This window comes from Castellaniella hirudinis (assembly GCF_042651965.1).
Taxonomy (GTDB): Bacteria; Pseudomonadota; Gammaproteobacteria; order Burkholderiales; family Burkholderiaceae_B; genus Castellaniella; species Castellaniella hirudinis.
Genome location: NZ_JBHSDY010000002.1, coordinates 111870 through 167701 on the forward strand (window position 1 = coordinate 111870; position 55832 = coordinate 167701).

The window sequence follows — 55832 nt, forward strand, 5'->3', positions numbered from 1 at the left end:
GCCCGCGCGTCACTCATCGGCCTGTACGCCCGTCGGCAAGGCCGCCATGGCCTGCGCCACTGCCGCCGTCAGCCGCTTGCCGTACGACACGTGCAGGAATTCGTTGGGGCCATGGGCGTTGGACTGCGGCCCCAGCACGCCGCAGACCATGAACTGGGCCGCAGGGAAGCCCTCGCGCAGCAGATTCATCAACGGGATCGTGCCGCCCTGGCCGATATAGCCGCAGGGCGCGTCGAAATACCGCCGCGACGCGGCATCCAGCGCCGCAGTCAGCCAGGACGCGGATTCCGGCGCGTTCCAGCCGCCGGCCACGCCGGGATCGGGCTGGAACAGGACACGGGCCTGATAGGGGGCGTCCTGTTCCAGCAAGTGTTTCAGTTCCTCCGCCGCCGCGCCGGCATCGACCAGCGGCGGCAGGCGCAGGGACAGCTTGAAGGCGGTGCGCGGGCGCAGCACGTTGCCGGCGCTGGTCAGGGGCGGCAGGCCTTCGGCGCCGGTGACGGACAGGGTCGGCCGCCAGGTGCGGTTCAACAGCGCCTGCTGCGGGTCCGTGGTCATGGGCAGGACGACGCCGCCCTCGGCGCCGCAGCTCCAGGGGAAGCGCTTCCAGACTTCGTCGCCCAGAATGCGGGCGGTCGCCTGCGCCTGCTCGGCGCGTTCGGCCGGGATCTCGCAATGGAAGCTGGCCGGCAGCACACGGCCCGTGCCGCTGTCCTCCAGCCGGTCCAGCAAATGGCGCAGGATGCGGAAGCTGGACGGCACCACACCGCTGGAATCGCCCGAATGCACGCCCTCGTCCAGCACCTGGACTTCCAGGGTGCCGGTCACCAGGCCGCGCAGCGAAGTCGTCATCCAGAGCTGGTCGTAGTTGCCCGCCCCCGAATCCAGGCACACCACCAGGGCCACGCGGCCCAGCCGGTCGCGCAGGGCATCGACATAGGGCAGCAGATCGTAGCTGCCGGATTCTTCGCAGGTCTCGATCAGGCCGACGCAGCGCGGGCGAGGCACGCCCTGGCGGTCCAGCGCTTCGAGGGCGGTGAGCGAGGCGTAGACGGCATAGCCGTCGTCGGCGCCGCCCCGGCCGTACAGCTTGCCGTCGCGCATCACCGGCGTCCACGGCCCCAGGCCGGCGCGCCAGCCGGAAAATTCCGGCTGCTTGTCCAGGTGGCCGTACATCAGCACCGCGCCGCCGTCGTCCTGCCGTGTCGCGGGGGCTTCGAAGTACAGCACCGGGGTGCGGCCCGGCAGGCGGATGACCTCGACCGTCAGGCCCTGGATGCGCCGCGTCCGCACCCAGCGGGCGGCGTCTTCCACCACGCGGTCGATGTAGCCGTGGGCGGCCCAGTCGGCATCGAACGCGGGACTTTTCGCCGGCACGGCAATGTAATCGGTCAAGGCGGGAACGATTTCGCGGTCCCAGACGTCATCGACAAAGGTCCGGAGAGCGGCAGGATCCAGTCCTGCGGGGGTGGCTGCAGCCAACGGCGTATCCATGATGTGTCCTGCTGACGTGATTCAAAAGGTCATTCTACGCCCCGGAGCCGCCTGGATCCCGCTCGGCTACACTGCCTGGACAGGCCGCATCCGGGAACCCTCAATGGACGATCAAGTACTCGCCGCCATGGCCCGCTGGCCGAATGTGCCGGCCGTGCACGGCTGGCTGTCGCTGTCGGCGCGCGGCCAGTGGCGCCTGCATCCTCATGGACGCGGCTGGGGCGCGCCGGAGGGCGGCCCCGAGGAACCCGGCGAAGCCATCACCAGCCCGCAGATCATCGCCTTCATCAACCGCAACTATCTGGCGGACGATGCGGGCCGCTGGTGCTTCCAGAATGGTCCTCAGCGCGTCTACGTGCGCCTGGACGGCGCCCCCTGGATTCTGGGCCTGGAGACCGACGCGCAAGGCCGCCCCCTGCTGCGCACCCACACCGGCGCCGGCTACGGCCCGGTGACGCATTGGTGGCTGGACCCGGAAGGCCGCCTGTACGCCCAATCGGACCGGGGCGCCGGACTGGTGGCGGATCGGGACCTGGCGCGAACGATCGACGCGCTGCGCGCCGTCGACGGCCGGCCGCTGGACGACTGGCTGGAGCGGCCCGCCCCCGCCGGCATCGCCGTGCGTCTGGGCGGCGGCGCCGAGACGCCGCTAGGCCTGGTGTCGGCCGATGCCCTGGAAACCACGCTGGGTTTCATCCGCCGGCCTTGAGCCGGACAGTCTCGGGGTTTTCCCCAGATCCGAGAAAAGTGCCATGTTCGCCCCGGAATGTGCATTCAGGAGAATTCACTAACATATTTACAATTTTTGGGAGCCGTTCATTCGTCATTCGATCCATCCGATCCAGGAGACAAACCATGACAAGCACGACCCCCATGCTGGAACGCATCCAGGCCATTCTTCCCGAACTCGCCGCCCACGCAGCCGAATCCGAACACGAACGCCAGGTGCCCGCCAAAACCATCGCCCTGCTCAAGAGCACCGGCCTGCACCGCGCCTTCCAACCCAAAGCCTACGGCGGCCTCGAAATGTCGCTGCCCGAATTCGGCGATTGCATCGCCGCCCTGGCGGGCGCCGACGCCGGCGCGACCTGGGCCTTCAGCCTGCTGTGCACCCACAGTCACCAGCTCGCCATGTTCTCCAGGCAATTGCAGGATGAACTCTGGGGTGAAAACCCCGACGCCACCGCCAGCAGCAGCATCGCGCCCTTCGGCCGCACCGAGGAAGTCGAGGGCGGCGTGCTGTTCAGCGGCGAAATGGGCTGGAGCAGCGGCTGCGATCACGCCGAATGGGCCATCGTCGGTTTCAACCGCATGAACCCGGCCGGCGAAAAGACCTACTGCTTTGCCGTGGTGCCGCGCCGGGACTACACCATCCGCGACGACTGGTACGCCATCGGCATGCGCGGCAGCGGTTCCAAGACGCTCCTGCTGGACAAGGTCTTCGTACCCGAACACCGCATCCAGGCCGCCAAGGACATGATGGAAGGCAAGTCCGCCGGTTTCGGCCTGTACCCCGACAGCAAGATCTTCTACACCCCGTACCGGCCCTATTTCGCCAGCGGCTTTTCCTCCATCAGCCTGGGCATCGCCGAACGCATGCTGGAAGCCTTCAAGGAAAAGACCCGCAACCGCGTGCGCGCCTACACCGGCGCCAGCGTGGGCACGGCCACGCCGGCCCTGATGCGCCTGGCCGAATCCACCCACCAGGTGGCGGCCGCCCGGGCCCTGCTCGAAAAAACCTGGGAAGACCACCGCGCGCACGGCGAGGCCAGGCGCTATCCCTCTGTCGAAACGCTGACCGCCTGGCGTACCAACCAGGCCTACGTGGTGAAGATGTGCGTCGAGTCGGTCAAGCGCCTGTTCGAGGCCGCCGGGGCCGGCGCCTGGTTCGAAACCAACGAAATGCAGCGCCTGTTCCGCGACAGCCACATGACGGCCGCCCACGCCTATACCGACTACGACGTGTGCGCCCAGATCCTGGGACGCCAGCTCATGGGCATGGAGCCCGACCCCACGATGATCTGAGGAGAGCCGCCCATGGACGCCCCGCACCCCATCGAACCCACGGCATTCGACCCACGCATCCTGCGCCGGGCACTAAGCAATTTCGCCACCGGCGTCACCGTCGTCACGGCCTGCGCAGGCGAAGACAGGGTCGGCGTGACCGCCAACAGCTTCACCTCGGTCTCGCTCGATCCGCCGCTGATACTCTGGAGCATCGACAAGCGCTCGGCCAGCTTCCCGGTGTTCCGACGCGCCACCCATTTCGCCATCAATGTCCTGGCCATGGACCAGATCGAGCTGTCCAACCGTTTCGCCCGGCCCAGCGAAGACCGCTACGCGGGCGTCGCCTGGCACCCCGGCCAGGGCGGCTGCATCCTGCTGGACGGCGCCTGCGCCAACTTTCAGTGCGAGAAGACCCAGATCATCGAAGGCGGCGATCACTGGATCCTCATCGGCCGGGTGCTGGCCTTCGAAGACCGGGGCACGGCCCCCCTGCTGTACCACCAGGGTTCGTACGCCATGGCGCTGCCCCACCCCCACCGGCAGCCGCCACAGGCCGCATCCGCCGGCGCCGCCGCCAACGACCTGCAGGCCCGGCTGGCCGATCATCCCTATTTTCTGATGACCCAGGCCGTGCGCCACTACCAGGAAAGCTACCAGCCCCGGCAGATCGAGACCGGCTGGAGGCCCGGCGAAGCCCGCCTGCTCATGATCCTGAACGACGGCCCCGCCCGGGACATGGCGATGCTGGCCCGCCAGGCCGACATGCCGCAGCACCAAGTCGAACAGACGCTGGACCTGCTGCGCAGCCGTGACCTGGTCGAACGCACGCCGGACGGCGAAACGCTGACGGCGGCGGGCGCCACGCAAGTCCGGGGCATCTGGACGACGGCGCGCAGCCACGAAGAAAAAGTCTTCGCCCGCTTCGACCGGGCGCAGGTGGAAACCTTCAAGCAGGTCCTCAGGGGCATCATCGCCGCCCCGGTCTAAGGCCCAAGACGGCCGGCCATGCGCGCCCGATAGACACCCGGCGACTCGCCCGCCTGCCGCAAAAAGAAGCGGCCGAAGTAGGCCGGGTCGTCGAACCCCAGCGCATAGCCCACCTGACTGACGGCCTGTCCGGTATAAAGCAGCAGGCGGCGCGCTTCCTGCATCAGGCGGTCATTGATCAGCCGCTTGGGGGGCTTGCCGGTCATGCGGCGGCACACTTCGTTGAGCCGCTGCTCGCCGATGGCCAGGTCGGCCGCATAGCGGGGCAGCGTCCAGTGCTCGCGGAAATGGGCCTCCATCAGGGCGCTGAACTGCTGAAAAAGCTGCAACTCCTCGCGGCACGGCGGGGGCGAAGCCAGGGCCTCGGAAGACAGCCGCAACAGGCTGATGAAGATCAGCCGCGCCAGGAGCGCCAGACTCTGCGTCTGGCCGGGGCGCCGCTCGGCATGCTCACGGCGCAACAGGCCGAACAACTGATCCATGCAGCGCGCCTCGGCGGCGTACCCGCCTTCCAGCGCCCCGATCGGCAGGCAGACGGGCGCGATCTGCGCGCCGTCGCCCGGCCAGGCCAGGTCATCACGCGGCATCGGCCCGAGCGACCGCGGCCTGACGGTCAGGACATGGCCGTCGGCATCGTCATCGGTCACGAACGCATGCAGGAACGCGGGCGGAGTCAGGAACACCATCGGCGCCTGCAGGCGATAGAGCCGGTCTTCCAGTTGCACGCGCACCATGCCGTTCAGGACGTAATGCACCTGAAAGAACTGGTCGTGCCGATGCATCGCCATGCTGCGCCCCAACTGGCTGGCCAGGGTGCCGAGCGCTTCGTAGTGCAGATCGGCATCCGCGTGGCCGGGGCCCGCGATGTGGCTCAGGTCGAGATTAGGGATGGCCTGGCGCGACATGCCGTGATCCAGCGAGTTGTCCTGATCCCCATTCTATACGCGATACGCCGTCATCACGCCGCATCGCCCGCAGGCTAAAATCCTGGCATGACCTCGCCCGATCCCGCCTTCTACCACCCCGCCCCCCGCGCCCAGCAGTTCTGCTCTCAATGCGGCCATGCCCTCAGCCGGGAAATCCCGCCGGACGACAACCGCATCCGCGACCTGTGCCATCACTGCGGCGCGGTCCACTACCAGAACCCGCGCAACGTGGTCGGCGTGGTGCCGATCCTGGGCGACCGGGTGCTGCTGTGCCGCCGCGCCATCGAACCGCGCTACGGCAAATGGACGCTGCCGGCCGGCTTCATGGAACTGGGCGAAACCACCGAACAGGGCGCCGAGCGTGAAAACCAGGAAGAATCCGGCGCCCGCATCGAGATCCAGTCCCTGCTCACGGTGATCGACGTGCCCTTGGTCAATCAGGTCCACCTGTACTACCTGGCCGACGTCCTCGGCCCGGACCTGGCGCCGGGACCCGAAACCCTGGAAGCCGCCTTCTTCGCCCTGGACGAAATCCCCTGGAACGAACTGGCCTTCCGCACCGTCAGCACGACGCTGGAGCACTATCTGCAGGACCGCGCCCGGGGTGACTTCCCCACCCACCACTACGCCATCAACCTGCGCTTCCCGGATTGATCAACGGGGCCCCCGCCGCAACGACGCCATGACGATCGCCTGGGTCGAAGACCGCGATCCCCTGCCCGACCCGGCCCATGCGCCGGTGCCCGCCAGCGGCCTGGCGGCGGCAGGACTGGACCTGTCACCCGCCCGGCTCTACGAGGCCTACCGCAAGGGCCTGTTCCCCTGGTACAGCCCCGGCGAACCGGTGCTGTGGTGGAGCCCCGATCCGCGCATGGTGCTGCGCTGCGAGGATTTCCACCTCGGCCGCTCGCTGGCCAAGCGTGTCCGGCAGTTCGACCGGGAGGCTGCACCCGGTGCAGCGCCGGACGCCGGAAAAACGCCATCGCCACCCGGACCGCCGCCCGACCTGCACGTCACCCTGAATCAGGCCTTCCCCGCCGTGATCGCCCACTGCGCGCAACGCGGCGCCCCGCGCATCGGCCTGGGCGCCGCCCGCACCGGCCGGGACTGGTCCGCCCCCGACACGGCATCCGGCCGGGACGGCACCTGGATCACGCCGGACATTCAGGCCGTCTACACCGCCTGGCACCGCATGGGCTACGTCCACAGCATCGAGACCTGGATCAGCGGCCGGCTGGCCGGCGGACTGTACGGCGTCAGCCTGGGGCGGTGCTTTTTCGGCGAATCCATGTTCAGCCTGGCTGCCGACGCCAGCAAGGTCGCCCTGGCCTATCTGGTGAGCCACCTGCGGACCCGGGACGTGCCCTGGATCGACTGCCAGCAGGAGACGCCCCATCTGGCCAGCCTGGGCGCACGGCCCGTGGCACGCCCCGGATTCCTGGCGATGCTGGCGGCCGGCCGCGACGCCCCGGCCCCGGCCTGGGGGCGTGGCCGGCTACGGGCTGACGGAAGACTGGAATCGGTGCCACAATGAATCGATCGCCACTCCGGCCCGTTTCATGAGCAATCCCAGCGAATCCGTCTTCCGCCGCCTGCAGTTCTACACCACCGCCAGCTATCCCTGCAGCTATCTGCCCGGCCGCATGGCGCGCTCCGAGGTCGCCGCCCCCACCCATCTGGTGGACGAATCCGCCTACGCCCGTCTGATCGAACAGGGCTTTCGCCGCAGCGGCCTGTTCACGTACCGGCCTGCCTGCGAACACTGCCAGGCCTGCATCCCCATCCGCGTCGACGTCCGGCGCTTCCGGCGCGACCGCACCCAGGGCAAGCTCTGGCGCCGCCTGCAGCCCGTCCTGACGGCCCGGCTGGCGCCGCTGCACTGGGACGCCCGGCATTTCGATCTCTACCTGCGCTACCAGAAAAGCCGCCATCCCGGCGCCGGCATGGACCAGGACGACCAGGCCCAGTACACGCAATTCCTGCTCACCAGCCGGGTCCATTCGGAGATGGCCGAATTCCACGACGCCGACGGCGTGCTGCGCATGGTGGCCATCATGGACCGCGTCGACCACGGGCTGTCGGCCGTTTACACCTTCTACGATCCCGATTGGCCGGGCAGCCTGGGCACCTACGGCATCCTCTGGCAGATGGACTACGCCGCCCGCCTGGGCCTGCCCTGGCTGTACCTGGGTTACTGGATCGAGGAAAGCCGTAAAATGGCTTACAAATCACGCTTCAGGCCGCATCAGATCCTGCGCAACGGCGTCTGGACCGAACCGCCGGACGCGCCGCCGACTGACGGCGATTGACGCCGAACGCCGGGCTGCGGCCCTTCCCAACCTCATCCGACGATTCCCATGTCCCTGTTGTTCCAAGCCTATCCGCTGGCGCGCGCCGCCCTGTTTTCCATGGACCCCGAACAGGCCCACGAATGGACGCTGCACGCGCTGCAGCGCAGCCAGGGCTGCGCCGCGACGCGGCTGCTGAACGCGCGCCAGCCGGTGCTGCCGCGCACCGTCATGGGCCTGCCTTTGCGCAACCCCGTCGGCCTGGCGGCGGGCCTGGACAAGAACGGCGACTGCATCGACGGCCTGGCCGCCCTGGGCTTCGGCTTCATCGAGGTCGGCACCGTCACCCCGCGCGCCCAGCCCGGCAATCCCAAGCCGCGCATGTTCCGGCTGCCGCGCGCGCGCTGCCTGATCAACCGCATGGGCTTCAACAACGACGGCCTGGACACCTTCATCGCCAACGTACAGCGCAGCCAGTGGCGCCGCCAGGGCGGCATCCTGGGGCTGAACATCGGCAAGAACGCCGACACGCCGATCGAACGCGCCGTGGACGACTATCTGCAGTGCCTGGACGGCGTCTATCCCCACGCGGACTACGTCACCATCAATATTTCTTCGCCCAACACGCGCAATCTGCGCAGCCTGCAAAGCCACGACGCGCTCGACGCGCTGCTGGGCGCGCTGCGCGAACGCCGCGAGGCCCTGGCCGACCGCCATGGCCGGCGCACGCCGCTGGTGGTCAAGATCGCGCCCGACCTGGGGACCGAGGAAATCGACGCCGTCGCCGAACTGGCGCCGCGCCACGGCATTGACGGCATCATCGCCACCAACACCACGCTATCACGTGACGCCGTGCGCGGCCTGCCCCACGAGGACGAGGCAGGCGGCCTGTCCGGCCCCCCGGTCCATGCCATGTCCCTGGCCGTGATCCGCCGCCTGCGCGAACGCCTGGGCAAGGACACCGCCATCATCGGCGTGGGCGGCATCGAATCCGGCCGCCAGGCCGTGGAAAAGATCCAGGCCGGCGCCGACGCGGTGCAGCTCTACACCGGGCTGACCTACCGGGGCCCGGCGCTGGTCGCGGAGTGCGTGCGGGCGCTGGAAAACGCCTAGCGTCCGGCCCCGCCCGGACTCACCCTCGCCGCCGAAGGAGCACCGTCCCCCATGCCTCGAATCACCCGCCTGTTCGCCGCACTGATCGCCGCCGCGAGCTTGACGGCCCTGGAGGCGCAGGCCTGCACCCGTGTCATCTACCATGGCCCGAACGAGACCTACCTGACGGGCCGCTCGATGGACTTCAAAGACCCGATCGTCAGCAACCTCTGGGTCTTTCCTCGCGGCATGAAACGGCACGGGGCGGCCGGGCCGCGGTCCGTGGCATGGACCTCGTCCTACGGCAGCCTGATCGTTTCCGGCTACGAGATCTCGGCGGTGGACGGGATGAACGAGGCGGGCCTCAACGCCAATCTGCTGTGGCTGGCCAACGCCGCGTACCCCGAGGACGACGGCGTCACGCCCCGCCTGTCGCTGTCGATCTGGGCGCAGTACTTCCTCGACCAGTTCGCGACGGTCGACGAAGCGGTGCGGCATGCCCGCGCCATGCCGGTGCAGGTCGTCAGCGGCGAAGTGCCCGGCCGGCCCGGAAGCCTGGCCCCGCTGCATCTGTCCCTGTCCGACGCGACGGGCGACAGCGCGATCTTCGAGTGGATCGACGGCAAGCTGCGCATTCATCACGGCCGGGAATTCCGGGTGATGACGAACGAACCCTCCTACGACGAGCAGCTTGCGGTCACGCGCTACTGGAGCGGAGTCGACGGGCGCACGTTCCTGCCCGGCACGAACCGCGCTTCCGACCGCTTCGTGCGCGCAAGCTATTACACCGACACGGTGATCCAGAGCGACGAACCCCGGATCGCCGCTGCGGCGGTGTTCAGCATCGTCCGGAACGTCTCCGTCCCCTACGGCATCAGCGTGCCGGATGCGCCCAATCTGTCCACGACGCGCTGGCGCATCGTGGCGGACCACAAGAACAAGCTGTTCTATGCCGAGTCCGCGACGGCGCCCAACACATTCTGGGTGGATCTCAAGCGCCTCGACTTTTCAAAGGGCGCCGGACCCCGGACCCTCGACCTGGGGACGGACATGGATCGGATCCTGGCCGGCGAAGTCTCGGACCGGTTCGTATCCGCGCCGCCTTTCGACTTCATGGAAGCCGAATAGCCGCGGCGGCCGGGCCGATTCAACCGGCCTGCCGCCCGCCCCGCGCGCGACGCAAGCGCTGCGCCTGCTTCAGCGCCCGGCCGCGCACATAGCGGTGATGCAAACGATCCAGGTACAGGTACACCACCGGGGTCGTGAACAGGGTCAGCGCCTGCGACAGGATCAGGCCGCCCACCATCGTATAGCCCAGCGGCTGGCGCAGTTCGGACCCCGCGCCCGTGCCCAGCATCAGCGGCAGCCCCGCCAGCAAGGCGCACATCGTGGTCATCATGATGGGCCGGAAGCGCAGCAGGCAGGCCTGGTAGATGGCCTCGCGCGGGGACAGGCCCTGCTGGCGCTCGGCCACCAGCGCAAAGTCGATCAGCATGATGCCGTTCTTTTTGACGATGCCGATCAGCAGCAGGATGCCGATGATCGCGATCACGCTCAGGTCGAAACCGCTGCCCATCAGGATCAGCAACGCCCCCACGCCTGCCGACGGCAGCGTGGACAGGATGGTCAGGGGGTGGATGTAGCTTTCGTACAGCAGCCCCAGCACGATGTACACGGCCACCAGGGCGGCGGCAATCAGATAGGGCTGGGTCGCCAGGGATTCCTGGAAGACCTGGGCCGTGCCCTGGAAGGCCCCCTGGATCGACAGCGGCAGGCCCATGGTGGCCTGGGCCGCATGGATGGCGTCCACCGCCTGCCCCAGCGAATACCCCGCCGCCAGGTTGAACGAGATCGTCACCGCCGGAAACTGGCCCTGGTGATTGATGGACAGGAAACCGGGCTTGGACGTATCCACCTGCGTCAGGCTGGACAGCGGCACCTGCTCGCCGGTCAGGGGCGACTTGATGTACAGGCGCGAGAACACGTCCGGGTCGGCCTGCAGCTCCGGGGTGATCTCCAGAATGACCTGGTAGCTGTTGATCTGGGTGGAATACTGCGCCACCTGGCGCTGACCCAGCGCGTTGTAGATGGTGTTGTCGATCTGGGCCGGGGTGATGCCGAACATGGCCGCGCGGGCGCGGTCGATCGTGACCACCGCCGTGTTGGCGCTGTTTTGCTGGTCGGTCGCCAGGTCGGCCAGTTGCGGCAAACCGTGGAATCGCTCCAGCAGGCGCGGCGCCCAGGTATTCAGTTCGTCCAGGTTGGCGCTCGTCAGGGTGTACTGGTACTGGGTGCGCGACATGCGCCCGCCGACGTTGATGTCCTGCCCGGCCTGCATGAACAGGCGCACGCCGGGCACGTGTTCCAATTGCGGCCGCAGCCGGCGGATGACGTCGTCGGCGCTGGCGCGCCGCCCGGCTTCGCGCGGCTTCAGGCTGATGAAGAAACGCCCGGTGTTGAAGGTCGGCGCATTGCTGCTCATGCCGAACGAGGCGATATCCGGGTCCTGGCGCAGCACCTCGGCCAGCGCCATCATGCGCTCGTTCATGGCGCCAAACGAACTGTCCTGCGACGTCTCGGCCACCCCGAAGATCGCGCCCGTGTCCTGCTGCGGAAAAAAGCCCTTCGGGATCACGATGAACAGCGCCGCGGACGCGGCCAGCGTCGCCAGGAACACGCACAGCGTGGCGAATTGATGGTCCAGCGCGTAATCCAGGCCCCGGCGGTAGACCGCCAGCATGCGGTCGAAACCGCGCTCGAAGGCCTGGTAGACCCGTCCATGCGAGATCTGCTGCGGATTGCGCAGGTAGCGCGAACACAGCATGGGCGTCAGGCTGAGCGTCACCAGCACGGAAATCACCACGGTCATGGTGACGGTCACGGCAAATTCGCGGAACAGCCGCCCCACCATGCCCCCCATCAGCAGCAGGGGGATGAACACGGCCATCAGCGACACCGAGATCGACACGATGGTAAAGCCGATCTCGCGCGCGCCTTTCAGGGCCGCCTCCATCGGCTTCATGCCTTCTTCGACGTGGCGCCAGATGTTTTCCAGCATGACCACGGCGTCGTCGATCACGAAACCCACGGAAATCGTCAGCGCCATCAGCGACAGATTGTCCAGGCTGTAGCCGGCCACATACATCAGCGCAAACGTCCCCATCAGCGCCAGCGGCACCGTGACGCTGGCGATCAGCGTGCCCGAGATGCTGCGCAGGAACATGAAGATCACCATCACCACCAGCACGATCGACAACAGCAGCGTGAACTCGACCTCGTGAACCGAGGCGCGGATGTTCTGGGTGCGGTCGATCAGGGTGCTGACCTGGATGCTGGCCGGCATGGAGGCCATCAGGCGCGGCAGTTCCGCGCGGATACGCTCGACCGTGTCGATGACGTTGGCCCCCGGCTGCTTGGTGATCCCCATCACCAGGGAACGGCCGCTCCGGGAGACGTCGCCCGGCCCCGCCCCCTTGCCGGCGAAAGCCCAGCCGGCCTGCTTCATGTCCTCCGGGCCGGGCACGGCGATGCCGATGTCGCGCACGCGCACCGGCGCGCCGTTGCGCCAGGCGATGATCACGTCATTCCAGGGGGCCGCGTCCAGGATCTGGTCGTTGGTATAGATGGTGTAGCTCTGGCGGCTGCCGTCGATCGTGCCCTTGGGCTGATTGACCGTGGTGGTGGCGATCACGCCCCGGATCGACTCCAGGTCCAGCCCCAGCGCGGCGATCTTCTGCGGATCGACCTGGATGCGGATGGCCGGCTTCTGCTGGCCGAAAATATTCACCTGGCCGACGCCCTCGACCCGCGAGAGCTGCTGCGCCAGGATGTTGTCGGCAAAGTCATTGACCTCGGTGACCGGCAGCACGTCGGACTGCACCGACAGGATCAGGATGGAAAAATCCGCCGGATTGACTTTGCGAAAGGTCGGCGGACTGGACAGGTTCGAGGGCAACTGGCGCGAGGCCGCGTTGATGGCGCTTTGCACGTCCAGGGCGGCGCCGTCGATGTTGCGGTCCAGCGCGAACTGCAGCGTGATGCGCGACGAGCCCAGCGCGTTTTCGGAACTCATCTGCACCAGGCCGGGGATGGTGGAGAACTCCCGTTCCAGCGGCTGGGCCACGCTGGTGGCCATGGTTTCCGGGTTGCCGCCGGGCAGCTTCGCGGTGACCTGGATGGTGGGGAAATCGACCTGGGGCAGCGGCGCCACGGGCAGCAGCGGAAACACCGCCAGGCCCAGCAGAAACAGGGCCATCGCCAGCAGCGAAGTCCCGATGGGGCGGCGGATGAACGGTTCGGAAATGTTCACGAAGCGTTCCCCGGCGCGGCTTTCTCGTCCGGCGCGGCCTGGCCGTCAGGCTCAGCCTGTCCGTCCGGCCTGGTCTGGCCGGCGGCCTCCATTTCGGCGACCTTCAGGCCGGGCCGCAACTTGTACTGGCCGTCGACCACGACGCGCTCGCCTGCGGACAGGCCCTCGGCCACCACGGCCAGGCCGTCCTGGGCCACGAGGGTCCGCACCGTCTGCGCGCGCACGGCATCGTCGGGCCCGACCACGTAGACATACAAGCCCTGCGCGCCGCGCTGCACGGCGGACTCCGGCACGACCAGGGCGTTGGCCCGGTCGCCCAGGATCAGCCGCACGTCCACGGTCTGCCCCGGCCACAGGGCCTGATCAGGATTGTCCAGCCGGGCCTTCAGGCGCAGCGTGCCGCTGGCGGCGTCAATCTGGTTGTCCAGCAGGACCAGCGCGCCTTGGCCGAGCCGCTCCGAGCCGCCGCGATCATAGACTTCCACCGCTAGCCCCGGAATCGGACGGTCGAGGACCGTTGCGCCCTTCGGGTCAGGCGCTGCCGCGCCCTTCGCAGCCGATCCAGAACCCATCCCGGGCGCCGCCGCGCTGCCGGCCGGATTTTGAGCCGTCCCGTGCGCCGCCGCCCGGACGGCGTCCCGGACCTGCGCAAAGGCCTTGTCCGGCACGGTGAAGCTGACGGCGATCGGATCGACCTGATTGATCAGCACCAGACCGTCGGCATCCGTCGCGCGGACCAGATTGCCCGGGTCCACCCGCAAAGCCCCGGTGCGCCCCGTCAGCGGCGCCGTAATGCGGGTGTAGTCCAGTTGAACGCGCGCGGCCTGAGCCTGGGCCTCGTCGGACTGGATCGTGGCATGCAACACCGCGACCTGGGCGCGCTGGGCATCCAGGGTCTTGCGGTCGATGGCGCCATGGCGGGCCAGCTCGACATAACGCTTCAGGTCTTCGCGCGCATTGTCCAGTTGCGCCTGGTCGCGCACGCGCTGGGCGACGGCCTGCGCCAATTGGGCCTTCTGGACGCGATCATCCAGTTGCGCGATGAGCTGCCCCTGCTGCACGACCTCGCCTTCACGAAAGCCGACGGATTCCAGTTGGCCGTCAATGCGCGCGCGCACCGTCACGCTGGCCCAGGCCTGGACCGCGCCCAGCCCCTGGATGCGGATGGGCATGTCGCGTTCAGCCACAGTAGCCGTATGCACCAGGACCGGGGCCGCCCTCGGAGCCGCCGCGGCGACGGCCGGCCTGGTGCGGCCGGACCACCAGATCCACGCACTCAGAATCAGCAGCGCCGCCAGGCCCCACCACAGAAAATTACGACGCACGGAGGAAATCGCCATGAGTCCTCGAAACGGGATGATCGACAGGGACCCCCGCCGCGCCACTGCGCAGACGGGACAAGCGGCCGAATGGCCGCCTGTGGGCGAGTATACGAGGAAAATCCCACCTCACGGCCCGCATACCGCGCACCCATAAAAAAACGACCCCGGGACTTTCGTTCCGGGGTCGGCGCCCGACCGGGGTTTCCTCGGTCGGGTGATCTGGCTGGGTCCGGCCGGCGGTGAGGCCGGCCGAGATCGCTAGATCGATCAGGCGGCGCGGCGACGCGAGCTGGTCTTGGTGGCCTTGCCGACGTCGGCGGCGGCCTTCAGCGTGGCGTTGGTCGCGGCGGCGAAGTTCGACTCAGCGGCGCTGGCGGCCTGGCGAGCGGCCTTGGTGGCGGACTCGTAGGCGTTGTTGGCGGTGGCCAGCGAGGACTTCAGCAGCGCCACGGCGCCTTCGGAACCGGTGGGGGCGTTGCGGGCGAATTGCTCGACCACGTCGGACACTTGCTGTTGGCCTTGGGCCAGTTGGGCTTCGGCCAGCTTGCTCAGGTCGCCCTGGATGCCGGCCAGGATGCCGTAGACGTCCTTGCCGTAGGCCACGGCCTGTTCCGGACGGACGAAGGCGGAGGTAAAGGCCAGCAGTTCCTGGGCGTCCTTCAGGTCGGTGACTTCCTGGGACTTCTGGGCGGCGTCTTCCAGGGCAGCCTTGGTGGCCTTCAGGTTCAGGTCGACCAGCTTTTCGAAACCGCTGAAGAACGTGCCTTGGACGGCCAGCAGGTTGTCGATGACGGCCTTTTGGGTGGCCAGCAGGGATTGTTGATTCGCGCTCATGATGACTCCTTGTCAATTGATAGAAGGTTTCCTCAGAGGCACAATGCCCGGCACCTTCTCGATCGCAGCGTTTGCTGCAACGCACAAATGAAATTCTAAAGGAATCACCTGGGATGTCAACTGATTTTGTTGCGGCGCAACAAAATAGTGCAACTCAGTGTTGCGCCTCGTAGCCCAGGGCCTCGGAAATGAGCGCGCTGGTGCTCATCAGCAGCGGAATCCAGTCGTCGCGCATGCGCTCGGCGGGGGCCGACAAAGACAGCCCTGCCAGCAGCGCCCCGGTGTCGTCATGCACACCGGCGGCAATGCAGCGCACGCCGAGTTCCAGTTCCTCGTTGTCGCGCGAATAGCCGTGCCGGCGCACCAGCGCGAGTTCGCGTTCCAGTTGATCGACCTGAGTGATGCTGTTGCGCGTGGTGCCGGACAGCCCCGTGCGCATGGCATAGCTGCGCACGCTGCGGGCATCCCACATGGACAGGAACAGCTTGCCGGTGGACGTCAGGTGCAGCGGCGCCCGGCCGCCGATGGCGCGCACCACCTGCATGCCGGAGCGTTCGCTCCAGGCGCGCTCGATATAGACGATTTCGTCACCCTGCACCAGCGACAGATTGACGGTCTGGCCGGTCTGGCGGTGCAGTTCGCGCATCGGGCCAATGGCCGCCGCGCGCACGTCCAGCCGCCCCTTGACCAGCGATCCCAGTTCCAGCAGGCGCATGCCCAGGCGGTACAGGCCGCTGTCCACGCGTTCGACGTAACGGCCCACGGCCAGATCGGCCAGGATGCGGTGCGCCGTCGAGGCGTGCAGGCCCGTGGCGGCCGACAGTTCCTTCAAGGTGATCGGGTCGCGCTGCGCAGCCAGGACGTCCAGGATGCGCATGGCGCGATCCAGGACCTGGATCGTCACCGCGCCATGATCACCCGATGCCGCGGCGAGCGCCGGGGCGGAGGACGGAACAGAAGTATGAGGAAGATGTGCCATGGGTTCGTTTTGTTGCAACGCGCCATTTTTCCATACTATGAAAAAACATCTCACATGGCAAGCATTTTCTGGGGTGGTCAGGCCGGGGGATCGAGCCGGCCGCCCAGCGACAGGACCTCGGCGCGCAGCCAGGCCAGGGCCTCGGCGGCGGCTTCGGGAGCGCCCTTGACGCCCAGTTCGATGTGCGGATGGCCGCCCGCGTCGCCGACATTGGGCAGGCTGAAGGCGCGGATGCCCGCCCAGCGCAGTTCCAGTGATTCCAGCGCCGGGGTGATGCGCGATTCGGGCAGACCGAACACCAGGAAGGAATGCTCGATCCGGGACTCGGCATGGTGCCAGCGGGCATAGCGCGTATCCAGCGTCCAGGCCATCATGGCATGCGCCATCACCGGAAAGCCGGGCATGAAGCTGTGGTTGCTGATGAAGAAACCGGGGATCTTGTTGTAGCTGTTCGGGATGATTTCCGAACCCGCGGGGAACACGCCCATCTGCAGCCGCTGCTGGTTTTCGGGCGTGGACATGTCGGCGCTGCCCTGCCCCTTGGCGGCGGTCTCGGCGCAGCGTTCGCCGATCAGGCGTTCGGCCTCGGGGTGCAGCGCCAGCGACACGCCCAGGGCGCGCGCGGCGGCCTGCCGGGTGCGGTCATCGGGCGTGGCGCCGATGCCGCCGCAACAGAACACCAGGTCCGGCGTGGCGAAACTGCGGCGCAGACACTCGACGATGTCGTCCTCGTCGTCGGAAATGAATTCGGCGGCCTGCAGCCGCATGCCGCGTTCCTGCAGCAGTTCGATCAGGCGCGAAAAATGCTTGTCCTGGCGGCGCCCGGACAGGATCTCGTCGCCGATGGCGATCAGGCGCACGCGCGGCGGCGTCCCGGGAATCGGGCAGGCGTCCGTCCCGCAACCGGGCTGTGCGGACGGGTCGGCATCATGGAGAGCAGCGGAATTCGACATGGGTGTTCCTGGTCGGGAAATCTATCAGGGTCGGACAGCAATGAGAATCAGAGGTCGATGACGGTTTCAGCCCGCAGGCGGCGGATGGCTTCCAGGCAGAAATGGGCGTACACCAGCGCCGAGAACACCGGCATCACCAGCCAGAACAGCGGGATCAGATTGACGACGGCCAGGCAGGCCGCAATCAGCCAGAGCTGGCGATTGTGGCGGCGCCACAGCAGCCGGCGTTCGGCCGCGCTGGCGTGTTCGATCATGGCGTCCACGCGCAGCATCCGGTTCAGTGCGAAAGCCCACCAGAACACCGGCAGCACCAGCGCCATGGGCGGTATCAGCCACAAAGGCATGGTGAATATCCACCCCAGGCAGAACAGCGCCCCGACCCAGACCGCATTCCAGATCCCCAGCGCCGTGGTGTTGCGCCCCTGGCGGTCCAGCCCCTTGTAATCGCGGTGGTCCAGGTGATGCAGCACGATGGGCATGACGAACACAGCGGCGATCACCAGCCCCAGAATGCCCGCCATGGGCAGCAGCAGCCCCGCGGCCAGCAGCGGCACCAGCCACAGTTTCAGGGAAAACAGGCCGATGGCGATGAGCCAGCCGTCGATGGTGTTGAACAGCCCCCAGGACGAGGCTGCCTGGTCCAGCCAGCCGGTCAGCGGCTGCCAGAAGAACCACAGCAGCAGCGCCGCCCCCAGGAAGGCGATCACGAAGGGCAGGAACAGGGCCGCGAGCATGCGCGGATGGAGCTGGCTGGCGACGGCCCGGCGAAAGGCCTGCCCGACCAGGGACAGGCCATGGGTGGAACGGGGATCGCGCAGGGCGAGGTCTTGATGCGTCATACGGAGGAATGATCCTTGAATGATTCTGAAACCGATCCGGGCAAGCCGGAATCCAGTCCCCGAACCCATACAATCATCTTATTCAAAGAAAGGGATGCCTGTCTGCATGAAATTGTTCGATCCGCACGCCGACCTGCACGCTTTGCGCGAGCGCCTGTCCACGGACTCGGGCCGCCGCGTGGCCTGCTACTGCGCCGCCTGGTGCCGCACCTGCGACGCCTGGCGCCCCCTGCTGGAATCCCTGGCCGATGAATACCCCGGCTGGACCTTTCTGTGGGTGGACGTCGAGGACAGCCCCGACTGGCTGGGCGACGAGGACATCGAGAATTTTCCCACGATCCTGGTGCAGGACCGTGACGGCACACGCTACTGGGGGGCGCTGCAGCCGCGCGCCGAGCAGTTGCGCCGCCTGCTCGACGGCGCAGCCGACCTGCCGGTGCTGGCGGCCGGCCCCGGCAGCTTAAGCGGGTTTGCCGCCACCTAGGAGAACGCCGACCGAACGGCGCGCCGGCGTCACCGCAGGGCGCGCTTCCGGTTCGGCGCGCGGCGCGGCCGCAGCGGCGGGTTCGTAAGGACGGGAAAAGAAATCATCCACCGGCGCTGCGGGCGCGGCATGCCAGCCCGATGAGCCGCGATGCCCCCCCACCGGGCGGCGGCGTTCGCTGACGCGCGGCAATTCGAGCTCGCCGCGCGGGATCGTGGTCTTGATGAGCTTTTCGATGTCCTGCAGATAGCGTTCTTCGTCGGGCGCGAACAAGGCGATGGCCTCGCCCGAGGCCCCTGCCCGGCCGGTACGGCCGATGCGGTGGACGTAGTCTTCGGCGTTGCGCGGCAGATCGTAGTTGATGACGCAGGGCACGCCGGCCACATCCAGGCCACGCGCGGCCACGTCGGTGGCCACCAGGACTTCCAGCGTGCCGGCCTTGAAGGCGTCCAGCGCCTTCATGCGCTCGATCTGGGTCTTGTTGCCGTGGATCGATTCGGCGCGCACGCCGTCCTGTTCGAGCTGGCGGGCCAGGCGGCTGCAGCCGATCTTGGTGTTGGAGAACACGATGACCTGGTTGAGCTGGCGGGACTTGACCAGATGCACCACGGCGCGGCGCTTGGCTTCGCCTTCCAGCGGATAGGCGATCTGGGTGACGGTGTCGGCCGTGGCATTGGGGCGCGCGACCTCGACTTCGACCGGGGTGCGCAGGAAGGTGCGGCCGAGCTTGCGGATTTCCGGGCTGAAGGTGGCGGAAAACAGCAGGCCCTGGCGGCCCGGCGGCAGCAGCCTCATGATGCGGTCCAGGTCGGGCAGAAAGCCCATGTCCAGCATGCGGTCGGCCTCGTCCAGCACCAGAATACCGACCTGGCTGAGATTGACGTTGCGCTGTTCGACGTGATCCAGCAGGCGGCCCGGGGTGGCGATCAGGATTTCGCAGCCCTGTCGCAGCAGATCGCGCTGCGGGCGGATATCGACCCCGCCGAACACCACCGCCGTGCGCAGCGGCACGAAGCGGCTGTACTGGGCGACGTTGGCATGCACCTGATCGGCCAGTTCGCGCGTCGGCGTCAGGATCAGGGCGCGCACCGGATGCCGCGCGGGCGAGGCGCTGCTGTTGGCAAACGGCATCAGCCGGTGCAAAATCGGCAAAGAAAAAGCGGCGGTCTTGCCCGTGCCCGTCTGGGCGGCGCCCATGACGTCGCGGCCGGACATGGCGATGGGGATGGCCTTGGCCTGGATCGGGGTAGCGGACACGTAGCCGGTGGCCTCGATCGCCTGCATGATGCCGGGATGCAGGCCGAATTGGGCAAACGGAACGGGCGCCTCGGGGGCGGCGGTGTCTTGGGAGATGGAGTCGGTCATTCGTCGGATAAGGTGCGCAGGCACCCGGAAATCCGGCCCCACGCGTTCATGAACTCCCTATTTTACCGTGCATCGTCGCGGACCGGGCAATTGGTACAATGGTGCCCTGACAAATTCCGGGAGACGGCGATGTCCATGTCTGATCGAGACGGCGTGATCTGGTACGACGGCAAACTGGTGCCTTGGCGCGATGCGACCACGCACGTGCTGACGCATTCGCTGCACTATGGCTTGTCCGTCTTCGAAGGCGTCCGCGCCTACCGCACCGACCACGGCACGGCGATCTTCCGCCTGGAAGACCACACCAAGCGCCTGTTCAACTCGGCGCACATCTACCAGATCAAGATCCCCTTCTCGCGCGAGGCGATCTCCGAGGCCCAGATCGAGGTCGTGCGCCGCAACGAACTGGAATCCTGCTACATCCGGCCGCTGGTGTTCTACGGCTCTGAAAAGATGGGCGTCTCGCCCAAGGGCGCCGCCGTGCACGTCGCCATCGCCGCCTGGCCCTGGGGCGCCTACCTGGGCGAAGAAGCCCTGAAACAAGGCATCCGCGTCAAGATCTCATCGTTCGCGCGGCAGCACGTCAACGTCACCATGCCGCGCGCGAAAATCGCCAGCACCTACGCCAATTCCATCCTCGCCAACGCCGAGGCCCTGGACCACGGCTACGACGAGGCGATCCTGCTGGACACCCAGGGCTTCGTGGCCGAAGGTTCCGGCGAAAACCTGTTCATCGTGCGCGACGGCGTGGTCTACGAACCGGACATCGCCTGCGCCCTGACCGGCATCACCCGGGCCTCCATCCACCAGATCGCCGCCGACCTGGGCCTGCGGGTGGAATCGCGCCGGCTGACGCGCGACGACCTGTACATCGCCGACGAGGCCTTCTTCACCGGCACGGCGGCCGAGGTCACCCCGATCCGCGAAATCGACGGCCGCCAGATCGGCGCCGGCGAACGCGGCCCGATCACCACCCAGATCCAGAAGGCCTTCTTCGACGCAGTTTCCGGCAAGACGCCGAAATACCACCACTGGCTCTCGAAAGTCTGATCCCCCATCCCGAACCCCAACCCGGGCGGCGCGGCCGCCCGGCTCTTTCCAGGAAACACCATGAGCAGCGTGCCCGAAAACGCCCACAACCAGGACATCGTTGAAGTCGGCGCCGACGACCTGCCGGTCTACTGCCCCGGCCCCAAGGCGCCCCTGTGGAGCCAGCATCCGCGCATCTACATCGAGGTCGTCAAGAACAAAGTGGCCCGCTGCCAATACTGCGGCACCCGCTACGCCCTGCGCGAAGGCGAAAAGGCGCACAGCCACTAAGCCGCCCCGCCTGCCCCACACCCATGTTCCCCACGCCCGAAGAAGCCGAATACGCCTTCTACGAAGCCATGCGTCAAGGCGACACCGCCCTGATGATGCGCGTCTGGAGCGACGACGAAGACGTCGTCTGCATCCATCCGGGCGGCTTGCGCACCTACGGTCCCCGGGCCGTCCGGGAAGCCTGGGAACATATCTTCACCAACGGTCCGATCAGCGCCTTTCCGGCCCAGGTCAAGGCCATGAACGGGGTGATGACCGCGGTCCACACGCTGATCGAGCAGATCATGGTGAACACCTCGCGCGGCAAGGACACCCTGAGCTTCTACACCACCAACATCTACCAGAAAGGCCCGGAAGGCTGGCGGATGATCGTGCACCACGCCTCGCCCGCACCGCGCGAGGCCGAACTGCTGGACCGGCCCGATCCGTCCCGCACCCTGCACTGATGAGCGCGCCGGGCCGCCCCAAGCGCGAACGCCGACGTGCGCAGCACGGAGGCAAGGTCTCATGACCGCGCGCATCGACACCAGTCCCTGCCCCCTGCCGGTCTGGCTGCCGGGCGGTCACGCCCAGACCCTCTACGGGGCCTTCTGCGCCCAGCATCCCACCCTGCATTTCGCGCGTGAGCGGGTCGATACGCCGGACGGCGATTTCATCGACCTGGACTGGTGCGGCCCCGGCCTGAACCCCAATCAGCGGTCCGATGGCCAAGCCACGCCGCACGAACCGGGCCTGGTGGGCACGGCCGCGCGGCGCTGGATCGAAGACACCGACTGGGCCGCGCTGGCGGGCGCGGGCGACGGCCCCGCCCTGATCCTGTTCCACGGCCTCGAAGGCAGCAGCCTGAGCCCCTACATCCAGGCGGTCGCCCATGATTTCCGGGCGGCCGGCTGGGTGGTGGCGGCCGCGCACTTTCGCGGCTGCTCGGGCGTGCCCAACCGCATGGCGCGGGCTTACTACAGCGGCGACTCGGCCGAGATCGATTTCATCATCAGCCACGTCCGCGCCCGCCTGCCCGGCGCCGGGCTGCACGCCGCCGGCGTCTCGCTGGGCGGCAACGCCCTGCTGAAGCTGCTGGGCGAAGCGGGCGGCACCCCGCACGGCCTGCGCGCCGCCGCGGCGATCTCCGTGCCGATGGATCTGGCCGCCTGCGGCCGACGCCTGTCGGACACGGTCTGGGGACGGCAGTTGTACTCCCGCTATTTCCTGCGCAGCATCCGCCACAAGATCTTCGACAAGGCGCGCGAATTCCCCGGTTCAGTGGACGTGTCACGCACCCAGAGCATGCGCAGCCTGCGCGAATTCGACGATCTGTACACCGCGCCCATGCACGGATACCTCAACGCCCTGGACTACTGGACCCGCGCGGCCAGCCTGCCGCTGCTGCCGGCGATCCGCACACCGGTCCTGGCGCTGAACGCCCGCAACGATCCCTTTGTGCCAGAAGCCTCGCTGCCCGGTTCACGGGACGCGTCCGACGACGTGCTGTTGCACCAGCCGGCCCAGGGCGGCCACGCAGGCTTCGTCACCGGCATGTTCCCGGGCCATCTGCGCTGGCTGCCGACGCGGCTGCTGCGGTTTTTCGAGACCGGCGCCTGAAACCCCTACACCCCGTTCGGATCGGATGGATGGGCTTGTCAGGCAAGGCGCAAACCGCAGCGATAGTCAGACTATCGCGAGGATTTGCAACGCAGCATGGCGAGGCCAGGCGCCGATCAGGATTTCTTGAATGGTTCCAGCAGCGCGCGCTGATTATCCAGGCGTTCGCGCAACGCACGAATCCGCATGTCCAGCCGTGACTGGACGTAGAAATCCTTGGACAGGCTGCGCGCCTGCTGCAAGTGTTCGACCGCCGTGGGCAAGGCGCCGGTCTGCTCGAAGTAGCTCGCCATGGCTTCGTGGGCCTCGACCTCGCGCCCCAGGCGCTGCAGGCTGTTCGCCAGCAGCTTCTGGAATTCCGGCGTGTCCGGCCATTGCTTGACGACAGTCTGCAGGAAGGCGGCCGCGGCCTCGTCCTGGCCGGCCTTTTGCAAGGCCCGGGCGCGCCCGTCGGCCACCCCCTGGCTGTGGGGCCAGCGCTTCCAGGCCGCGGCCGACGCCTCCACGGCCGCGGCAGGACTCGCGGCCAACTGGATCGCCAGCATGTCCAGTTGCGGCGCCGCCTGCACGGCCTGCGCCTGCTCCAGGCGCGCGCGCGCTCCGGCCGGATTGCCCGCCGCCTTGTCCAGCGTCGCCAGCCCGAACAGGGCGGCCGCCTGGCGCGGGCCCTGCAGATCACGCGCCTCGCTGCTCAGCGTCTGCTGCAGCCGCTGCTGGTCGGCATGGTCACGCGCCTGGATCAGGGCCAGGCGGGCGCGCACGAACCAGAACTCGGGATCGGGCTTCACGGCCGCCGCCGGATGGCCCTCGATCCGGTTTTCAAGGTCCGACAGGCGCTGGATGGACAGCGGGTGGGTCGAGGCGTAGCCGCCGCCCGTGCCTTCGTTCAGGCGCGAGGCGTTCATCAAGCGGCGGAACATGTCCAGCATGCCCTGGGGATCGAAACCCGCCTGGCGCATCATCTGCAGCCCGGCCCGGTCGGCTTCCTGCTCGGCGCCCCGGGAAAAACCGAGCTGCCGGTCGATGGCCGCGGCCTGGCCGAAGGTCGCAACGCCCATGGCAAGGTCGCCCTGCCCGGCCAGCGCCGCCAGCAGCGCGCCGATCAGGCTGGCCACCATGATGCCCGTGCCCTGGGATTGCTGGGCAATACCCCGGGCGATGTGGCGCTGCATGACGTGGCCGATTTCGTGGGCCAGCACGCCGGCCAGCTCGGATTCGCTTTGCGCGCCGACCACCAGGCCGGTGTTCACGCCGATGTAGCCGCCCGGCAGGGCGAAGGCGTTGATCGAGGAATCCCGCACGGCAAACACCGTGATGTCCTGCGCCAGGGCCTGCGGCGCATGGGCGGCCAGCCGCCGCCCCAGCGCGGTCAGATACTGGTTCACGTCCAGATCGCCGATGTAGGTGGGGTCCTGGCGGCCTTGCTCCATGATGGCCTGGCCCAGAGTGCGTTCCACCGCCGGGGACAGCTCCGCCGACGAGGCCGCGCCCATCGAGGGCAGCCCCATGGGCTGGCCCCAGGCCGGCGGCACGCCGACCGCCAGGGCGCCAGCCAGGCTCAGGCCCGCACCCGCGCGCCGCATCCAGGTCTTCATGGTGTGTCCTTTAGCCACGTTTGGCCCCGTTCAAGCACGGCCGGCATCGCCTCAGGCCGCGCCCACCGGCCGCCTCGAAGGACGGCGCTTGGGCTGCGGCAGGCGGTTGCGCGACGACAGGCGCATCAGGGTGCCCAGCGCCACCAGCAGGCCGAAGGTTTCGATCAGCCCCGCCGGCACCCACATGATGAGCCCGCCGATGATCTGATCATCCAGCACCCCGAAATTGGGCAGCGCGCGGCCGCACAGGTCGAACACCGGATAGATGTCATGTTCAGTAAACACGATGACGGCCCCGGCGATCATCTGCGGCACCATGGTGAAAATGGGCGAGAAGATCCGCCCGCCGGGCGACACCGCAGCCGGCGGATGGGGCCGCCGGTCCAGGATCAGGTTCCAGTACATGAAGCCGGTGATGACCACCGCCCAGTTCATGAACCGGTACAGCCGCCAGTCCAGCATGGAATAGAACTGCACGGTCGGCTCCAGCCAGACCAGCACCATCATCAGGAACAGAAAGGGCACCAGAAACCGGTGCGTCGCCAGGGCTTCCAGCACGCGCACGGGGCCGGACGTCCGGCGCGCCGCCGCCAGCCGCGTCCGCCAGGCCAGGGGCAGGCCGGCGCGCATGACCTGGCCCGGATAAGCGCCCATGATCAGCAACGGCCCCAGGTGGTGCAGGACCAGATGCTGCAGGCGATGGATGAAGAACATGCGCTCGGCGTAATAGTCCAGTTGCGTGTGCATGGACAGGTACAGCATGACCCAGCCGACCCAGAACAGGGACTGGCGCACGGCCCCGACGCGGTGCACGCGCCGCCCGCGCACGAACAGCCACGCCGACACCACAAAGACCAGCACCAGGGCGGGCGAGAATTCCCAGGGTTGCAGCCAGGCGAGTACGTCCATGAGATCCAGAATATTTCAATCCACGCCCGTCATCGGGCGCAACAACTTGGAAGAGATGACGCCTCTCCCAAACGACGCAACCCAGTTTAAAGCATCATTCTAAAATAGACCCTTTTGCTGCTTTCGATACCGCGCCATGGCCTCTCCGACCTACGACATCGCCATTCTGGGCTCCGGCCCGGTCGGCTGCGCCCTGGCCCTGTGCCTGGCGGACGCGGCCCCGGACCCCGCGCGCATCGCCCTGATGGGGCCGGAGCCGACGCCGCGCCCGGCCGGCCAGACCATCGATCCGCGCGCCCTGGCCCTGAACCACGGCAGCCGCCGCTTCCTGGAAACCCTGGACGCCTGGCCGGCACGCGCCGCCGACATCCTGACCGTGCACGTGTCCCAGGCCGGGCACCTGGGCCGCACGCTGATCGACCAGGCCGAACTGGACGTCCCCCGGCTGGGCTGCGTGGTGGCCTACGACGACCTGCTCGACACGCTCTATGCGGCCGTGCGCCGCGCCGGCGTCACCCGGGTAGCCGAACGGCCGCCGCGCCCCCTGGCGGGTTCGCCGGTCCAGTTGCAACTGGCCGACGGGCCGCGCAGCGCGCGCCTGGCGCTGCTGTCCGACGGCGCCCGCCCCCAGGGCCTGCACCGCGAATACGGCCAGCACGCCGTGCTGGCGACCGTGCGGGCCGGCGCACCGGTGCCGGGCCGCGCCTTTGAACGCTTTACCCGCACCGGCCCGCTGGCCCTGCTGCCGCACCCGGCCGCCGCCGATCTCTACAGCCTGGTCTGGTGCGTGCCGCCGGAGCGCGCCCAGGCGCTGAAAGCGCTGCCGGACGCCGCGTTCGACGCCGCGCTGCAGGCCGCCTTCGGCCGGCGCCTGGGCCGTCTGCAGCGGGTGGACGAAGCCCACGCCTTTCCCCTGTCCCTGCACGCCGGCCCCAGCCTGTTGGGCCAGGGCCTGGTGGCGGTGGGCAACGCCGCCCAGACCCTGCACCCGGTCGCCGGCCAGGGCCTGAACCTGGGCCTGCGCGACGCCGCCCAACTGGCCCAGGCGCTGCGGCCCTGGCTGGCGGCGCCGGACGCCCCGGTCCAGCCCCTGCTGGAACGCCATGCCCGGCAACGCCGCGCGGACCGCGCGCTGACCATGAGCGTCACCGACACCCTGCCGCGCCTCTTCGCCACCGCCAACCCGTTGCTGCGCCACGCCTGCGGCCTGGGACTGGCCGCCCTGGACCTGCTGCCGGCGCTGCGCAAACCCCTGGCCCGCCACTTGCTGCAAGGCCAGCGCCTGTAGGCGCGCACCGCACAGGCCCCCGCACCGAACCGCCTACAATGCCCGCCATGCGCATCGGACCCTGGACCCTGCCCCACCCTGTCTGCGTGGCCCCCATGGCGGGGGTCACCGACCGCCCCTACCGGCGCCTGTGCAAGGCGCTGGGGGCGGCCTACGCGGTGTCGGAAATGGCGGCCAGCAACCCGCGCCTGTGGGACAGCGTCAAGACCGCACGCCGCCTGAATCACGACGGCGAGCCCGACCCGGTGGCGGTGCAGATCGCCGGCGCCGACCCCGGCATGCTGGCCGAAGCCGCCGTGTTCAACGTCCGCAAAGGCGCGCGCATCATCGACATCAATATGGGCTGTCCCGTGAAAAAGGTCTGCAACGTGGCCTCCGGCTCGGCTTTGCTGCGCGACGAAGACCTGGTGGCTCGCATCCTGGACCGCGTGGTGTCCGCCTGCGCCCCGCTGGGCGTGCCGGTCACCCTGAAGACCCGCACCGGCTGGGACCGCGACAGCCGCAACGCCGTGCGCATCGCCCGCCTGGCCGAGGACTGCGGCATCGCCGCCCTGACGCTGCACGGACGCACCCGCTGCGACCTGTACAACGGCGAGGCCGAATACGACACGATCCGCGCCGTCCGCCGGGAAATCCGCATTCCGCTGATCGCCAACGGCGACATCGACTCGCCCGAGAAAGCCCGCCGCGTCCTGGATTACACTGGAGCCGACGCCATCATGGTCGGCCGCGCCGCCCAGGGTCGGCCCTGGATATTCCGCGAGATCGCCCACTACCTGGCGCACGGCACCCATCTGCCGCCGCCCACCTACGGCGAACTGCGCGAACATCTGCTGGGCCACCTGGACGACCATTACGCCTTCTACGGCGAACACACCGGCGTGCGCAGCGCCCGCAAGCACATCGGCTGGTACCTGGCCGATCTGCCGGGCGCGGACACGCTATTGCCGCGCATCATGGCGCTGGACAGCACCGCACTGCAGTCCGACGCCCTGCGGCGCTGGTTCGACGAGCGCCCCGCCGACGCGGCTCTCGAACCCGCGCCTTCCCATCACTGATTTTCCAACTGATCCGACATGAGCACCACCACTCCCCTGGAACACGCCGTCCGCGAACAGCTCGAACGCTATTTCGAGGACCTGGGCGACTCCTCTCCGCACGACATGCTGTCCATGGTCGGTCTGTGCGTCGAGCGCACCGTCCTGCAAGTCGCGCTGGAGCGCACCGGGGGCAATCAGACGCGCGCCGCCGACATGCTCGGCATCACGCGCGGCACCCTGCGTAAAAAACTGCAGACGCACCAGATCCAGGCCTGAACGCCGTCCGTTTTCTTTTCCTTCCCTGCCGCCACCATGACCATCCAGACCGCCCTGATCTCCGTGTCCGATAAATCGGGCATCGTTGAATTCGCCCAGGCCCTCGCCCAACGCGGGGTCGCCCTCCTGTCCACCGGCGGCACCGCCCGCCTGCTGGCCGACGCCGGCCTGCAAGTGACCGAGGTCGCCGCCCACACCGGCTCGCCGGAAATCCTGGACGGCCGGGTCAAGACCCTGCACCCGCGCATCCACGGCGGCCTGCTGGCGCGCCGCGACGATCCCGCGCACCTGCAAACGCTCAAAGAGCAAGACATCCCCCCCATCGACCTGCTGGTGGTCAACCTGTACCCCTTCCAGCAGACCGTCGCCAGGCCGGACTGCATCCTGGCCGACGCCATCGAGAACATCGACATCGGCGGCCCGGCCATGCTGCGCTCGGCGGCCAAGAACCACGGCTCCCCGGCCGGCGGCGGCGTCACCGTGGTGATCGACCCGGCCGACTACCCGCGCGTGCTGGCCGACCTGGACGGCCCGGCCCGCCAGCCGTCCTACGGCCTGCGCCTGGAACTGGCCGCCAAGGTCTACGCCCACACCGCCGCCTACGACGGCGCCATCGCCGCCTATCTCAGCAGCCTGGCGGCGCGCGAACCCGAGCCCGCCCAAGTCCCTGAACGCGAGACCTGGCCGCGCGTGCTGACCATGCAGATGCGCCGCGAACAGGCCCTGCGCTACGGCGAAAACCCGCACCAGGGCGCGGCCTTCTACCGCGACGCCCAGGTCGGCGAAGGCCTGCTGGCCGGCTACCGCCAGATCCAGGGCAAGGAACTGTCCTACAACAACATCGCCGACGCCGATGCCGCCTGGGAATGCGTGCGCAGCTTCCAGACCGGCGCCTGCGTCATCGTCAAGCACGCCAACCCCTGCGGCGTGGCCCTGGGCGTCAACGCCCTGGCGGCCTACCAGCAGGCCTTCAAGACCGACCCGACCTCGGCCTTCGGCGGCATCATCGCCTTCAACACCCCGGTGGACGAGGCCGCCGCGCAGGCCGTCTCCGAACAGTTCCTGGAAGTTCTGATCGCCCCGGCCTACACCGGCGCCGCCCTGGCCCTGCTGGCCGCCAAGAAGAACGTGCGCGTGCTGGAAGTCCCCCTGGGCACGACCCACAACCCCTACGACGTCAAGCGCGTCGGCGGCGGCTGGCTGGTCCAGGACCCGGACAATCTGTCGGCCACCGAGGCCGACGTGCGCGTCGTCACCCGTCTGGCGCCCAGCGCTGGACAGATGCGCGACCTGCTGTTCGCCTGGAACGTCGCCCAGTACGTCAAGTCCAACGCCATCGTCTTCTGCGGCCAGGGCATGACCCTGGGCGTCGGCGCCGGCCAGATGAGCCGCATCGACTCGGCCCGCATCGCCTCGATCAAGGCCGAAAAAGCCGGGCTGACGCTGGCGGGTTCGGCGGTCGCTTCGGACGCCTTCTTCCCGTTCCGCGATGGCCTGGACGTGGTCGCCGACGCAGGCGCGACCTGCGTCATCCAGCCGGGCGGCAGCATCCGCGACGACGAGGTCATCGCAGCCGCCGACGAACGCGGCATCGCCATGGTCTTCACCGGCACCCGCCACTTCCGCCACTGATGATCATCCTGGGGGTCGATCCGGGCTTGCGGCGCACGGGCTTCGGCGTGATCGAAGCCCAGGGCGCGCGGCTGCGCTACGTGGCCAGCGGCACCATCGTCGTGCCCCCCGCGCTGCCGCTGCACGGACGCCTCAAGGTCATCCTGGACAATCTGCGCGAAGTCGCCCGCGACGCCCGGCCCGACCAGGCGGCGCTGGAAAAAGTCTTTCTGAACGCCAACCCGGCCTCGACCCTGCTGCTGGGCCAGGCGCGCGGCGCCGCCCTGTGCGCCCTGGCCGACTGCGGCCTGGACGTCGAGGAATACACCGCGCTGCAGATCAAGAAGGCCGTGGTCGGCACCGGCCGCGCCAGCAAGGAACAGATCCAGACCATGGTGCGCCACCTGCTGTCGCTGGACGGCGAACCCGCCCCCGACGCCGCCGACGCCCTGGCCTGCGCCATCTGCCACGCCCATTGCGCGCCGCTGGCGGGACGCCTGCAGGCGCTGGCGCCCGAGACCCTGGCCACGGGCCGGCGGCGCCTGCGCACCGGCCGTCTGGTGTCCTAGGGCTTGTCTTGAGGCCATGTTCACACCCCGCATCCACCCCAAACCTCGGAGTCAGCCATGATCGGCCGCATCACCGGCACCTTGATCGAATCGTCCCCCCCTACGGTCTGCGTCCAGGCCGGCGGTCTGGGCTATGAGATCGACGTGCCCATGAGCACGCTCTACAAGCTGCCCCCCGTGGGCCAGACCGTGACCCTGCACACCCACCTGGCGATCCGCGAGGACGCCCATGTGCTGTACGGCTTTGCCTCGCCCGCCGAACGCGCCGCCTTCCGGGCGCTGATCAAGGTCAGCGGCATCGGCGCGCGCATCGCCCTGTCCGTGCTGTCGGGCCTGAGCGTGGAGGATCTGGCCGACGCGGTCGAGCGCCAGGAATCCGGCCGCCTGGTCAAGGTGCCCGGCATCGGCAAGAAAACCGCCGAACGCCTGCTGCTGGAGCTGCGCGACAAACTCGGCGCCGTCGCCGGACTGGCGCGGCCCGACGGCGCGCCGGTATCGGCAGCCGGCGGCAACGACGTGCTCAACGCCCTGCAGGCCCTGGGCTATTCCGCCGCCGAGGCGCGCCGCGCCATGGGCGTCCTGCCCGAAGGACTGAGCGTGTCCGAAGGCATCCGCCAGGCCCTCAAGACCCTGTCGCGAGCCTGAGCAGGACAGTCATGCACGACGACGATCTGATCCCCTTCTGGGACGAAGACGGCCAACCCATGGACTTTCCGGACGGCGGCCGGACGGCCGGGCCGCGCCGGGCCGCGCCCGCGCAGCCGCCGCGCTATGCCACGGCGCTGGATGCGCTGCGCGAAGTCTTCGGCTACGACGCCTTCCGCGGGGAGCAGCAGGCCGTCATCGAGCACATCATCGGCGGCGGCGACGCGCTGGTGCTGATGCCCACCGGGGGCGGCAAGTCTCTGTGCTACCAGATCCCGGCCCTGGTGCGTCCAGGCACGGGCGTCGTCATCTCGCCCTTGATCGCCCTGATGCAGGACCAGGTCGACGCGCTGCTGGAACTGGGCGTGCGCGCCGCCTTTTTGAATTCTTCGCAGACGTCCGCCCAGGCCCGCGAGGTCGAACAGGCCTTTGTGCGCGACGAACTGGACCTGCTGTACGTCGCCCCGGAACGCCTGCTGACCCCGCGCTGCCTGGATCTGCTGGACCGCGGACACGTCGCCCTGTTCGCCATCGACGAGGCCCACTGCGTGTCCCAATGGGGACACGATTTCCGCCCCGAATACCAGGAACTGAAGCTGCTGGCCGAACGCTGGCCCGACGTGCCGCGCGTCGCCCTGACCGCCACCGCGACGGCGGCCACGCGCGCCGACATCGTCGCCTGCCTGTCGCTGGACGAAGCGCCCCAGTTCGTCGCCAGCTTCGACCGGCCCAACATCCGCTACAGCATCATCGAAAAGCACGAAGTCCGGCGCCAGTTGCTGGACTTCATCCGCGCCGAACACACCGGGGAATGCGGCATCGTCTATGCCCTGTCGCGCTCGCGCGTCGAACAGACGGCCGAATTCCTGTCGCGCAACGGCATCGACGCCCTGCCCTATCACGCCGGCCTGGACGCCCGCACCCGCGCCGACAACCAGGCGCGCTTCCTGCGCGAAGACGGCATCGTCATGGTCGCCACCATCGCCTTCGGCATGGGGGTCAACAAGCCCGACGTGCGCTTCGTCGCCCATATCGACCTGCCAAAATCCGTCGAGGGCTACTACCAGGAGACCGGGCGCGCGGGACGCGACGGCCTGCCCGCCGACGCCTGGCTGGCCTACGGCCTGCAGGACGTGGTGCAGCAGCGGCGCATGATCGACGATTCGGACGGCGACGCCTTGCACCAGCGCCGCCAGATGCGCCAACTGGACGCCATGCTGGCCCTGTGCGAAACCGTCACCTGCCGGCGCCAGGACCTGCTGGCCTATTTCGGCCAGACCATCCAGCCCTGCGGCAACTGCGACACCTGCCTGGAACCGCCCGCCGCCTGGGACGGCACCGTAGCCGTGCAGAAACTGCTGTCCACGGTCTACCGCCTGATGCGCGAACGCGGCCAGCGCTTCGGCGGCGGCCACCTGATCGACATCCTGCGCGGCCAGATGACGGACCGCGTCAAGCAGCAGGGGCACGACACGCTGAGCGTCTTCGGCGTGGGCGAAAACCTGTCGGTGGACGCCTGGCGCGGCATCCTGCGCCAGGCCCTGGCCCTGGGCCTGCTGACGGTGGACCTGGAAGGCTACGGCACCCTGGCGCTGACCGAGGCCAGCCGCGCCGTGCTGAAGGGCGAACGCACCCTGATGCTGCGCCCCGTGGCCGTCAAGCGCGCCAAGCCCGGCCGCCAGCGCACCACCACGACCGCGCAACTGGACGCCCTGCCGCCCGACGCCCTGGCGCGTTTCGAGCACCTGCGCGCCTGGCGCGCGCGCACCGCGCGCGAACACAATGTGCCCGCCTACGTGATCTTCCACGACGCCACGCTGCGCGAGATCGCCCTGCGCAACCCCGACAGCCTGGACGCCCTGGCCGGCGTCAGCGGCGTGGGCGCGCGCAAGCTGGAAACCTACGGCCCGGATGTCGTGGCCTGCGTGGGACAGATCCGGGATTAGCGGACGGCTTTGGGGCTGGATCGCCCCAGGAAAAACCCGAGTGCCGCACGCATTTTCATTCATATGACGGATGCGCGAAATTCCGCGCTTGTCTAGGCTGCAAGCGGGGAGGCGGGATTCACCTCGCCCCAAAGACAAGACCTCGGGAGCGTCCCATGAAACCCATCCGCGTGCGGTCCTGTGCGATGACCCTGGCCTGCCTGGCCGTGTTTTCCAGCCCGGTGTGGGCGGCCAATAGCGGGGGCAGCACGGGCACCGCCTGCGGCGCCGACTACATCGGCGTCTGCGCCACGACGGGCGACGCCAGCGGCGGCCGAGTATTCATCGATACCGATCCGGGCGTCCTCTACGTCAGGGGAGGCTACAGCCTGCAAGGTAACGCGTTCAACAATCAAGTCACCATAAACGGCTCAGGCATCCCATCCCCCTTCTACGTCCACGGCGGTTACAGCGCGCACGGCAGCGTCAGCGGCAACACCCTGCTTGTCACGGACAGCCCAGGACTCAAGGCGACCTTGGCAGGCGGCTATACCGATGCCAGCGTCAACGGCCATGCTGTTGACAATCGCATCATCCTGAGCGGTAACAGCACGATTTCCGCCATCTACATCCGAGGGGGATACGCGCAAAACGGCGATGCTATCGGTAACCTCATTTCTATCCTGGATGATGCACAAGTCATCAACGATAGCCCCCTCTACGGCGGCCACGCCCCCGCTGGCAAGGCCAATGGCAACATTGTTTCCATCCAGGATCGCGCTCAGATCAACGGCCGTATCTACGGCGGTTACAGCAAGGGCGACGCATCGGGCAACCGGCTTATCTTCAACGGCAACAGCAACACCACACTCCCCGACCCCGGCGGTTTTGGCGGCTACAGTGATGCAGGCAATGCCAACGGCAATACCGTCCTGGTCTCGGATAATGCGAGAACCCTTGGATCCCTGACGGGCGGCAGGGCAGGCGGAAACGGCGACGCCAACGGCAACACCATTCTGATCACGGGCCATGCTACCGTCGATTCAGATCTGACGGGCGGCAGTGCTGCAATGAACGGCAACGCCATCGGCAATCACATCATCCTCAGCGGCAACAGCGTATTTGTTGCCGGCAACCTCATCACGGCCGGTTCGGCGCTCACAGGCGATGCCATCGGCAATACGGTCTCCATTCTGGACAAGGCACAGATTGCCACCGGCAAGGTCTATGCCGGCCAGTCCCAACACGGCACCGTCCAGGGCAACCGCATCATCCTGGCCGGCACGCCCATTCTCAACAATGTTGAACTGTTCGGCGGCTATAGCCTTGTTGCCGATCCCAGCGTCGTCATCCGCGACAACACCCTGGAAGTCCGCTCCGCCGGGCTGACCGCCAAAAGCGTAGCCGCCTTCGACACCTACCAATTCCTGCTGCCCAAGGGCGTCTCGGCCGCCGCCCCCATGTTGACGATCGGCGGAGGCGCCGTCACGGACCTCGGCGGCGCCCGCACCCTGATCGACGTCGCCAGCGATGCGGGTGTCCTGGCGACGGGCACCCAGGCGACGCTGCTCAGCAACGCGGCGGGCCTGAACTCCACCACCTATTCCCTCGCCCCCACCCGGGTCGTCGGCCATCAGGGCTTCGCGCTGGACTACCAGTTCGACGTGGTCAACGATGGCAAGAACCTGACCGCCACAGTGCAGAATGTCAGCGCCAGCGAGGCCAGCAAAGCCCCCGTCGAAGGCCGCGCCAGCATGCTGGCCCTGGCCAATCAGGGCGGTGATCTGGCCGCCGGCCTGGGCATGAACCGCGCCCGCAGCGTCGCCGCGACAGGCGACTGGACCGCCTTCGGTGCGGTCGCCGGCGGACATTCGCGTTATGAATCGGGCTCACACGTCACCGTCGACGGCGTCTCGCTGATGGTCGGCGTCGCCCGGCGTTTCGCCCCCGGCGCAGGATCGCTGACGGTCGGCCCCTTCATCGAAGCCGGTTACGGCAGCCACGACAGCCACAACGACTTCTCCGGCCAGTCCGTGCGTGGCAGCGGCAACAGCCATTACGTCGGCGCCGGGGTGCTGGCGCACTATGACTTCGACCGCGCCACACCCGATCTGGGCGCCTACGCCGAGGCGTCCCTGCGCGCCGGGCGCCTGGACAGCGACTGGCGCAGCAACGATCTGAAAGGCGCCAACGGGCAATCAGCTTCGTACGACAGCCAGGCCGCCTACGTCGGCGCTCACCTGGGCGCAGGCTATCGCCTGCCCATCGGCGAGCGCTCCAGCGCCGACCTGTACGCCCAATACTTCTGGTCCCACCTGGACAGCGACAGCGCCGATATCGCCGGCGCCCCTTACGACTTCAAGGCCGTCGATTCCAGCCGCACCCGCCTGGGCGCACGCTTCCTCCACGCCTACAGCGACCAGACCCGCGTCTGGGCCGGCGCCGCCTGGGAACACGAGTTCGACGGCGTCGCCCGCGCCACCGTCTACGGCCTCGACACCCCCAGCCCCAGCCTCAAGGGCGACACCGGCGTCTTCGAACTGGGCCTGACCCTGACCCCCAGCAGCCGTCAAGCGCTGAGTATCGACATCGGCCTGCAAGCCTATGTCGGCCGACGCGAAGGCTTCGGCGGCGCGGCGGCTGTGAAGTACGCGTTTTGAACGGGGAACACCCTGCCCTCACTGCAAAACTTCATTCATTTGAAGGATGCGGCAGCGTACCCGCCTCGGCTAAGCTGCCGACAGAGCCGGTCCGACATGCCGGCGGACCAAGGCACGCCCCATGAACGATGAAAGCAGTATCGCCGCCGGCATCACGATCCTGGGCATCGTCCTGCCCCTGGCCCTCCCCGTCGTGATCCTGTTCTTCCTGCGCCGCCGCATCCCCGGCCTGTCGGCGCTCTTTTCCATCCGCAATCAGTTCCTGTCCCGGCTGCTCGGCTACCAATGGTTCCGGATCCCCGTGGGCCTGTTCATCGGCCTGATGATCGCCTCGGCCGGCGGGGCGCTTCATCCGCCCTTGCTGACCGTGGCGGCCCCGGTGCTGTGCGACGGCGACATGGACATTTCATCCCGGAACTATTCCTACAAACCCGGGCAAAGCGGGATGGCCCACACGATTCGCTGCGAACGCGAAGGCCGCCTCCAGGAGGTCACGCTCCGGGCCATCGGCGTCTCCACCCTGATCTACGGCACGGGCGCCTGGGTCCTGCTGACGCTGCTGTATCTGTGTTCCAGGCGTCATCAGGACGAGAATCCGACCGGAGGCCTTGCCGCAGGGATCAGCGCGGGATTCGGCGGACGTGTCTCGACGGACGATCTCATCGCCGCCTTTACCCAAAAGATGAAAAAAGGCGCCGGCTCACCCGCGACCTTCGACCTGCGCAGCCACACCATCACCTCGTCAGGCGGCACATCATCATCCACCGGTGGCGACGCGGCTTCCCGCCTGCGACAATTGAAAGCGCTGCGCGACCAGGGCCTGATCAGCGCGCAGGACTATGAATCCCGCAAGCAGGAGATCCTGGATGAACTGTGATCGTCTTCTGGACGTGGCTTGCGAAGCCGGCCCGTCGTCACGTCAACGGCTGCGCCCCCTGCCCTCCGCCCTGGCGGCCCTGCTGGCCGCCGGCTGGTTCGCCGTCCTGCCCGGCCCGGCCATGGCCGACTCCATGCGCGTGGATACCCCAAAAGGCGTGTTCGAATGCGAATCCAGCACTGCAACAAACAACCTCCAGGTGCTGAGACTGGACGGCCAGGAGCTATACCGCCAACCCCGCGGCCCGGATGACCCGCACGAAACCGACTTGCTGAAGGACGGCATCATCGACCGCAACCTGGGCTGTCCGCAGGTGACGGGCCAACGCGGCGGCTACGTCGTGCTGGAACGCTATCTGCAACCGCCCCACTACGGGGTGATGGGCTACCTGCTCGTCGACTTCGACCAGGACGAACCCACCCTGACCGACCTGGGCGCCAGCGACGGGGCGGTCCCGAGCAGCGACGACCCTAAAAAACAAGGGCTGTACCTCAACGACGGCGGTCTGGTGCTGCGCTACACCGGCATCCTGCCCGACGCGCTGGCCCCCGAAAACCAGCCGGACGATCCCCCGCCGGCCGACCACGCCATCCTGTACAGCTTTTCATTGGGAACGCTGCAAAACCTGGACACCTGCCTGCCCCTGAAAGGCGTCCCGCTGTTCGGCGACATGGATTTCCTGGCCAAAGCCACCGATCCCGCCCGCTATCTGCCTGCAGGCTTCAAGATCGGCGCATCCCGAACCGAGACCGTGGCTGCACTGCGGCGCTACGGCACGCCCTACGATCCCGACGACACCGACGGCGGCTCAGTCAAGACCGCCCCGCAACTGGTCATCCCCCTATGCGGAGACGCCAACGGCGCCGTCATGCCCCTGTTCCAGTTCGAAAAAGACCGCCTGAAGGCCGTTCGTTTCGAGGAACTGGAGTTCTAGACGGACCTTGAAGCCGGGGTCTCGAAGCCAGGTCCGTTGCGTACCCAAGACCCGCCAGGACATTTTGATCCGTCCGGATTTTCCAGTCTGGCGAAGTCGATACGCCTGACTCACAATGGCCGCCCATCTCTACTGGACTCCGGCCATGCCTGCACGCGCCTACCCAAACCGCGCAACCTGCCTGGTGACACGCAGCACAGCAGCTTTTCTTCATCTATACGCAATTAACGGATAGAATAGCGATGAAGGCCATTTTCATCGAGCTGCCTGCGTTCCAAAGACACTGTGAACGATACCTGGACGACTCCGCTTTTCGCAGTCTGCAATCCATTCTGCTTCAGCAGCCGTACGCAGGTGATGTCATCCCTGGAACTGGCGGGCTGCGAAAAATCCGATTCCTCGACGCGCGTCGCGGCAAAGGTAAACGGGGTGGCTTGCGCGTGATCTACTACCCCTGGACCGCAGGCCGGCAGTTCTGGCTATTCACTGTGTATGACAAAGATGAAATGAACGATCTGTCCGCCCAAGAACGTGCGCTCTTGTCCACCCTGCTGCACAACGAACTGAAGGCACGCGGCCCATGACGAACAAGCGAAACCTGTTTGCCGAACTGACGGAAGGATTCGAGGCCCTGGCGGCCGAGCGCACGGGGAAAGTCACCTTGCGCCGCCACGTCATCGACGTGGGTCCTGCACTTGAAATCACTGCGGACGAGCTGACCAGGCTGCGCCAGCGCTTGAACCTGTCGCGTGGCGTATTCGCGCGCTACTTGCGCACCAATCCGCGCACACTGGAAAACTGGGAACAGGGGCGCGCCAAGCCCAACGCCCAAGCCGCGCTGTTGATCCGGCTGGTAGAACGTTATCCGGACACCGTTGACCGGCTCGCCACCCTTTGAACAAGCCGTGCACGCGAACCTCTGCGCACGTGACTCTGTCGCTCGCGTTCTGCGCATCTGACTATAAAGCTTCCTAAAACAACTCTCCCCCGCCTCCGGCGGCGGGGGCCTTCAGGCCCAGGTGTTCCCAGCAGCGGCGCGTGGCCATGCGGCCGCGCGGGGTGCGCTGCAGGTAGCCGTGCTGGATCAGGTAGGGTTCGATGACGTCCTCGATGGTGTCGCGCTCTTCGCCGATGGCGGCGGCCAGGCTGTCCACCCCGACGGGACCGCCGTCGAATTTGTGCACGATGGCTTCGAGCAGTTTGCGGTCCATCAGGTCCAGGCCCTGGGGGTCGACTTCGAGCATGGCCAGCGCCGCCTGGGCGGTGGCGGTGTCGATGCGTCCGCCCGCGCGCACGTCGGCATAGTCGCGCACCCGGCGCAGCAGGCGGTTGGCGATGCGGGGCGTGCCGCGCGAACGGCGGGCGATTTCGGCGGCGCCGTCCTCGGTGGCGTCCGCACCCAGCAGGCCGGCGCTGCGCTGCACGATGTGGGCCAGTTCGTCGGCCGAATAGAACTCCAGCCGCGAGACGATGCCGAAGCGATCGCGCAGCGGGTTGGTCAGCATGCCGGCGCGCGTGGTCGCACCCACCAGGGTGAAAGGCTGCAGGTCGATCTTGACGCTGCGGGCGGCGGGGCCTTCGCCGATCAGGATGTCGATCTGGAAGTCTTCCAGCGCGGGATAAAGGATTTCCTCGACCACCGGGGACAGGCGGTGGATCTCATCGATGAACAGGACGTCGTTGCGTTCCAGATTGGTCAGCATGGCGGCCAGGTCGCCCGGGCGTTCCAGCACCGGGCCGGAGGTCTGGCGCAACTGCACGCCCATTTCATGGGCCACGATGTGCGCCAGCGTCGTCTTGCCCAGGCCCGGCGGGCCGAACAGCAGCACGTGGTCCAGCGATTCACCACGCTGGCGGGCCGCCGCGATGAAGATGTCCAGTTGTTCGCGCACCCGTTTCTGGCCGACGTAGTCGCCCAGGGACTTGGGCCGCAGGGCGCGCTCGACGGAGTCTTCGGCGCGCGAGGCCACGTCCGGCGTCACCAGACGGGGTTCGGGCGGGCGGGCCGAGAGGGAATCAGCTTGGATGACCATGAAAAGACTGTGTTGATATCCAGTATCAGGACTGTACCGGGATTATGCCATCACGGGCGCCCCCTGCGCGGCGACAGCACGAAATCCGCGTCCCCGTCCAGTGCCCGCTTCAACTGCGAATAACGTTCCAGCAGGTCGGACTTGTACACCACCCCCAGCAGCCGGGCGGGCCGGTCGCGGCTGACCACCGGCAGCCGTTCCCCCTGGAAGGCGCTGAACTGCGCCTGCGCCTCGTCCAGGCTCAGATCGGGATACAAGGGCTTGACGAAGTCCAGGCGCAGCACCTCGCCGCAGGTCTTGGACTGCACGTCGACCTCGCCCAGCATCATGCGGGTCAGGTCCTGCTGGGCGATCACCCCCTGCCAGGCATCCTCGGCGTCGGTCACGTACAGGTACTTCACCGGATAGTCCAGGAACATTTCCTGCGCCTGGCGCACCGGCGCATCCGTACGGATCACCGTTTCCGCCGGACGCATCAGGCTGTCCAGCCGGGCATGGCGCAGGCGCTGGCGCAGCGCCTGATTGTCTTCGTGATGCAGGGTGACCTGATACATCACCGCCTGGGCCAGGCCGCGCGACACGAAATACGCGGCCACGCAGGCCAGCACCAGCGGCAGCACCATCTGGTAGCTGAGCGTCATCTCGAAGATCATCAGGATCGCCATGAAAGGCGCGCTGGTCGCCGCCGCCAGAAAGGCCCCCATGCCCACCAGGGTCAGGACCGTGCCGTGGCCCGCCAGCTCGGGCCAGACGGCCCCCAGGCCCTGGGCGAACAGCGTGCCCAAGGCCGCGCCGACGAACAGCGTCGGCGTGAACACCCCGCCCACGGCGCCCGATCCGGCCGTCAGCGCCGTCGCCAGCACCTTGCACAACAGGATCCACAGCACCATCTGCCAGGCCTCGGGCTGGTGCAGCAGGGACACGACCACGCTATAGCCATTGCCCGCCATCTGCGGCATGCCGATCAGCACGCCCCCCAACAGCAAGCCGCCCAAAGCCAGGCTCAGGGGCAACGGCAGGCCGGTGCGGCCGAACAGCGACTTCACCCCGTGGATGCAGCGCAAAAACTGCGGCGCCCCCACCCCGGCCAGGACGCCTAGGGCCAGACTAGGCAGCAGCAGGTTCGCCGGCACCGCCTCCAGGCCGGGCATGGCATACAGCGCCGCATAGTGGCCGCTCAGCCGCATGACCAGGTTCGATACGGCGGCGGCGACCAGCAGCGGGCCGAAATTCTGGAAAGACATGGAACCAAGAATGATCTCGCCCACGAACACGGCGCCGGCAATGGGCGCGCCGTAGGCCGCCGACACCCCGGCCGCCGCCCCGCAGGCCACCAGCAGGCGCAGATGCGCGGTGCCCGCGTGCAGCAGCCGCCCCAGCACCGAAGCCCACAGGGCGGCCAGATGCACCATGGCGCCCTCGCGGCCGATGGAGCCGCCCGTAGCGACCGTACACAGCGAGGACAGGGAACGCAGCAGGCCCTGGCGCACGGACATCCGCCCATCGCCGATGGCCACGGCCTCCATGTAATCGGAATGCGCGTCACGCGACACGCGACGGGCCGCGACCAGCAACCCTCCGGCGCACAGGCCGCCGACGGCGGGCGCCAGCAGGCGCAGCCACCAGGGCAGATCGCGCATCACCTGGGTGATGGCCCCGGAATGCCCGGCAAACAGCCACTGGACGCCGTGAATCCCGGCATGAAAGGCAATGGTCACCGCAGCGCCGCCGACGCCGGCCAGGGCCGCCCAGCACAGCATGGCGACCGCGCCATCGGCTCGAAGGTGCAGGTCAGGCCCCCGCATGCGCGCTCCAGAACCCGACCCTAGGGCCTGAAATCCGGCGGACTGGGCGGCCGCGACCGGCCCAGCATGCGCCAGTACACCCAGAGATTGAAGATCAGCGCCACCGGCAGCGCGATCACGACGGCGGACAGGGCCAGCCGCAGCGTCGCCACGGGCGCGGCGGCGTCCCATAGCGTGATCTCGTCCAGCACCAGATAGGGGAAGAAGCTGTAGGCCAGGCCGCCCAGCACGGTCAGGACGATCACCAGCACCAGGGCATACGGCAGGGCCGAGGCGCGGTAGCTATGGCTGATCATGCGCTGCAGCGTCATTTCCGTCAGGACGAAGCACACCAGCAAAGCGCCCCAGACCAGGCCCACCGCCAGCCAGTGCGAGCCGTCGCCCCACTTCAGGAACACCCCGGCGTTGGAGAAATCCAGCACCACCGATACGCCGATGGCGCCCACGGCGCTCCAGCGCAGGGTGCGGCGCGCCCAGCCTACGGCGCGCACGCGCAATTCGCCCGCCTCGCGCATCATCAGCCAGGCGGCGCCCAGCAGGCTGTAGACCGCTACGGCGCAGCCGCCCATCAGCACAGCAAAGCCGGTATTGCCCCCGCCCGGCTGATAGGCCACCGCCACCCGCGCCAGGATGTAGCCATGGGAAAACGCGACCAGCACGGCCCCCGCGCCAAAGCCGAACTGCCAGCGGCCTTGATGTTCGGGCGGCGCCCGCAGGCGCCACTCAAAGCAGACCGAGCGCAGCATCGTGCCCAGGGCCAGCAGCGACAGCGGCAGGTACAGGCGTCCCAGGGTCTGCGGCCAGGCGTAGGGAAAGGCCACGGCAAACAACCCGACCCCCAGGAACACCCAGAATTCATTGGCATCGCGCCAGGGTCCCAGCAGCGACAGCATGCGCGGCCGCAGCGTGGGCGGCGCCACCAGGGACACGCAGCCCACACCGATGTCGAAACCGTCCAGCAGCACGCCCGCCACGACGATGGCGAAAAACACGACGATCAGCGCCAGGGGAATCCAGAAGGCCGGGTCCTGGGCGCCCAGGCCCAGCAAGGCCGCCAGAGAATCGATCATGCGCGCCCCCGGTGACGCGCCACCGGCACCACGCCGTAGCGGGTGGCGTAGCGCAGCAACTGATGAAAGCCCACGGCCAAGGCGCCATAGACCACGAGCTGCAGGGCCAGGACGGCCCACAGCGCCCCCTCGCTTGCGCTCGTGCCGATCTCGCGCAGCGAGACCGTGCCCTGGATGGCGTACGGCAGGTTGCCGATCAGCAGATGCCCCCAGCCCGCCGCCTGCAGGATCACGGCCAGCCAGGCCATGGTCCGCAGGCCGATGCGGCCGGCCCGCGACAGGCTATCGGGCTCATGGCCCAGACGGCGGCCCCGCCACAGCGCCCAGGCCGCCATCGCAGCCAGCACACCGGTCAGCAGCACGGCCAGCCGCGCCGACAGATAGGTGGCCAGCAAAGGCGGCCGGATACCCGACAGATCGCTCAATCCCCGCAGCGGGCCTTCGGCGGGCAGCCGCACCCACTCGGGCCAGTCGGACGGTCCCGCCAGGCGCCAGGCTTCACGCCCCCGGGATTCGTCCGGCCAGGCGGCCAGGGACAGGTGTTCCGGTGCGCCGCTGGTCCATTGCGGCACCACGGCCGCCACGCGCGCCGGCTGCAAGGACAGCAGCTCACGCGCCAGCACGGCAGCCAGCACGGCCTGCAGCACCAGCGCCAGCAACACCAGCCGCAGGCCCCAGGCATAGACGCTGCGGTCGCCTGCATCGCTGGGGCGGACCTCGGTGCGCCAGGCGGTCACGGCCAGCATCAGCGTCGCCGCCAGCAGCAAGCCGCCGCACAGCAGCATGCCGAACAGCGCGGGCGCCACACCGCCGCCCAGCAATTCCAGCCAGTCCGCCACCTGATAGCGGCCCTCGGACAGGACCGCGCCCGCCGGCCACTGCAGCCAGGCCAGCAGCACCGCGATCCACCAGGCCGTCAGGGACGTGCCCACCGCCACCATGCCCACCACCAGCGTGTGGGCCCGGTCGGACAGGGTCCGCTGACCATACAGCATGGCCCCCAGAAAGCAGGATTTGAAGATGAAGGCGGTCAGCACCGCCATGCCCACCAGCGGCCCGGCGACCTCGCCGGCCCGGTCCATGAAGCCCGGCCACAGCGTGCCCAATTGCAGCAGCAGCGGCAGACTGGCGGCAAAACCCAGAATCAGGGACAGGGCGAACACGCGCGCCCAGAAACGATAGGCGAGCAGCGCCGCCTGGCTGCGGCCGGCCAGCAGCCGGAAGCCGAACAAGACCCAGGCCAGGCCCAGTTCCAGCGCCAGGAAGAACAGCACGAATCCCAAGCTCAGGTAAAACTGGGACAGTGACAGAACCCATGCGGTTTGCGTCATAATGTGCGCTAGTTTATATGAACGTCTCCCATCCCCGCACCATGACCACCGATTCAGCGCCAGTCTCCAATTTCCTGCGCACCATCATCGACAACGACCTGAAAGCCGGCCGCTACCAGGACCGGCAATGGGCGCTGCCGCCCAGCCCGGCCGAGGTCCGCCGCGCCGGCGCACCCGACCCGGCCCGCATCCGCACCCGCTTTCCGCCTGAACCCAACGGCTATCTGCACATCGGCCACGCCAAGAGCATCTGCCTGAACTTCGGCCTGGCGCGCGACTACCAGGGCATCTGCCACCTGCGTTTCGACGACACCAACCCCGAAAAGGAAGAAGACGAATACGTCCACGCCATCATCGACATGGTGCGCTGGCTGGGTTTTGACTGGACGCAGGGCGGCACCGAGCACTGCTTCTACGCCAGCGACTACTTCGAAACCCTGTACCGCTTCGCCGAGGCGCTGGTGGAGGCCGGCTACGCCTACGTGGACGAGCAATCGGCCGACGACATGCGCGCCACGCGCGGCACGCTGACCGAGCCGGGCACGAACTCGCCCTGGCGCGATCGCCCCGCCGCCGAATCCCTGGCGCTGCTGCGCGACATGCGCGACGGCAAATTCCCGGACGGCCGCATGGCCCTGCGCGCGCGCATCGACATGGCCTCGCCCAACATCAATCTGCGCGACCCGGTGCTGTACCGCATCCGCCACGCGACCCACCACCGCACCGGCGACACCTGGTGCATCTATCCCATGTATTCCTGGGCGCACCCGGTCGAGGATGCGCTGGAAGGCATCACGCACAGCATCTGCACGCTCGAATTCGAGGACCAGCGCCCCTTCTACGACTGGATCCTGGAACGCCTGGCCGAACTGGGCCAACTGGCTGCGCCCCTGCCGCGCCAGCATGAATTCGCCCGGCTGCACCTCAGTTACGTCGTGACCAGCAAGCGCAAACTGCGCCAACTGGTCTTCGACGGCCACGTGCAAGGCTGGGACGACCCGCGCATGCCCACCCTGGCGGGCCTGCGCCGCCGGGGCTACACACCCGGCGCCATCCGCCTGTTCTGCGAGCGCCTGGGCGTGTCCAAGGCCGACTCCCGCATCGACTACAGCATCCTCGAAGCCGCGCTGCGCGACGACCTGGACCCCGTCGCCGCCCGCGCCGTGGCCGTGCTCGACCCGGTCAAGCTCATCATCACGAACTTCCCGGAAAACCACGAGGAACCCTGCTCGGCCCCGCTCAACCCGCACGAACCTGACGGCGCCCGGCGCAGCTTCCCCTTCACGCGCGAACTCTGGATCGAGCGCGACGACTTCCGCGAAGACCCGCCCAAGAAATACTTCCGCCTGTTCCCGGGCAATCTGGTGCGCCTGAAATACGGCTACGTCGTGCGCTGCACCGGCTGCGTCAAGAACGAACAAGGCGAGATCGTCGAAGTCCACGCCGAATACCTGCCCGAAACCCGCAGCGGCACCCCGGGCGCCGACAGCGTCAAGGTCAAGGGCACCGTCACCTGGGTCAGCGCGGCCCACGCCGTGCCCGCCGAGATCCGCCTGTACGACCGCCTGTTCACCGAACCGCATCCCGACAGCGGCGATCGCGACTTCCTGCAGGCGATCAACCCCGAGTCCTGCCGGATCGTGAACGCCTGGCTGGAACCGGGCACGCAGGCCGAACCCGGCGCGACCTGGCAATTCGAGCGGCTGGGCTATTTCGTCGCCGACCGCGAGGACTCCACGCCCGAACGTCCGGTGATCAACCGCGCCGTCACGCTGCGCGACACCTGGGCCTGAGCGGAAGGAACCCCAAAGACATGGCCAAGACCACCGCTGCCCTGGATTTCAAGAGCGCCTCCCTGCACGTCCTGCGGGCCGTGCTGCACACGGCCGACACCGCCGAGTTGACCCGGGCGCTGGATCAGCGCATGCAAGAGGCCGGCGCCTTCTACGAAAACGAGCCCGTGGTGCTCGACGCCCAGGGTCTGGAGCAGGCGCCCGACTGGCAGACGCTGGCCGACGCCCTGCGCCGCCACCATCTGCACCCGATCGGCGTGCGCGCGCCCGAAGCCCTGCTGGATTCGGCCCACCGGGCCGGCCTGGCGCCCCTGGACATCTCCGCCAGCCGCCAGCCGGCAGGCCGCGCCGCCGCGCCGGCCCAGGCCGCCCAGGCGCCGGATACGCCCCGGATGCCGGACGCCGCGCCCCAGGAAACCGCCCCCGCAGCCCGCGCCCGGCCCGGCCCGAGCGCCAAGGCCGCCCCCGCCGCGGATGAAACCGCCCCGCCCGCCGACGCCGGCACCTCTGCGGAAACGCTGGTGATCCGCCACCCGCTGCGCTCGGGCCAGCGCATCTACGCGCGCGGCGGCGACCTGATCGTCATGGGCATGGTCAGCCAGGGCGCCGAAGTCATCGCCGACGGCCACATCCACGTCTACGGCCCGCTGCGCGGCAAGGCCATGGCCGGCGCACGCGGCAACACGCGCGCCATGATCCTGACCACCCAGCTCGACCCGGAACTGCTGGCCATCGCCGGGGTCTACCGGGTGGTCGAGACCCGCCTGCCCGAAACGCTGCACAACCGTCCTGCCCAGATCGAGCTCGACGGCGATACGCTGCGCATCCGGGCGCTGCAGCACAATACCTGACGGATCTGTCCGCCCAGCAACGGACATCCCGTCACATCCGGACACGCCCCGCCTGCGGCCTGACGGCCTTCGCGGGGGTTTTTGCTTTACGATGTCATGAATTTTTCGAACAGGGGAACACAGTCACCATGGCGCGCATCGTTGTAGTCACCTCCGGCAAGGGGGGGGTGGGCAAAACCACCACCAGTGCGAGCTTTTCGGCCGGTTTGGCCATGCGTGGTCACAAGACGGTCGTGATCGACTTCGACGTCGGCCTGCGCAACCTGGACCTGATCATGGGCTGCGAACGCCGTGTGGTCTATGACTTCGTCAACGTCATCCAGGGCGAAGCCACGCTGAACCAGGCGCTGATCCGCGACAAGCAACTGGAAAACCTGTACATCCTGCCGGCGTCCCAGACGCGCGACAAGGACGCGCTGACGCGCGACGGCGTGGAAAAGGTCCTGACCGACCTGGCCGCCATGGACTTCGACTACATCGTCTGCGACTCCCCCGCAGGGATCGAGACCGGCGCGGTGATGGCGTCTTATTTTGCCGACGACGCGCTGGTGGTCACCAACCCCGAGGTCTCCTCGGTGCGCGACTCCGACCGCATCCTGGGCATTCTGTCGGCCAAGTCCCGCCGCGCCGAAAAAGGCGACGAGCCGATCAAGGAACACCTGCTGCTGACCCGCTACAACGCCAAGCGCGTGGCCGACGGCGAAATGCTGTCCTTGAACGACATCGAGGACATCCTGCGCATCCGCCTGATCGGCGTGATCCCGGAATCGGAAACCGTGCTGCAAGCGTCCAACCAGGGCATCCCGGCCATCCACATCCGCGACTCTGACGTCGCCCTGGCCTACCAGGACGTGGTGGACCGCTACCTGGGCGAAGAAAAGCCCCTGCGCTTCGTCGACTACGAGAAACCTGGCCTGTTCAAGCGCCTGTTCGGGGGTAAATAAGCATGTCGTTCCTGGATTTCCTGCGCGGAAGCAAAAAGACCTCGGCCAGCGTCGCCAAGGACCGCCTGCAACTGATCCTGATCAACGAGCGCGGCAGCGGCCGCAACGCGCCCGATTTCCTGCCGCAAATGCAAAAGGAACTGATCGCGGTGATCTCGAAATACGTGCAGATCAACCCCGACGACATCAAAGTCAACCTGGACCGCCAGGATTCCCTGGAAGTGCTCGAGGTCAAGATCGAGATGCCGCAACCCGAAACGCGGAATTAAATGATGCGGGGCGGCCGTAGGCCGACCCACATCAAATCCACGTCAACGTCGCCCACACCACCAGCGGAATCGTCGCCACGGACAGCACATTGCCCAGCAGCACCACGCTGGCCACGGTCTTGGGTTCCACGCGATACTGTTCACACAGCAGATAATTCAGCACCGCCGGCGGCAACATCACCGACAAGGCCACCATGCGCGCCCATTCCGGCGTCAGGGGCAGCAGCCACAGCACGATGGGCAGCGTCAGCAGGCCCGCCAGCAGATACAGCAGATTGATGCGCAGGGCCAGGCCCAGTTGCTCGATCTTGTCCTGGGACAGGCGCACGCCCAGGCCGAACAGCATCAGCGGAATCGCGATCTGCCCGGTCAGGTCCAGCGTGGTCGTCACGAAGGGCGGAATCCATTCCCGGTGCGGCGCCAGGGCCACGCCCAGCAGGGCCGCCCAGATGTTCGGATTGCGCAGCCACATCCAGCGGCTGCCGCCGCGCGACAGCAAGGACAGCCCCAGAGAAAAGTGCAGCAGGTTCGACAGCACGAACAGCACGACGATGTCGCCCAGCAGGTCCTTGCCGTAGGCCAGCATCATCAGCGGGATGCCGATGTTGCCGGTATTGCGGAACATCCCCGGCACCAGGAAGGCGGGGCGGGACACCCCCGGCGCACGCACCAGCGCCAGCAGCAGGCCCGGCACGACGATGACCAATACCCCGGCGGCCATCAGCGGCCAGCCGCGCGCCAGGTCGACGGGATTGTCCAGCAGCGCAGAAAACACCAGCGCCGGACAGAACACCATCACATTGGCGTGGTTGATGAACGCCATGTCCGGCGTGCGCGCCTGGCGGCGGCCAAAGGCAAAACCCAGGACCGCCACGGCGAAGACGGGCAGGACGATATTCAGCAGGGTCAGGAACATGAAGAAGGCGGGGATTGACGGCGGCAGCCCAGAGTGTACAGCGCCCCGCCTTCTGTTCCTGGATCAATACCCCAGCGCAAAGTCCCCGGCAGGCAGATCCATCAGCACGTCGGGACCGGCCTTGATGGCCTCCACGTGCGCGCGGGTGCGAGGCAGGATGCGGGTGAAGTAGAAGCGCGCCGTGTGCAGCTTGGCCTGGTAGAAGGCCTTGTCGCCCTCGCCCGCCGCCAGCTTCTCGGCCGCGACGCGCGCCATGTCGGCCCAGAAATAGGCCAGCGTCACGTAGCCCGAATACATCAGGTAGTCCACGGACGCCGCGCCCACCGCCTCGCGGTTGGTCATGGCCTTCATGCCGATCTTCAGGGTCAGGTCGCCCCATTCCTTGTTCAGTTCGGCCAGGGGCTTCACCAGTTCGGAGATCGCGCGGTTGCCGCTGTTGGCCTTGCAGAACTTGTGCACGACCTTGGTAAAGATGCGCAGCGGCTCGCCCTGGGTCATCAGCACCTTGCGGCCCAGCAGGTCCAGCGCCTGGACGCCGGTCGTGCCTTCGTACAGCATCGAGATGCGGCTGTCGCGCACGTTCTGTTCCATGCCGTGCTCGGAGATGTAGCCGTGGCCGCCGAAGACCTGGACGCCCAGATTGGCCGCCTCGAAGCCGGTCTCGGTCATGAAGGCCTTGGCGATCGGGGTCAGGAAACCCAGCAGCTTGTCGGCCTGTTCACGCGCGGCGGCGTCCTGGCTGTGCTGCATGATGTCCACTTGCTGCGCGGCGTAGTACAGCAGCGCGCGGTTGCCCTCGGCGTAGGACTTGATCGTCAGCAGCATGCGGCGCACGTCGGGGTGCACGATGATGGGGTCGGCCGGCTGGTCCGGGAACTTCGGGCCGCTCAGAGCGCGCATCTGCAGGCGCTCGCGGGCGTAGGTCGAGGCGCCCTGGAGGGCGACTTCGGCGTGCGCCAGCCCCTGGATGGCGGTGCCCAGGCGTGCCGTGTTCATGAAGGTGAACATGCAGTTCAGGCCCTTGTTGGCCGGCCCGATCAGGAAGCCGGTGGCGCCGTCGAAGTTCATCACGCAGGTGGCGTTGCCGTGGATGCCCATCTTGTGCTCGATCGAGCCGCAGGACACGCCGTTGCGCGCGCCCAGGCCGCCCTGGCCGTCGGTCAGGAACTTCGGCACGATGAACAGGGAGATCCCCTTGGTGCCGGCGGGCGCGTCCGGCAGGCGGGCCAGGACGATGTGGACGATGTTTTCCGCCATGTCGTGTTCGCCGGCGGAAATGAAAATCTTGGTGCCGCTGACCTTGTAGCTGCCGTCGGCCTGGGGTTCGGCCTTGGTGCGCAGCATGCCCAGGTCGGTGCCGCAATGCGGTTCGGTCAGGCACATGGTGCCGGTCCATTGGCCGGTCACCAGGGGCTCCAGGTAGGTCTTCTGCTGTTCTGGGGTGCCGTGCGCCTGCAGGGTGTTCATGGCGCCGTGCGACAGGCCGGGGTACATGCCCCAGGCCCAGTTGGCCTCGCCCATCAATTCGCTGATGGCCATGCCCAGGGATTCGGGCAGGCCCTGGCCGCCGTGGGCCGTGTCGTGCGACAGCGCCGGCCAGCCGCCTTCGACGTACTGGGCATAGGCTTCCTTGAAGCCCGCCGGGGTCTTGACGCCTTCGGGCGACCAGGTGCAGCCTTCGCGGTCGCCGACCTGATTCAGGGGCGCCAGCACTTCCTGACAGAATTTCGCGCCCTCTTCCAGGATGGCGCCGACCATGTCGGGGGTGGCCTCCTCGCAGCCCGGCAGGGACTGATAGTGGGCGGGGTAGTTCAGGACCTCGTCACGCACGAAACGGATGTCGCGCAAGGGGGCTTTGTAATCAGGCATCTCCGGTCTCCAAGGGGATTTTCGAGGGCGCCGCCGGCGGTTCCGTCCAGGAATCCCGCCCGGGCGCCGGTCGGTTCATTCAAGCCGTCGAATCTAAATTCAAACGATCGTTTGAATTTAAGGGAGAAGCCTGTTTGAAGTCAAGGCCCGGACGCGCAAAAAAAGCGCCCCGAAGGGCGCTCATGACACTGCATGCGCTGATGATCAGCGGTTCTTGCCGACCTGATCGCCGATGACGCCGCCGATGGCCGCACCGCCCACCGTGCCCAGAATGCCCCCGCCGGTGACGACGGCCCCGGCCACACCGCCCAGGCCCGCGCCCGTGACGGCCGATTTCTGGCGGTGGCTCATGTTGTCCCAGGATGAGCATCCGGCCATGGCCGTCGCCAGCATCAAGGCCGCGCCGATTTTCCCGAATGTCCTGATCGTCATAGTGATTCTCCTTCTCGTGTGCTGCGTGGTGACTCATGCCCGGTCGGGCGTCCTGGCTTCTTTATAAGCGGGCATCTTCAAAAAAGCTGTGAGCCAAGATGTCGATCCTTGTGACTTGTAACAGCCGCATCAGGCGCACAACGCGCTTTACTTCACCAGGGCCAGCACATCCCGAAAGGCCGGATGCGCCGGCGTTTCCAGCCATTCGTAGATCGCCATTTCAGACGTGACGGTCTCCAGGCCGTAGCGGCGCCAGCGTTCGCAGGCCGCCGCCCAGTCAGACGCGCGCCGGGAACCGATGCAATCCGTGACCAGCACCGGCTCGTAGCCCGCCTGCGCCAGACCCAGGCCGGTTTGTAACACGCAGATATGGGCTTCTGTGCCTGTCAACAACACTCGGGAACGGCCCGCCGGCCATGATTCCAGGAAAACAGCTTCACGGCAGGCGTTGAAATGGGTCTTGGAGACGGTCCGCTCGATATGAGGCGCCAGATCGGGGTGGGTCGCACCGATCTTCTCCGGCCAGTGTTCCGTGGCCCAGACCGGGACGGACAGCCGGCGGGCCGCCTGGGCCAACCGGGCCACGCGCCCCCGCAAGGCGTCCGTGTCCTGAATCGCCGGCAGCAGTTTTTCCTGCATGTCCACGATCAGCAGCGCACTGGCGCCGGTCGTCAGCAAAGCCTGGTTCACATCGACGTATTTCATGACGCACTCCTGGGGGGTCTGTCCTGCCGTACCGAAAGGCTCCGCCGCAGCAGCGGAGCCGACCCGGTTTATTTCAAAGCCTTGTAGCGGATCCGGCGCGGGCGGGAGGCCTCTTCGCCCAGACGCGCCTTCTTGTCGGCCTCGTATTCCTGGTAATTGCCGTCGAAGAACACGACCTGGGAGTCGCCTTCGAAAGCCAGGATGTGCGTGGCGATCCGATCCAGGAACCAGCGGTCGTGGCTGATGACCAGCACGGAGCCGGCGAATTCCAGCAAGGCGTCTTCCAGCGCCCGCAGGGTTTCGACGTCCAGGTCGTTGGACGGTTCGTCCAGCAGCAGGACGTTGCCGCCCGCGATCAGGGTCTTGGCCAGGTGCAGGCGGCCGCGTTCGCCGCCCGACAGCTTGCCGACGTGCTTGCCCTGGTCCGCGCCCTTGAAGTTGAAGCGGCCCAGGTAGGCGCGCGCGGGCATTTCGAAGCGGCCCACGGTCAGCAGGTCGGCGCCGTCGGAAATGGCGTCGAAGACGGTCTTGTCGTCGGGCAGGGAATCGCGCGACTGGTCGACGTAGGCCAGCTTGACCGTCTGGCCCAGCGCGACTTCGCCCGAATCCGGGGTTTCCTGGCCGGCGATCATGCGGAACAGCGTGGATTTACCGGCGCCGTTGGGGCCGATGATGCCGACAATGGCCCCGGCGGGAATCTTGAAGCTGAGATCATCGATCAGCAGCCGGTCGCCAAAGGACTTGGACACGTTGCGGAATTCGATGACTTCGTTGCCCAGGCGCTCGGCCACGGGGATGAAGATTTCCTGGGTTTCGTTGCGCTTCTGGTATTCGTGCGAGGACAGTTCCTCGAAGCGCGCCAGGCGCGCCTTGGCCTTGGCCTGGCGGCCCTTGGGATTCTGCCGCACCCATTCCAGTTCTTTCTTGATGGTGCGCTGGCGGGCGGATTCGGCGGCTTCTTCTTGCTTGAGGCGGTCTTCTTTCTGTTCCAGCCAGGAGCTGTAGTTGCCCTTCCAGGGGATGCCGTGGCCCCGGTCCAGTTCCAGAATCCATTCGGCGGCGTTGTCCAGGAAGTAACGATCGTGGGTGACGCCGACGACGGTGCCGGGGAACTGGCGCAAAAAGACTTCCAGCCATTCGACGGATTCGGCGTCCAGGTGGTTGGTCGGCTCGTCCAGCAGCAGCATGTCGGGCTTGGACAGCAGCAGGCGGCACAGGGCCACGCGGCGCTTTTCACCGCCGGACAGTTTGCCGACGACGGCGTCCCAGGGCGGCAGGCGCAGGGCGTCGGCGGCGATTTCCATCTGGGTTTCGATGTCGTCGCTGCCGCTGGTGGCGGCCGCCGCGATGACGGCCTCGAGTTCAGCCTGCTCGGCGGCCAGGGCGTCGAAGTCGGCATCGGGCTCGGCGTAGGCGGCGTAGACCTCGTCCAGGCGCTTGCGGGCCTCGAAGACTTCGCCCAGGCCGGCCTCGACGGCCTGGCGGACGGTGTGCTCGGGCTCAAGCTGCGGTTCCTGCGGCAAGTAGCCGATGCGCAGTCCCGCCATGGGGACGGCTTCGCCCTCGATGTCTTTGTCGACCCCGGCCATGATTTTCAGGAGGGTGGATTTGCCCGAGCCGTTCAGGCCCAGAACCCCGATCTTGGCGCCGGGGAAGAAGGACAGGGAGATGTCCCGCAGAATCTGACGCTTGGGCGGCACGATCTTGCCGACCCGGTGCATGGAATAGACGTACTGTGCCATGTCGCAACCGTGAAAAGGCGGGTCGAAGGATTCAACCGCGCAAAGTTTCGATTGTAGGCCGGACGGGGGGACACTGCTGGCTGTTCGAGTCCAACGATGACCGGGACAGACACCTCTGTCTCTGCCGGAGGGCCAGGCGGCCCTTCGGGCTTCCCGGGTCTGCCTCGTTCCTTCGGCAGCACCCGGCGCCTGGCAACACCGGCGCCGTCAGAGGTGTCCATCCCGGCTAGGAAGGACGTCTTATGGCGAGCTCGGCACCGTACAATGCTGAGAATCATTGTTCCAGATCTACTCCCCATCATGACCCTCCCCCTCGCATTCACTCCGGCCGAGGCCGATCTGCTGGGCCGCACGGCCGATGCGCTGTGCGCTTATCTGGGCAAGCCCGTGATCGCTGAAATCGTGGCCGAGCCCGACGAAGGCTATGAATGGGCGCTGTTCGCCCTGCCGCTGGGCCCCAAGGACGAAGAAGGCGACGCGCCCCGCGTTCAGGCCGGTGGGCCGGGGGCGCGTTTCCTGGGGAATTGCGGCGGACTGGACCTGAGCGACGGCCAGGCGGTGGACTGCGAATTTCTCTGGGCCGTGCAGTTGTCCGACCTGGAAGGCGTGCGCTACATCAAGGTGGACGCCCACGGCGAGGAAGTCGCCTGGACCGACACGCTGACAGATCTGCTGCCCTTCGATCTGCATGAAGCCGAGGCGCCCCCGGACGAAGACGAAGACGACGAAGAGGAATAGGCCGTCAGGCCGCCACTGAATGCTTGGATCGCGCGGCGGCGGCGCGCAAGCGGTCACGCAGGTACAGCGCCGCGCCGGCCGGCCACATGACGGCCACCAGCAGGCGCGACGCCCAGTGGTTCAGATAGCGCCCCGCAGGACGGGCCACCCGCTGGGCGCGCAGATGCAGGCTGAAGCGGGTGTAGCGGATCGCCGCGCCAAAGAACGAAGCCGGCTGATAGCGGAACCAGCCCAGGCAATAGGCCACGGTGTCGTGCGCCAGCAGCCATAGGCCGAGCGCATGCCGGCCGCCATCGGCCCGCCCTTCGCGCGACAGATTGCTGCCGTCGTCGTGATACACGCGGAACACCTGATTGACGAAGCGGGTCACGTAGCCGGCCCGGGCGAGCGCCCGCCACACCAGGCTTTCGGGCACGAAGCCGGGGATGTCCTCGGGGAAGGGAAACTGGCGCAGCACGTCCGTGCGCAAACAGCCGAATTTCTCGCCCCGGACGTGGTAGCGGAAGGTCATGTCCAGCGAGGACACATCCATCACGTCGCGGGGATACATATCGCCCACCACGCGGCCATCGGGCCGCGCGCACAGGCCGGTGATCGCTACGGTGCGGTTGCGCTGGGCGGGCGGGATCTGTTCCCAGACGCTGGCCATCTGATACAGGGCGTTGGGATCGAGCTCGTCGTCGCTGTCGATGGCGACCAGCCATTCGCCCTGGGCGTGGCGCACCCCGTTGTTGAAGGCTGTTTTCTTGTGTTGATTAGGTTGCCAGACGTAACGAATCGGGAAACTGGCTTCCTGTTGCCACCCCTGGATCAGGGTCCGGGTGGTATCCGTCGAGCCGTCATCCACCACCACCCATTCAAAATCCTGGAAGGACTGTTCCCGCAGCGAGCGGTACACGCGTTCCAGCGTGTGTGCGCGGTTGTAGGTCGGCGTGATGACGGAAAACAGATGGCGCCAACAAGCCATGCCGTGAGGCTCCGTTCCAATCAGCTTCGATGACCCATGATAGCCGCAAAAAAAAACCACGAACCGTCGGGTTCGTGGTTTCCCTGATGCCGAATTGTATATAAACAATACGGCCGGCCGGCGTCGAACAATCAGACGCGCTTGACCTTTTCGAGCATCTTGAAGACGCCCTTGGGGGCGCGCACGAACAGACGCTTGAAGGCCTTGCCGAGGCAACGGCGCTCCAGCGTGTTGCGCCGGGTGCGTTTGATTTCTGCCATGTGAATCTCCTGGTGTACGGGTGTAAGGCGGGCTTTAAAAGCAAAACACGCTATTTTAGCACTTTACTGGCGCACACCCTCGATTTCGATCTGCAGACGCACGGTGTCGGGGATACCCGGCAGGCCGAATCCCATACCCCACTGGCTGCGCTGGAGATCCACCCGGAAGTCCCCGCCGCAGACTTCACGGGCCAGGCGCTTGTTCTGGTAGCAATTGAAACGAACGGCATTCAGTTTGACCGGATGGGTCTGCCCCAGCAGGGTCAGATTGCCCTCGACGGCCCGCACCAGGTCGCCCTCGAAGCGGAAAGCGGTGGACTCGAACACGGCATCGGGGTGCTGCCCGGCCTGGAAGAAGTCGCCGCCCAGCAGATGCTCGTCAAAGCCCTTGGAACCCGTGTTGATCGACTTCATATCGACGCGGATCTTCGCCTGGCCCGTCTTGGCCGCACGGTCGAAGGCGACGTCCCCCTCCACCGTGTCGAAGCGGCCCCGCACCGTGGACGTGCCGTTGTGCAGGACTTCGAAGATGATGAAGGTGTGGTCCGCATCCGTCTTGTAATCGGCCGCCTGGACCAGAACGGGGGCGGCGCACAACAGGGACAGGGCGAGCAAGCGTTTCATGGCGGTTCTCCGGTGTTCCACGAGGGCCGGAATCGGCCCGTTGACGTTCAGCCCATTGTAAGGATCAGGCGGCGCCGATGGACTCGCGCCCCGCCCGAATCTCTGACGCGGATCAAGCCGGACGACTTCCCCGGGCCGGGCTGCGGTCCCGGCGAAAAGTCCCTGTTCCCCGCATCGCAACGACGCGACGCGCCGGATTATGATGGTGGGATGAACGCACCTATCCGCATCTTCGGCGCCCGCCAGAACAACCTGAAAAACCTGGATCTGACGATCCGCACCGGAGAACTTCTGGTGGTGACCGGCGTGTCCGGGTCCGGCAAAAGCTCGCTGGCCTTCGACACCCTGTACGCCGA

The 55832-nt window shown here is 67.5% G+C and carries 54 protein-coding genes (1 of these 54 only partly in view); 31 read left to right on the forward strand and 23 right to left on the reverse strand.

What is annotated here, in order from left to right:
- Positions 1-9: 9 nt before the first annotated feature.
- Positions 10-1494: a M20 family metallopeptidase gene (locus ACFO0J_RS02780; protein WP_376811531.1), complete on the reverse strand. Its 1485-nt coding sequence runs from the start codon at positions 1492-1494 to the stop codon at positions 10-12.
- A gap of 103 nt (positions 1495-1597) precedes the next feature.
- Here ACFO0J_RS02780 and ACFO0J_RS02785 point away from each other — a divergent pair, with 103 nt between their 5' ends.
- The 3 genes from ACFO0J_RS02785 (at position 1598) to ACFO0J_RS02795 (ending at position 4488) form a co-directional block, all read left to right on the forward strand.
- Entirely contained in the window at positions 1598-2203 is a 606-nt protein-coding gene (locus ACFO0J_RS02785; RefSeq protein WP_376811532.1) for a DUF2946 family protein, read from the forward strand.
- Between the two features lie 146 nt (positions 2204-2349).
- A complete protein-coding gene (locus ACFO0J_RS02790) occupies positions 2350-3519 on the forward strand; it encodes a p-hydroxyphenylacetate 3-hydroxylase oxygenase component (protein WP_376811533.1) in 1170 nt (389 codons plus the stop codon).
- Between the two features lie 12 nt (positions 3520-3531).
- Entirely contained in the window at positions 3532-4488 is a 957-nt protein-coding gene (locus ACFO0J_RS02795) for a p-hydroxyphenylacetate 3-hydroxylase reductase component (RefSeq protein WP_376811534.1), read from the forward strand.
- Here ACFO0J_RS02795 and hpaA read toward each other — a convergent pair.
- Positions 4485-5393 (reverse strand): 4-hydroxyphenylacetate catabolism regulatory protein HpaA, encoded by a 909-nt coding sequence (hpaA, locus tag ACFO0J_RS02800; protein WP_376811535.1) that lies wholly within the window; start codon positions 5391-5393, stop codon positions 4485-4487. The genes ACFO0J_RS02795 and hpaA overlap by 4 nt on opposite strands.
- 87 nt (positions 5394-5480) lie before the next feature.
- On the opposite strand from hpaA, the gene ACFO0J_RS02805 reads away from it, so the two are divergent.
- The 5 genes from ACFO0J_RS02805 to ACFO0J_RS02825 are packed head-to-tail and all read left to right on the forward strand — an operon-like array spanning position 5481 to position 9922.
- Positions 5481-6068 carry an NUDIX hydrolase gene (locus tag ACFO0J_RS02805; RefSeq protein ID WP_376811536.1) on the forward strand — a complete coding sequence of 196 codons (588 nt, stop codon included), beginning with the start codon at positions 5481-5483 and terminating at the stop codon, positions 6066-6068.
- A gap of 28 nt (positions 6069-6096) precedes the next feature.
- The gene (locus ACFO0J_RS02810) at positions 6097-6948 is read left to right on the forward strand and encodes a leucyl/phenylalanyl-tRNA--protein transferase (protein ID WP_376811537.1); all 852 of its coding nucleotides are present in this window, start codon (positions 6097-6099) and stop codon (positions 6946-6948) included.
- Between the two features lie 25 nt (positions 6949-6973).
- Positions 6974-7723, forward strand: coding sequence for an arginyltransferase (locus ACFO0J_RS02815; RefSeq protein WP_376811538.1), 750 nt, complete (start codon positions 6974-6976; stop codon positions 7721-7723).
- Positions 7724-7771: 48 nt separating this feature from the next.
- Positions 7772-8815, forward strand: coding sequence for a quinone-dependent dihydroorotate dehydrogenase (locus tag ACFO0J_RS02820; RefSeq protein ID WP_376811539.1), 1044 nt, complete (start codon positions 7772-7774; stop codon positions 8813-8815).
- A gap of 51 nt (positions 8816-8866) precedes the next feature.
- Positions 8867-9922 (forward strand): linear amide C-N hydrolase, encoded by a 1056-nt coding sequence (locus ACFO0J_RS02825; RefSeq protein WP_376811540.1) that lies wholly within the window; start codon positions 8867-8869, stop codon positions 9920-9922.
- Between the two features lie 19 nt (positions 9923-9941).
- Here ACFO0J_RS02825 and ACFO0J_RS02830 read toward each other — a convergent pair whose 3' ends face one another.
- From ACFO0J_RS02830 to ACFO0J_RS02855, 6 genes are all read right to left on the reverse strand, one after another.
- Positions 9942-13103, reverse strand: a complete 3162-nt coding sequence (locus ACFO0J_RS02830; protein ID WP_376811541.1) for an efflux RND transporter permease subunit — start codon at positions 13101-13103, stop codon at positions 9942-9944.
- Positions 13100-14443: an efflux RND transporter periplasmic adaptor subunit gene (locus tag ACFO0J_RS02835; RefSeq protein WP_376811542.1), complete on the reverse strand. Its 1344-nt coding sequence runs from the start codon at positions 14441-14443 to the stop codon at positions 13100-13102. Before ACFO0J_RS02835 ends, ACFO0J_RS02830 begins: the two co-directional genes overlap by 4 nt.
- 249 nt (positions 14444-14692) lie before the next feature.
- Positions 14693-15259, reverse strand: coding sequence for a TIGR01841 family phasin (gene phaP, locus ACFO0J_RS02840; protein ID WP_376811543.1), 567 nt, complete (start codon positions 15257-15259; stop codon positions 14693-14695).
- A gap of 154 nt (positions 15260-15413) precedes the next feature.
- Positions 15414-16238 carry an IclR family transcriptional regulator gene (locus tag ACFO0J_RS02845; RefSeq protein ID WP_465251281.1) on the reverse strand — a complete coding sequence of 275 codons (825 nt, stop codon included), beginning with the start codon at positions 16236-16238 and terminating at the stop codon, positions 15414-15416.
- 77 nt (positions 16239-16315) lie between these two features.
- The gene (locus tag ACFO0J_RS02850) at positions 16316-17191 is read right to left on the reverse strand and encodes a competence/damage-inducible protein A (protein WP_376811544.1); all 876 of its coding nucleotides are present in this window, start codon (positions 17189-17191) and stop codon (positions 16316-16318) included.
- A 47-nt stretch (positions 17192-17238) separates the two neighbouring features.
- A complete protein-coding gene (locus ACFO0J_RS02855) occupies positions 17239-18030 on the reverse strand; it encodes an EI24 domain-containing protein (RefSeq protein ID WP_376811545.1) in 792 nt (263 codons plus the stop codon).
- Positions 18031-18136: 106 nt separating this feature from the next.
- Here ACFO0J_RS02855 and ACFO0J_RS02860 point away from each other — a divergent pair, with 106 nt between their 5' ends.
- Positions 18137-18514: a thioredoxin family protein gene (locus ACFO0J_RS02860; protein WP_376811546.1), complete on the forward strand. Its 378-nt coding sequence runs from the start codon at positions 18137-18139 to the stop codon at positions 18512-18514.
- Here ACFO0J_RS02860 and ACFO0J_RS02865 read toward each other — a convergent pair.
- The gene (locus ACFO0J_RS02865; RefSeq protein ID WP_376811547.1) at positions 18491-19879 is read right to left on the reverse strand and encodes a DEAD/DEAH box helicase; all 1389 of its coding nucleotides are present in this window, start codon (positions 19877-19879) and stop codon (positions 18491-18493) included. The two genes, ACFO0J_RS02860 and ACFO0J_RS02865, sit on opposite strands and share 24 nt — an antisense overlap.
- 129 nt (positions 19880-20008) lie before the next feature.
- Here ACFO0J_RS02865 and ACFO0J_RS02870 point away from each other — a divergent pair, with 129 nt between their 5' ends.
- The 4 genes from ACFO0J_RS02870 (at position 20009) to ACFO0J_RS02885 (ending at position 22798) form a co-directional block, all read left to right on the forward strand.
- Positions 20009-20929: a branched-chain amino acid transaminase gene (locus tag ACFO0J_RS02870; RefSeq protein ID WP_376811548.1), complete on the forward strand. Its 921-nt coding sequence runs from the start codon at positions 20009-20011 to the stop codon at positions 20927-20929.
- Positions 20930-20989: 60 nt separating this feature from the next.
- Positions 20990-21199 (forward strand): zinc-finger domain-containing protein, encoded by a 210-nt coding sequence (locus tag ACFO0J_RS02875; protein WP_376811549.1) that lies wholly within the window; start codon positions 20990-20992, stop codon positions 21197-21199.
- Positions 21200-21222: 23 nt separating this feature from the next.
- Positions 21223-21645, forward strand: coding sequence for a YybH family protein (locus tag ACFO0J_RS02880; RefSeq protein WP_376811550.1), 423 nt, complete (start codon positions 21223-21225; stop codon positions 21643-21645).
- Positions 21646-21706: 61 nt separating this feature from the next.
- Positions 21707-22798, forward strand: coding sequence for a YheT family hydrolase (locus ACFO0J_RS02885; RefSeq protein ID WP_376811551.1), 1092 nt, complete (start codon positions 21707-21709; stop codon positions 22796-22798).
- A gap of 116 nt (positions 22799-22914) precedes the next feature.
- On the opposite strand, the gene ACFO0J_RS02890 is transcribed toward ACFO0J_RS02885, so the two are convergent.
- Together ACFO0J_RS02890 and ACFO0J_RS02895 are read right to left on the reverse strand one after the other, a co-directional pair.
- Positions 22915-24393, reverse strand: a complete 1479-nt coding sequence (locus ACFO0J_RS02890) for a M48 family metalloprotease (RefSeq protein ID WP_376811552.1) — start codon at positions 24391-24393, stop codon at positions 22915-22917.
- 51 nt (positions 24394-24444) lie between these two features.
- Positions 24445-25302: a cytochrome c oxidase assembly protein gene (locus ACFO0J_RS02895; RefSeq protein WP_376811553.1), complete on the reverse strand. Its 858-nt coding sequence runs from the start codon at positions 25300-25302 to the stop codon at positions 24445-24447.
- Positions 25303-25438: 136 nt separating this feature from the next.
- On the opposite strand from ACFO0J_RS02895, the gene ACFO0J_RS02900 reads away from it, so the two are divergent.
- The 12 genes from ACFO0J_RS02900 (at position 25439) to ACFO0J_RS02955 (ending at position 38025) form a co-directional block, all read left to right on the forward strand.
- Complete coding sequence (locus ACFO0J_RS02900) at positions 25439-26590, forward strand: FAD-dependent monooxygenase (protein ID WP_376811554.1); 1152 nt, start codon at positions 25439-25441, stop codon at positions 26588-26590.
- Between the two features lie 47 nt (positions 26591-26637).
- A complete protein-coding gene (gene dusB, locus ACFO0J_RS02905) occupies positions 26638-27648 on the forward strand; it encodes a tRNA dihydrouridine synthase DusB (RefSeq protein ID WP_376811555.1) in 1011 nt (336 codons plus the stop codon).
- Between the two features lie 18 nt (positions 27649-27666).
- The gene (locus ACFO0J_RS02910; RefSeq protein ID WP_376811556.1) at positions 27667-27906 is read left to right on the forward strand and encodes a helix-turn-helix domain-containing protein; all 240 of its coding nucleotides are present in this window, start codon (positions 27667-27669) and stop codon (positions 27904-27906) included.
- A 36-nt stretch (positions 27907-27942) separates the two neighbouring features.
- Complete coding sequence (gene purH / locus ACFO0J_RS02915; protein WP_376811557.1) at positions 27943-29538, forward strand: bifunctional phosphoribosylaminoimidazolecarboxamide formyltransferase/IMP cyclohydrolase; 1596 nt, start codon at positions 27943-27945, stop codon at positions 29536-29538.
- Positions 29538-30086, forward strand: coding sequence for a crossover junction endodeoxyribonuclease RuvC (ruvC, locus tag ACFO0J_RS02920; protein WP_376811558.1), 549 nt, complete (start codon positions 29538-29540; stop codon positions 30084-30086). The genes purH and ruvC overlap by 1 nt, the downstream gene beginning before the upstream one ends.
- A 57-nt stretch (positions 30087-30143) precedes the next feature.
- Positions 30144-30731, forward strand: a complete 588-nt coding sequence (gene ruvA, locus ACFO0J_RS02925; RefSeq protein ID WP_376811559.1) for a Holliday junction branch migration protein RuvA — start codon at positions 30144-30146, stop codon at positions 30729-30731.
- 11 nt (positions 30732-30742) lie between these two features.
- Positions 30743-32677 carry a DNA helicase RecQ gene (gene recQ, locus ACFO0J_RS02930; RefSeq protein ID WP_376811560.1) on the forward strand — a complete coding sequence of 645 codons (1935 nt, stop codon included), beginning with the start codon at positions 30743-30745 and terminating at the stop codon, positions 32675-32677.
- Between the two features lie 155 nt (positions 32678-32832).
- Positions 32833-35316, forward strand: a complete 2484-nt coding sequence (locus tag ACFO0J_RS02935; protein WP_376811561.1) for an autotransporter domain-containing protein — start codon at positions 32833-32835, stop codon at positions 35314-35316.
- 121 nt (positions 35317-35437) lie between these two features.
- The gene (locus ACFO0J_RS02940) at positions 35438-36193 is read left to right on the forward strand and encodes an SHOCT domain-containing protein (protein ID WP_376811562.1); all 756 of its coding nucleotides are present in this window, start codon (positions 35438-35440) and stop codon (positions 36191-36193) included.
- On the forward strand, positions 36183-37127 hold the full coding sequence (locus tag ACFO0J_RS02945; protein ID WP_376811563.1) for a hypothetical protein: 945 nt from the start codon (positions 36183-36185) through the stop codon (positions 37125-37127). Before ACFO0J_RS02940 ends, ACFO0J_RS02945 begins: the two co-directional genes overlap by 11 nt.
- Positions 37128-37369: 242 nt before the next feature.
- Entirely contained in the window at positions 37370-37711 is a 342-nt protein-coding gene (locus ACFO0J_RS02950; protein ID WP_376811564.1) for a type II toxin-antitoxin system RelE/ParE family toxin, read from the forward strand.
- Positions 37708-38025: a helix-turn-helix domain-containing protein gene (locus ACFO0J_RS02955; RefSeq protein WP_376811565.1), complete on the forward strand. Its 318-nt coding sequence runs from the start codon at positions 37708-37710 to the stop codon at positions 38023-38025. Before ACFO0J_RS02950 ends, ACFO0J_RS02955 begins: the two co-directional genes overlap by 4 nt.
- 73 nt (positions 38026-38098) lie before the next feature.
- Here ACFO0J_RS02955 and ruvB read toward each other — a convergent pair whose 3' ends face one another.
- The 4 genes from ruvB to ACFO0J_RS02975 are packed head-to-tail and all read right to left on the reverse strand — an operon-like array spanning position 38099 to position 43366.
- A complete protein-coding gene (gene ruvB, locus ACFO0J_RS02960) occupies positions 38099-39160 on the reverse strand; it encodes a Holliday junction branch migration DNA helicase RuvB (RefSeq protein ID WP_376811566.1) in 1062 nt (353 codons plus the stop codon).
- Between the two features lie 50 nt (positions 39161-39210).
- Complete coding sequence (locus ACFO0J_RS02965; RefSeq protein ID WP_376811567.1) at positions 39211-40965, reverse strand: ClcB-like voltage-gated chloride channel protein; 1755 nt, start codon at positions 40963-40965, stop codon at positions 39211-39213.
- 20 nt (positions 40966-40985) lie between these two features.
- Positions 40986-42035 carry a cytochrome d ubiquinol oxidase subunit II gene (locus ACFO0J_RS02970; protein ID WP_376811568.1) on the reverse strand — a complete coding sequence of 350 codons (1050 nt, stop codon included), beginning with the start codon at positions 42033-42035 and terminating at the stop codon, positions 40986-40988.
- Positions 42032-43366 (reverse strand): cytochrome ubiquinol oxidase subunit I, encoded by a 1335-nt coding sequence (locus tag ACFO0J_RS02975; protein ID WP_376811569.1) that lies wholly within the window; start codon positions 43364-43366, stop codon positions 42032-42034. The genes ACFO0J_RS02970 and ACFO0J_RS02975 overlap by 4 nt, the downstream gene beginning before the upstream one ends.
- A gap of 41 nt (positions 43367-43407) precedes the next feature.
- Here ACFO0J_RS02975 and ACFO0J_RS02980 point away from each other — a divergent pair, with 41 nt between their 5' ends.
- The 4 genes from ACFO0J_RS02980 (at position 43408) to minE (ending at position 47223) form a co-directional block, all read left to right on the forward strand.
- Positions 43408-45159: a glutamine--tRNA ligase/YqeY domain fusion protein gene (locus tag ACFO0J_RS02980; RefSeq protein WP_376811570.1), complete on the forward strand. Its 1752-nt coding sequence runs from the start codon at positions 43408-43410 to the stop codon at positions 45157-45159.
- 20 nt (positions 45160-45179) lie between these two features.
- Complete coding sequence (minC, locus tag ACFO0J_RS02985) at positions 45180-46010, forward strand: septum site-determining protein MinC (protein ID WP_376811571.1); 831 nt, start codon at positions 45180-45182, stop codon at positions 46008-46010.
- A 128-nt stretch (positions 46011-46138) separates the two neighbouring features.
- Positions 46139-46954, forward strand: a complete 816-nt coding sequence (minD, locus tag ACFO0J_RS02990; protein ID WP_376811572.1) for a septum site-determining protein MinD — start codon at positions 46139-46141, stop codon at positions 46952-46954.
- Between the two features lie 2 nt (positions 46955-46956).
- On the forward strand, positions 46957-47223 hold the full coding sequence (minE, locus tag ACFO0J_RS02995; protein ID WP_376811573.1) for a cell division topological specificity factor MinE: 267 nt from the start codon (positions 46957-46959) through the stop codon (positions 47221-47223).
- A 31-nt stretch (positions 47224-47254) separates the two neighbouring features.
- On the opposite strand, the gene ACFO0J_RS03000 is transcribed toward minE, so the two are convergent.
- From ACFO0J_RS03000 to ettA, 5 genes are all read right to left on the reverse strand, one after another.
- Entirely contained in the window at positions 47255-48139 is an 885-nt protein-coding gene (locus ACFO0J_RS03000) for an AEC family transporter (protein ID WP_376811574.1), read from the reverse strand.
- 63 nt (positions 48140-48202) lie between these two features.
- Positions 48203-50008, reverse strand: a complete 1806-nt coding sequence (locus ACFO0J_RS03005; RefSeq protein ID WP_376811575.1) for an acyl-CoA dehydrogenase C-terminal domain-containing protein — start codon at positions 50006-50008, stop codon at positions 48203-48205.
- 204 nt (positions 50009-50212) lie between these two features.
- A complete protein-coding gene (locus tag ACFO0J_RS03010) occupies positions 50213-50440 on the reverse strand; it encodes a glycine zipper 2TM domain-containing protein (RefSeq protein ID WP_376811576.1) in 228 nt (75 codons plus the stop codon).
- 147 nt (positions 50441-50587) lie between these two features.
- On the reverse strand, positions 50588-51145 hold the full coding sequence (locus ACFO0J_RS03015; protein ID WP_376811577.1) for an isochorismatase family protein: 558 nt from the start codon (positions 51143-51145) through the stop codon (positions 50588-50590).
- Positions 51146-51213: 68 nt separating this feature from the next.
- A complete protein-coding gene (gene ettA / locus ACFO0J_RS03020; RefSeq protein WP_376811578.1) occupies positions 51214-52887 on the reverse strand; it encodes an energy-dependent translational throttle protein EttA in 1674 nt (557 codons plus the stop codon).
- A gap of 300 nt (positions 52888-53187) precedes the next feature.
- Here ettA and ACFO0J_RS03025 point away from each other — a divergent pair, with 300 nt between their 5' ends.
- Complete coding sequence (locus ACFO0J_RS03025; protein WP_376811579.1) at positions 53188-53625, forward strand: hypothetical protein; 438 nt, start codon at positions 53188-53190, stop codon at positions 53623-53625.
- 4 nt (positions 53626-53629) lie between these two features.
- Here the strand turns inward: ACFO0J_RS03025 and ACFO0J_RS03030 are convergent, their stop codons facing one another.
- The 3 genes from ACFO0J_RS03030 to ACFO0J_RS03040 form a co-directional block, all read right to left on the reverse strand.
- The gene (locus tag ACFO0J_RS03030) at positions 53630-54592 is read right to left on the reverse strand and encodes a glycosyltransferase family 2 protein (protein ID WP_376811580.1); all 963 of its coding nucleotides are present in this window, start codon (positions 54590-54592) and stop codon (positions 53630-53632) included.
- Between the two features lie 131 nt (positions 54593-54723).
- Entirely contained in the window at positions 54724-54852 is a 129-nt protein-coding gene (locus tag ACFO0J_RS03035; protein WP_003803595.1) for a hypothetical protein, read from the reverse strand.
- A gap of 63 nt (positions 54853-54915) precedes the next feature.
- On the reverse strand, positions 54916-55476 hold the full coding sequence (locus ACFO0J_RS03040) for a YceI family protein (RefSeq protein ID WP_376811581.1): 561 nt from the start codon (positions 55474-55476) through the stop codon (positions 54916-54918).
- A gap of 210 nt (positions 55477-55686) precedes the next feature.
- Between ACFO0J_RS03040 and uvrA the strand changes: the two genes are divergently transcribed.
- Positions 55687-55832, forward strand: partial view of an excinuclease ABC subunit UvrA gene (gene uvrA / locus ACFO0J_RS03045; RefSeq protein ID WP_376811582.1) — the beginning only. The gene runs 5545 nt beyond the window's last position; only the first 146 of its 5691 coding nucleotides appear in the window; its start codon is at positions 55687-55689; its stop codon lies beyond the right edge, outside the window.

Bases quoted from the DNA above. Each gene is read 5' to 3' on its own strand.
- ACFO0J_RS02780 (WP_376811531.1), bottom strand. From the start codon at position 1,494: ATGGATACGCCGTTGGCTGCAGCCACCCCCGCAGGACTGGATCCTGCC.
- ACFO0J_RS02785 (WP_376811532.1), top strand. From the start codon at position 1,598: ATGGACGATCAAGTACTCGCCGCCATGGCCCGCTGGCCGAATGTGCCG.
- ACFO0J_RS02790 (WP_376811533.1), top strand. From the start codon at position 2,350: ATGACAAGCACGACCCCCATGCTGGAACGCATCCAGGCCATTCTTCCC.
- ACFO0J_RS02795 (WP_376811534.1), top strand. From the start codon at position 3,532: ATGGACGCCCCGCACCCCATCGAACCCACGGCATTCGACCCACGCATC.
- hpaA (WP_376811535.1), bottom strand. From the start codon at position 5,393: ATGTCGCGCCAGGCCATCCCTAATCTCGACCTGAGCCACATCGCGGGC.
- ACFO0J_RS02805 (WP_376811536.1), top strand. From the start codon at position 5,481: ATGACCTCGCCCGATCCCGCCTTCTACCACCCCGCCCCCCGCGCCCAG.
- ACFO0J_RS02810 (WP_376811537.1), top strand. From the start codon at position 6,097: ATGACGATCGCCTGGGTCGAAGACCGCGATCCCCTGCCCGACCCGGCC.
- ACFO0J_RS02815 (WP_376811538.1), top strand. From the start codon at position 6,974: ATGAGCAATCCCAGCGAATCCGTCTTCCGCCGCCTGCAGTTCTACACC.
- ACFO0J_RS02820 (WP_376811539.1), top strand. From the start codon at position 7,772: ATGTCCCTGTTGTTCCAAGCCTATCCGCTGGCGCGCGCCGCCCTGTTT.
- ACFO0J_RS02825 (WP_376811540.1), top strand. From the start codon at position 8,867: ATGCCTCGAATCACCCGCCTGTTCGCCGCACTGATCGCCGCCGCGAGC.
- ACFO0J_RS02835 (WP_376811542.1), bottom strand. From the start codon at position 14,443: ATGGCGATTTCCTCCGTGCGTCGTAATTTTCTGTGGTGGGGCCTGGCG.
- phaP (WP_376811543.1), bottom strand. From the start codon at position 15,259: ATGAGCGCGAATCAACAATCCCTGCTGGCCACCCAAAAGGCCGTCATC.
- ACFO0J_RS02845 (WP_465251281.1), bottom strand. From the start codon at position 16,238: ATGGCACATCTTCCTCATACTTCTGTTCCGTCCTCCGCCCCGGCGCTC.
- ACFO0J_RS02850 (WP_376811544.1), bottom strand. From the start codon at position 17,191: ATGTCGAATTCCGCTGCTCTCCATGATGCCGACCCGTCCGCACAGCCC.
- ACFO0J_RS02855 (WP_376811545.1), bottom strand. From the start codon at position 18,030: ATGACGCATCAAGACCTCGCCCTGCGCGATCCCCGTTCCACCCATGGC.
- ACFO0J_RS02860 (WP_376811546.1), top strand. From the start codon at position 18,137: ATGAAATTGTTCGATCCGCACGCCGACCTGCACGCTTTGCGCGAGCGC.
- ACFO0J_RS02865 (WP_376811547.1), bottom strand. From the start codon at position 19,879: ATGACCGACTCCATCTCCCAAGACACCGCCGCCCCCGAGGCGCCCGTT.
- ACFO0J_RS02870 (WP_376811548.1), top strand. From the start codon at position 20,009: ATGTCCATGTCTGATCGAGACGGCGTGATCTGGTACGACGGCAAACTG.
- ACFO0J_RS02875 (WP_376811549.1), top strand. From the start codon at position 20,990: ATGAGCAGCGTGCCCGAAAACGCCCACAACCAGGACATCGTTGAAGTC.
- ACFO0J_RS02880 (WP_376811550.1), top strand. From the start codon at position 21,223: ATGTTCCCCACGCCCGAAGAAGCCGAATACGCCTTCTACGAAGCCATG.
- ACFO0J_RS02885 (WP_376811551.1), top strand. From the start codon at position 21,707: ATGACCGCGCGCATCGACACCAGTCCCTGCCCCCTGCCGGTCTGGCTG.
- ACFO0J_RS02890 (WP_376811552.1), bottom strand. From the start codon at position 24,393: ATGAAGACCTGGATGCGGCGCGCGGGTGCGGGCCTGAGCCTGGCTGGC.
- ACFO0J_RS02895 (WP_376811553.1), bottom strand. From the start codon at position 25,302: ATGGACGTACTCGCCTGGCTGCAACCCTGGGAATTCTCGCCCGCCCTG.
- ACFO0J_RS02900 (WP_376811554.1), top strand. From the start codon at position 25,439: ATGGCCTCTCCGACCTACGACATCGCCATTCTGGGCTCCGGCCCGGTC.
- dusB (WP_376811555.1), top strand. From the start codon at position 26,638: ATGCGCATCGGACCCTGGACCCTGCCCCACCCTGTCTGCGTGGCCCCC.
- ACFO0J_RS02910 (WP_376811556.1), top strand. From the start codon at position 27,667: ATGAGCACCACCACTCCCCTGGAACACGCCGTCCGCGAACAGCTCGAA.
- purH (WP_376811557.1), top strand. From the start codon at position 27,943: ATGACCATCCAGACCGCCCTGATCTCCGTGTCCGATAAATCGGGCATC.
- ruvC (WP_376811558.1), top strand. From the start codon at position 29,538: ATGATCATCCTGGGGGTCGATCCGGGCTTGCGGCGCACGGGCTTCGGC.
- ruvA (WP_376811559.1), top strand. From the start codon at position 30,144: ATGATCGGCCGCATCACCGGCACCTTGATCGAATCGTCCCCCCCTACG.
- recQ (WP_376811560.1), top strand. From the start codon at position 30,743: ATGCACGACGACGATCTGATCCCCTTCTGGGACGAAGACGGCCAACCC.
- ACFO0J_RS02935 (WP_376811561.1), top strand. From the start codon at position 32,833: ATGAAACCCATCCGCGTGCGGTCCTGTGCGATGACCCTGGCCTGCCTG.
- ACFO0J_RS02940 (WP_376811562.1), top strand. From the start codon at position 35,438: ATGAACGATGAAAGCAGTATCGCCGCCGGCATCACGATCCTGGGCATC.
- ACFO0J_RS02945 (WP_376811563.1), top strand. From the start codon at position 36,183: ATGAACTGTGATCGTCTTCTGGACGTGGCTTGCGAAGCCGGCCCGTCG.
- ACFO0J_RS02950 (WP_376811564.1), top strand. From the start codon at position 37,370: ATGAAGGCCATTTTCATCGAGCTGCCTGCGTTCCAAAGACACTGTGAA.
- ACFO0J_RS02955 (WP_376811565.1), top strand. From the start codon at position 37,708: ATGACGAACAAGCGAAACCTGTTTGCCGAACTGACGGAAGGATTCGAG.
- ruvB (WP_376811566.1), bottom strand. From the start codon at position 39,160: ATGGTCATCCAAGCTGATTCCCTCTCGGCCCGCCCGCCCGAACCCCGT.
- ACFO0J_RS02965 (WP_376811567.1), bottom strand. From the start codon at position 40,965: ATGCGGGGGCCTGACCTGCACCTTCGAGCCGATGGCGCGGTCGCCATG.
- ACFO0J_RS02970 (WP_376811568.1), bottom strand. From the start codon at position 42,035: ATGATCGATTCTCTGGCGGCCTTGCTGGGCCTGGGCGCCCAGGACCCG.
- ACFO0J_RS02975 (WP_376811569.1), bottom strand. From the start codon at position 43,366: ATGACGCAAACCGCATGGGTTCTGTCACTGTCCCAGTTTTACCTGAGC.
- ACFO0J_RS02980 (WP_376811570.1), top strand. From the start codon at position 43,408: ATGACCACCGATTCAGCGCCAGTCTCCAATTTCCTGCGCACCATCATC.
- minC (WP_376811571.1), top strand. From the start codon at position 45,180: ATGGCCAAGACCACCGCTGCCCTGGATTTCAAGAGCGCCTCCCTGCAC.
- minD (WP_376811572.1), top strand. From the start codon at position 46,139: ATGGCGCGCATCGTTGTAGTCACCTCCGGCAAGGGGGGGGTGGGCAAA.
- minE (WP_376811573.1), top strand. From the start codon at position 46,957: ATGTCGTTCCTGGATTTCCTGCGCGGAAGCAAAAAGACCTCGGCCAGC.
- ACFO0J_RS03000 (WP_376811574.1), bottom strand. From the start codon at position 48,139: ATGTTCCTGACCCTGCTGAATATCGTCCTGCCCGTCTTCGCCGTGGCG.
- ACFO0J_RS03005 (WP_376811575.1), bottom strand. From the start codon at position 50,008: ATGCCTGATTACAAAGCCCCCTTGCGCGACATCCGTTTCGTGCGTGAC.
- ACFO0J_RS03010 (WP_376811576.1), bottom strand. From the start codon at position 50,440: ATGACGATCAGGACATTCGGGAAAATCGGCGCGGCCTTGATGCTGGCG.
- ACFO0J_RS03015 (WP_376811577.1), bottom strand. From the start codon at position 51,145: ATGAAATACGTCGATGTGAACCAGGCTTTGCTGACGACCGGCGCCAGT.
- ettA (WP_376811578.1), bottom strand. From the start codon at position 52,887: ATGGCACAGTACGTCTATTCCATGCACCGGGTCGGCAAGATCGTGCCG.
- ACFO0J_RS03025 (WP_376811579.1), top strand. From the start codon at position 53,188: ATGACCCTCCCCCTCGCATTCACTCCGGCCGAGGCCGATCTGCTGGGC.
- ACFO0J_RS03030 (WP_376811580.1), bottom strand. From the start codon at position 54,592: ATGGCTTGTTGGCGCCATCTGTTTTCCGTCATCACGCCGACCTACAAC.
- ACFO0J_RS03035 (WP_003803595.1), bottom strand. From the start codon at position 54,852: ATGGCAGAAATCAAACGCACCCGGCGCAACACGCTGGAGCGCCGTTGC.
- ACFO0J_RS03040 (WP_376811581.1), bottom strand. From the start codon at position 55,476: ATGAAACGCTTGCTCGCCCTGTCCCTGTTGTGCGCCGCCCCCGTTCTG.